At 70.6% G+C, this 55,697-nt stretch carries 53 protein-coding genes and 5 pseudogenes (1 of these 58 running past the window's edge); 37 read left to right on the top strand and 21 right to left on the bottom strand.

Annotated elements, in window-relative coordinates; all coding sequences use genetic code 11:
* The 11 genes from ACIBLC_RS08310 to ACIBLC_RS08260 form a co-directional block, all read left to right on the top strand.
* A protein-coding gene (locus tag ACIBLC_RS08310; RefSeq protein WP_399209955.1) for a beta-galactosidase crosses the window boundary here: on the top strand, positions 1–1,145 show its 3' portion. 877 nt of this gene lie to the left of the window's left edge; 1,145 of the gene's 2,022 nt are visible here — the last part of the coding sequence; its start codon lies off the left edge, out of view; its stop codon occupies positions 1,143–1,145.
* A gap of 150 nt (positions 1,146–1,295) precedes the next feature.
* Complete coding sequence (locus tag ACIBLC_RS08305) at positions 1,296–2,864, top strand: arabinogalactan endo-beta-1,4-galactanase (protein WP_399210432.1); 1,569 nt, start codon at positions 1,296–1,298, stop codon at positions 2,862–2,864.
* Positions 2,865–3,038: 174 nt separating this feature from the next.
* Positions 3,039–3,326 (top strand): ArsR family transcriptional regulator, encoded by a 288-nt coding sequence (locus ACIBLC_RS08300; RefSeq protein WP_399210431.1) that lies wholly within the window; start codon positions 3,039–3,041, stop codon positions 3,324–3,326.
* Positions 3,327–3,519: 193 nt separating this feature from the next.
* Positions 3,520–4,056: a fluoride efflux transporter CrcB gene (gene crcB, locus ACIBLC_RS08295; RefSeq protein WP_399209954.1), complete on the top strand. Its 537-nt coding sequence runs from the start codon at positions 3,520–3,522 to the stop codon at positions 4,054–4,056.
* Positions 4,053–4,427, top strand: coding sequence for a fluoride efflux transporter CrcB (gene crcB, locus ACIBLC_RS08290; RefSeq protein WP_399209953.1), 375 nt, complete (start codon positions 4,053–4,055; stop codon positions 4,425–4,427). Before crcB (ACIBLC_RS08295) ends, crcB (ACIBLC_RS08290) begins: the two co-directional genes overlap by 4 nt.
* Positions 4,428–4,494: 67 nt before the next feature.
* A complete protein-coding gene (locus tag ACIBLC_RS08285; RefSeq protein WP_399209952.1) occupies positions 4,495–5,328 on the top strand; it encodes an undecaprenyl-diphosphate phosphatase in 834 nt (277 codons plus the stop codon).
* 118 nt (positions 5,329–5,446) lie between these two features.
* A complete protein-coding gene (locus tag ACIBLC_RS08280) occupies positions 5,447–6,124 on the top strand; it encodes a FadR/GntR family transcriptional regulator (RefSeq protein ID WP_399210430.1) in 678 nt (225 codons plus the stop codon).
* 109 nt (positions 6,125–6,233) lie between these two features.
* Positions 6,234–7,265, top strand: coding sequence for an asparaginase (locus tag ACIBLC_RS08275; protein WP_399209951.1), 1,032 nt, complete (start codon positions 6,234–6,236; stop codon positions 7,263–7,265).
* A 166-nt stretch (positions 7,266–7,431) separates the two neighbouring features.
* On the top strand, positions 7,432–8,364 hold the full coding sequence (locus ACIBLC_RS08270; protein ID WP_399210429.1) for a glutaminase: 933 nt from the start codon (positions 7,432–7,434) through the stop codon (positions 8,362–8,364).
* A gap of 136 nt (positions 8,365–8,500) precedes the next feature.
* Positions 8,501–9,898, top strand: a complete 1,398-nt coding sequence (mptB, locus tag ACIBLC_RS08265) for a polyprenol phosphomannose-dependent alpha 1,6 mannosyltransferase MptB (RefSeq protein ID WP_399209950.1) — start codon at positions 8,501–8,503, stop codon at positions 9,896–9,898.
* Positions 9,895–11,316, top strand: a complete 1,422-nt coding sequence (locus ACIBLC_RS08260) for a glycosyltransferase 87 family protein (RefSeq protein WP_399209949.1) — start codon at positions 9,895–9,897, stop codon at positions 11,314–11,316. The genes mptB and ACIBLC_RS08260 overlap by 4 nt, the downstream gene beginning before the upstream one ends.
* Before the next feature lie 11 nt (positions 11,317–11,327).
* Here the strand turns inward: ACIBLC_RS08260 and ACIBLC_RS08255 are convergent.
* Together ACIBLC_RS08255 and rho are read right to left on the bottom strand one after the other, a co-directional pair.
* Positions 11,328–12,206, bottom strand: a pseudogene (locus ACIBLC_RS08255) (D-alanyl-D-alanine carboxypeptidase family protein); the annotation flags it as partial.
* 89 nt (positions 12,207–12,295) lie between these two features.
* Positions 12,296–13,438 (bottom strand): transcription termination factor Rho, encoded by a 1,143-nt coding sequence (gene rho / locus ACIBLC_RS08250; RefSeq protein ID WP_399209948.1) that lies wholly within the window; start codon positions 13,436–13,438, stop codon positions 12,296–12,298.
* Between the two features lie 402 nt (positions 13,439–13,840).
* Between rho and ACIBLC_RS08245 the strand changes: the two genes are divergently transcribed.
* From ACIBLC_RS08245 to ACIBLC_RS08235, 3 genes are read left to right on the top strand one after another with little or no spacing between them, the layout of a single operon-like run.
* Positions 13,841–14,578 (top strand): nuclear transport factor 2 family protein, encoded by a 738-nt coding sequence (locus ACIBLC_RS08245; protein ID WP_399209947.1) that lies wholly within the window; start codon positions 13,841–13,843, stop codon positions 14,576–14,578.
* Positions 14,575–14,916 carry a YciI family protein gene (locus tag ACIBLC_RS08240; protein WP_399209946.1) on the top strand — a complete coding sequence of 114 codons (342 nt, stop codon included), beginning with the start codon at positions 14,575–14,577 and terminating at the stop codon, positions 14,914–14,916. Before ACIBLC_RS08245 ends, ACIBLC_RS08240 begins: the two co-directional genes overlap by 4 nt.
* Positions 14,917–14,933: 17 nt before the next feature.
* On the top strand, positions 14,934–16,175 hold the full coding sequence (locus tag ACIBLC_RS08235; protein WP_399209945.1) for an RNA polymerase sigma factor: 1,242 nt from the start codon (positions 14,934–14,936) through the stop codon (positions 16,173–16,175).
* Between the two features lie 76 nt (positions 16,176–16,251).
* Here the strand turns inward: ACIBLC_RS08235 and ACIBLC_RS08230 are convergent, their stop codons facing one another.
* Positions 16,252–17,715, bottom strand: coding sequence for an MFS transporter (locus ACIBLC_RS08230; RefSeq protein WP_399209944.1), 1,464 nt, complete (start codon positions 17,713–17,715; stop codon positions 16,252–16,254).
* A 161-nt stretch (positions 17,716–17,876) separates the two neighbouring features.
* On the opposite strand from ACIBLC_RS08230, the gene ACIBLC_RS08225 reads away from it, so the two are divergent.
* Positions 17,877–18,332, top strand: a complete 456-nt coding sequence (locus tag ACIBLC_RS08225; protein ID WP_399209943.1) for a MarR family winged helix-turn-helix transcriptional regulator — start codon at positions 17,877–17,879, stop codon at positions 18,330–18,332.
* Positions 18,333–18,354: 22 nt separating this feature from the next.
* On the opposite strand, the gene ACIBLC_RS08220 is transcribed toward ACIBLC_RS08225, so the two are convergent.
* Positions 18,355–19,959, bottom strand: a complete 1,605-nt coding sequence (locus ACIBLC_RS08220) for an alpha-amylase family glycosyl hydrolase (protein ID WP_399209942.1) — start codon at positions 19,957–19,959, stop codon at positions 18,355–18,357.
* A 54-nt stretch (positions 19,960–20,013) separates the two neighbouring features.
* On the opposite strand from ACIBLC_RS08220, the gene ACIBLC_RS08215 reads away from it, so the two are divergent.
* The 3 genes from ACIBLC_RS08215 (at position 20,014) to ACIBLC_RS08205 (ending at position 22,740) form a co-directional block, all read left to right on the top strand.
* On the top strand, positions 20,014–20,772 hold the full coding sequence (locus tag ACIBLC_RS08215) for a class I SAM-dependent methyltransferase (RefSeq protein ID WP_399209941.1): 759 nt from the start codon (positions 20,014–20,016) through the stop codon (positions 20,770–20,772).
* A 338-nt stretch (positions 20,773–21,110) separates the two neighbouring features.
* Positions 21,111–21,296, top strand: a complete 186-nt coding sequence (locus tag ACIBLC_RS08210) for a hypothetical protein (protein WP_399209940.1) — start codon at positions 21,111–21,113, stop codon at positions 21,294–21,296.
* Positions 21,286–22,740 carry an MFS transporter gene (locus ACIBLC_RS08205; protein ID WP_399209939.1) on the top strand — a complete coding sequence of 485 codons (1,455 nt, stop codon included), beginning with the start codon at positions 21,286–21,288 and terminating at the stop codon, positions 22,738–22,740. Before ACIBLC_RS08210 ends, ACIBLC_RS08205 begins: the two co-directional genes overlap by 11 nt.
* 132 nt (positions 22,741–22,872) lie before the next feature.
* On the opposite strand, the gene ACIBLC_RS08200 is transcribed toward ACIBLC_RS08205, so the two are convergent.
* The 3 genes from ACIBLC_RS08200 to ACIBLC_RS08190 form a co-directional block, all read right to left on the bottom strand.
* Entirely contained in the window at positions 22,873–23,694 is an 822-nt protein-coding gene (locus tag ACIBLC_RS08200; RefSeq protein ID WP_399209938.1) for an alpha/beta fold hydrolase, read from the bottom strand.
* Between the two features lie 214 nt (positions 23,695–23,908).
* A complete protein-coding gene (locus tag ACIBLC_RS08195; protein ID WP_399209937.1) occupies positions 23,909–24,634 on the bottom strand; it encodes a GntR family transcriptional regulator in 726 nt (241 codons plus the stop codon).
* Between the two features lie 192 nt (positions 24,635–24,826).
* Complete coding sequence (locus ACIBLC_RS08190; protein WP_399209936.1) at positions 24,827–25,993, bottom strand: serine hydrolase domain-containing protein; 1,167 nt, start codon at positions 25,991–25,993, stop codon at positions 24,827–24,829.
* A gap of 223 nt (positions 25,994–26,216) precedes the next feature.
* Here ACIBLC_RS08190 and ACIBLC_RS08185 point away from each other — a divergent pair, with 223 nt between their 5' ends.
* A complete protein-coding gene (locus ACIBLC_RS08185; RefSeq protein ID WP_399209935.1) occupies positions 26,217–27,266 on the top strand; it encodes a phosphatidylinositol-specific phospholipase C domain-containing protein in 1,050 nt (349 codons plus the stop codon).
* Between the two features lie 16 nt (positions 27,267–27,282).
* Here the strand turns inward: ACIBLC_RS08185 and ACIBLC_RS08180 are convergent, their stop codons facing one another.
* Positions 27,283–28,248, bottom strand: coding sequence for an acetylxylan esterase (locus ACIBLC_RS08180; RefSeq protein WP_399209934.1), 966 nt, complete (start codon positions 28,246–28,248; stop codon positions 27,283–27,285).
* 264 nt (positions 28,249–28,512) lie between these two features.
* On the opposite strand from ACIBLC_RS08180, the gene ACIBLC_RS08175 reads away from it, so the two are divergent.
* Positions 28,513–29,406, top strand: coding sequence for a universal stress protein (locus tag ACIBLC_RS08175; protein ID WP_399209933.1), 894 nt, complete (start codon positions 28,513–28,515; stop codon positions 29,404–29,406).
* Positions 29,407–29,495: 89 nt separating this feature from the next.
* On the opposite strand, the gene ACIBLC_RS08170 is transcribed toward ACIBLC_RS08175, so the two are convergent.
* The gene (locus ACIBLC_RS08170) at positions 29,496–30,263 is read right to left on the bottom strand and encodes a ferredoxin reductase (protein WP_399209932.1); all 768 of its coding nucleotides are present in this window, start codon (positions 30,261–30,263) and stop codon (positions 29,496–29,498) included.
* 74 nt (positions 30,264–30,337) lie between these two features.
* A complete protein-coding gene (locus ACIBLC_RS08165; protein WP_399209931.1) occupies positions 30,338–30,943 on the bottom strand; it encodes a sulfite oxidase-like oxidoreductase in 606 nt (201 codons plus the stop codon).
* Between the two features lie 277 nt (positions 30,944–31,220).
* On the opposite strand from ACIBLC_RS08165, the gene ACIBLC_RS08160 reads away from it, so the two are divergent.
* Together ACIBLC_RS08160 and ACIBLC_RS08155 are read left to right on the top strand one after the other, a co-directional pair.
* On the top strand, positions 31,221–32,141 hold the full coding sequence (locus ACIBLC_RS08160; protein ID WP_399209930.1) for an NADP-dependent oxidoreductase: 921 nt from the start codon (positions 31,221–31,223) through the stop codon (positions 32,139–32,141).
* Positions 32,138–32,854: a GNAT family N-acetyltransferase gene (locus ACIBLC_RS08155; RefSeq protein WP_399209929.1), complete on the top strand. Its 717-nt coding sequence runs from the start codon at positions 32,138–32,140 to the stop codon at positions 32,852–32,854. Before ACIBLC_RS08160 ends, ACIBLC_RS08155 begins: the two co-directional genes overlap by 4 nt.
* Here the strand turns inward: ACIBLC_RS08155 and ACIBLC_RS08150 are convergent.
* A complete protein-coding gene (locus ACIBLC_RS08150) occupies positions 32,851–33,369 on the bottom strand; it encodes a MarR family winged helix-turn-helix transcriptional regulator (RefSeq protein WP_399209928.1) in 519 nt (172 codons plus the stop codon). The genes ACIBLC_RS08155 and ACIBLC_RS08150 overlap by 4 nt on opposite strands.
* 380 nt (positions 33,370–33,749) lie before the next feature.
* On the opposite strand from ACIBLC_RS08150, the gene ACIBLC_RS08145 reads away from it, so the two are divergent.
* From ACIBLC_RS08145 to ACIBLC_RS08135, 3 genes are all read left to right on the top strand, one after another.
* The gene (locus ACIBLC_RS08145) at positions 33,750–34,532 is read left to right on the top strand and encodes a putative protein N(5)-glutamine methyltransferase (protein WP_399209927.1); all 783 of its coding nucleotides are present in this window, start codon (positions 33,750–33,752) and stop codon (positions 34,530–34,532) included.
* Positions 34,533–34,815: 283 nt separating this feature from the next.
* Positions 34,816–36,831 (top strand): FAD-dependent oxidoreductase, encoded by a 2,016-nt coding sequence (locus tag ACIBLC_RS08140; protein WP_399209926.1) that lies wholly within the window; start codon positions 34,816–34,818, stop codon positions 36,829–36,831.
* Between the two features lie 31 nt (positions 36,832–36,862).
* Positions 36,863–37,420: a PadR family transcriptional regulator gene (locus ACIBLC_RS08135; RefSeq protein WP_399209925.1), complete on the top strand. Its 558-nt coding sequence runs from the start codon at positions 36,863–36,865 to the stop codon at positions 37,418–37,420.
* 74 nt (positions 37,421–37,494) lie between these two features.
* Here the strand turns inward: ACIBLC_RS08135 and ACIBLC_RS08130 are convergent, their stop codons facing one another.
* From ACIBLC_RS08130 to ACIBLC_RS08115, 4 genes are all read right to left on the bottom strand, one after another.
* The gene (locus ACIBLC_RS08130) at positions 37,495–38,031 is read right to left on the bottom strand and encodes a hypothetical protein (RefSeq protein WP_399209924.1); all 537 of its coding nucleotides are present in this window, start codon (positions 38,029–38,031) and stop codon (positions 37,495–37,497) included.
* Positions 38,032–38,239: 208 nt separating this feature from the next.
* Positions 38,240–38,557: a LysR substrate-binding domain-containing protein gene (locus ACIBLC_RS08125; protein ID WP_399209923.1), complete on the bottom strand. Its 318-nt coding sequence runs from the start codon at positions 38,555–38,557 to the stop codon at positions 38,240–38,242.
* A 121-nt stretch (positions 38,558–38,678) separates the two neighbouring features.
* Complete coding sequence (locus ACIBLC_RS08120; protein ID WP_399209922.1) at positions 38,679–39,194, bottom strand: LysR family transcriptional regulator; 516 nt, start codon at positions 39,192–39,194, stop codon at positions 38,679–38,681.
* 21 nt (positions 39,195–39,215) lie between these two features.
* Positions 39,216–40,193: a fibronectin type III domain-containing protein gene (locus tag ACIBLC_RS08115; RefSeq protein WP_399209921.1), complete on the bottom strand. Its 978-nt coding sequence runs from the start codon at positions 40,191–40,193 to the stop codon at positions 39,216–39,218.
* Between the two features lie 362 nt (positions 40,194–40,555).
* Between ACIBLC_RS08115 and ACIBLC_RS08110 the strand changes: the two genes are divergently transcribed.
* Positions 40,556–41,281, top strand: a complete 726-nt coding sequence (locus ACIBLC_RS08110) for a glycoside hydrolase family 75 protein (protein ID WP_399209920.1) — start codon at positions 40,556–40,558, stop codon at positions 41,279–41,281.
* Positions 41,282–41,356: 75 nt separating this feature from the next.
* Here ACIBLC_RS08110 and ACIBLC_RS08105 read toward each other — a convergent pair whose 3' ends face one another.
* The 4 genes from ACIBLC_RS08105 to ACIBLC_RS08090 all read right to left on the bottom strand — a co-directional run bounded on the left by ACIBLC_RS08105 (position 41,357) and on the right by ACIBLC_RS08090 (position 43,874).
* Positions 41,357–41,791, bottom strand: coding sequence for a PTS fructose transporter subunit IIA (locus ACIBLC_RS08105; RefSeq protein ID WP_399209919.1), 435 nt, complete (start codon positions 41,789–41,791; stop codon positions 41,357–41,359).
* Positions 41,784–42,383, bottom strand: a complete 600-nt coding sequence (gene dhaL, locus ACIBLC_RS08100) for a dihydroxyacetone kinase subunit DhaL (RefSeq protein ID WP_399209918.1) — start codon at positions 42,381–42,383, stop codon at positions 41,784–41,786. The genes ACIBLC_RS08105 and dhaL overlap by 8 nt, the downstream gene beginning before the upstream one ends.
* A gap of 46 nt (positions 42,384–42,429) precedes the next feature.
* Entirely contained in the window at positions 42,430–43,422 is a 993-nt protein-coding gene (gene dhaK / locus ACIBLC_RS08095) for a dihydroxyacetone kinase subunit DhaK (RefSeq protein ID WP_399209917.1), read from the bottom strand.
* Between the two features lie 269 nt (positions 43,423–43,691).
* Complete coding sequence (locus tag ACIBLC_RS08090; protein WP_399209916.1) at positions 43,692–43,874, bottom strand: recombinase family protein; 183 nt, start codon at positions 43,872–43,874, stop codon at positions 43,692–43,694.
* A 49-nt stretch (positions 43,875–43,923) separates the two neighbouring features.
* On the opposite strand from ACIBLC_RS08090, the pseudogene ACIBLC_RS08085 reads away from it, so the two are divergent.
* The 8 genes and pseudogenes from ACIBLC_RS08085 to ACIBLC_RS08050 form a co-directional block, all read left to right on the top strand.
* A pseudogene (locus ACIBLC_RS08085) lies at positions 43,924–44,166 on the top strand (integrase core domain-containing protein); the annotation flags it as partial.
* A gap of 294 nt (positions 44,167–44,460) precedes the next feature.
* Positions 44,461–45,834, top strand: coding sequence for a PP2C family protein-serine/threonine phosphatase (locus ACIBLC_RS08080; protein WP_399209915.1), 1,374 nt, complete (start codon positions 44,461–44,463; stop codon positions 45,832–45,834).
* Complete coding sequence (locus tag ACIBLC_RS08075) at positions 45,831–46,202, top strand: STAS domain-containing protein (protein ID WP_399209914.1); 372 nt, start codon at positions 45,831–45,833, stop codon at positions 46,200–46,202. The genes ACIBLC_RS08080 and ACIBLC_RS08075 overlap by 4 nt, the downstream gene beginning before the upstream one ends.
* 271 nt (positions 46,203–46,473) lie before the next feature.
* A pseudogene (locus ACIBLC_RS08070) lies at positions 46,474–46,907 on the top strand (Ku protein); the annotation flags it as partial.
* Positions 46,908–47,156: 249 nt separating this feature from the next.
* Positions 47,157–48,029 carry a helix-turn-helix domain-containing protein gene (locus tag ACIBLC_RS08065; RefSeq protein ID WP_399209913.1) on the top strand — a complete coding sequence of 291 codons (873 nt, stop codon included), beginning with the start codon at positions 47,157–47,159 and terminating at the stop codon, positions 48,027–48,029.
* 231 nt (positions 48,030–48,260) lie between these two features.
* Positions 48,261–48,803: a hypothetical protein gene (locus ACIBLC_RS08060; protein ID WP_399209912.1), complete on the top strand. Its 543-nt coding sequence runs from the start codon at positions 48,261–48,263 to the stop codon at positions 48,801–48,803.
* 57 nt (positions 48,804–48,860) lie between these two features.
* Positions 48,861–49,877 carry an IS630 family transposase gene (locus ACIBLC_RS08055; protein WP_399210428.1) on the top strand — a complete coding sequence of 339 codons (1,017 nt, stop codon included), beginning with the start codon at positions 48,861–48,863 and terminating at the stop codon, positions 49,875–49,877.
* Between the two features lie 65 nt (positions 49,878–49,942).
* Complete coding sequence (locus ACIBLC_RS08050; protein ID WP_399209911.1) at positions 49,943–50,482, top strand: AAA family ATPase; 540 nt, start codon at positions 49,943–49,945, stop codon at positions 50,480–50,482.
* A 232-nt stretch (positions 50,483–50,714) separates the two neighbouring features.
* Here ACIBLC_RS08050 and ACIBLC_RS08045 read toward each other — a convergent pair whose 3' ends face one another.
* On the bottom strand, positions 50,715–51,275 hold the full coding sequence (locus tag ACIBLC_RS08045; RefSeq protein WP_399210426.1) for a TetR/AcrR family transcriptional regulator C-terminal domain-containing protein: 561 nt from the start codon (positions 51,273–51,275) through the stop codon (positions 50,715–50,717).
* Between the two features lie 79 nt (positions 51,276–51,354).
* Here ACIBLC_RS08045 and ACIBLC_RS08040 point away from each other — a divergent pair, with 79 nt between their 5' ends.
* Both ACIBLC_RS08040 and ACIBLC_RS08035 read left to right on the top strand, forming a co-directional pair.
* Entirely contained in the window at positions 51,355–52,605 is a 1,251-nt protein-coding gene (locus ACIBLC_RS08040) for an FAD-dependent monooxygenase (RefSeq protein ID WP_399209910.1), read from the top strand.
* A 153-nt stretch (positions 52,606–52,758) separates the two neighbouring features.
* Positions 52,759–54,005, top strand: a pseudogene (locus ACIBLC_RS08035) (IS256 family transposase).
* 61 nt (positions 54,006–54,066) lie between these two features.
* Here ACIBLC_RS08035 and ACIBLC_RS08030 read toward each other — a convergent pair.
* Complete coding sequence (locus tag ACIBLC_RS08030) at positions 54,067–54,807, bottom strand: class I SAM-dependent methyltransferase (protein WP_399209909.1); 741 nt, start codon at positions 54,805–54,807, stop codon at positions 54,067–54,069.
* 76 nt (positions 54,808–54,883) lie between these two features.
* Here ACIBLC_RS08030 and ACIBLC_RS08025 point away from each other — a divergent pair.
* Positions 54,884–55,351 (top strand): annotated as a pseudogene (locus ACIBLC_RS08025) (transposase); the annotation flags it as partial.
* Positions 55,352–55,697: the final 346 nt, after the last annotated feature.

Here is a 55,697-nt window from a genome sequence, read left to right as displayed (position 1 = left end):
CGATGGCCGCCGACCTCACCCGCTCGGTCGGCGGCGGCGCCCCCTGGCTGCTCCTCGAACACTCCACGTCCGGCGTCAACTGGCAGCCCCGCAACCCCGCGAAGGCCCCGGGCCAGATGGCCCGCAACTCCCTCGCGCACATCGCGCGCGGCTCCGACGGCGCCATGTTCTTCCAGTGGCGGCAGTCCCGGCGCGGCGCCGAGAAGTTCCACTCGTCGATGCTGCCGCACGCCGGCACTGACTCCCGCGTATGGCGCGAGGTCGTCGAACTCGGCGCGTCCGTCGACTCGTTGACCCCCTTGAGGGGCACCCGCACCGTCGCGGACGTCGCCGTGCTCTGGGACTGGCAGTCCTGGTGGGCGCAGAACCTCCAGTGGCGCCCCAGCGAGGACCATGACCCGCGCGAGCGGGCCGACGCCTTCTACGAAGCGCTCTACGACCGTCACCTCACGGTCGACTTCGCCCACCCGGAAGCCGACTTGTCGGCCTATCCCCTTGTCGTCGTGCCCGCGCTGTACCTGATGACCGAGGCCGCCGGGAACAACCTCAGGGAGTACGTCGAGAACGGCGGCACCCTCCTCGTCTCGTACTTCTCCGGCATCGTCGACGAGCACGACGCCGTGCACGAGGGTCCCTGTCCGGGCGCCCTTCGTGACGTACTCGGCCTGACCGTCGAGGAGTTCTCGCCGCTTCTCCAGGGCGACCGGGTCCGTATCACCGGGCCCGACGGCTCCGAGCTCACCGGCGACGTGTGGACCGAGTTCGTGGTGCCGGGCGCCGCCGAGACCGTGTGGACGTACGCCGACGGGCTCACCGCGGGCCACCCGGCCGTCACCCGCCACCGCCTCGGCGAGGGCTCGGCCTGGTACGTCTCCACCCGCCTCGGTGCCCAGGGCCTGGACGCCCTGATCGGCTGGGCGGCCGAGGACGCGCGCATCGCACCGCGCGCCGACCTGCCCCGCGATGTCGAAGTGGTGCGCCGCACCGGCGAGTCCGGCACCTACGTCTTCGCCGTCAACCACACCGCCTCGGACGCCAAGGTGCCGCTGGAGGCGCACGGCTCCGAACTCCTCACGGGCGAACGGGCCGCGGGCCGGCTCGCGGTACCCGCGGGCGCGGTCCGGGTGGTACGGCTCGACAGCTGAGCCGCACGCTCCACGAGTCCGTCCCGCCCCACAGACCCCGGCCGGATTCCGGGGAGACATCCGGCCGGTCCTGACGGCGCCGTGCGCACGCCCTTCGGGCACGGCGCCGCCAACCACCCCCGTCTCCCCGCCTTCGTCGAAGGGACGACGATGTTCCACGCGAGACGAGCCCTACGGACCCTGCTGATACCGCTCTTCGCAGGTCTGGCTCTCACCACCCTGCCCGCCACCTCGGCGCAGGCCGCTGCCACCGTCACCAACGGCGGCTTCGAGTCGAACGGCGCCGGCACCGCGACACCGACCGGCTGGACGACGTACTCGGCGGCCGGACAGACCGCCGCCTCGTACACCGAGTCCGGTGGCCACGGCGGGAGTTACCGCCTCACCCACTGGTCGGCCTCGGCCTACAAGGTGGAGACCTACCAGTACCTCTCCGGGCTGACCAACGGGAACTACACCCTCACCGCGTGGGTGCGCTCGGGCGGCGGCCAGAACTCGGCCTACCTCGCCCTGAAGAACTGCGGCAGCACGGAACAGCGCACCGACCTGCCGGTCTCCGCCAGCGGCTGGCTCCGGATCGTCACCTCCATCGCCGTGACGAACAACCAGTGCACGATCAGCGTCAACTCCGACGCGAACGCGGGCAACTGGCTCAACGTCGACGACGTGACGTTCGCGTCCGGCTCGACAGGCCTCGCCATCAAGGGTTCCGACGTCTCCTCACTCGCCAAGAGCGAGGCCTTCGGCGGCGTCTACAGGACCAGCTCCGGCACGACCGGAGACGCGCTCGCCATCCTCAAGTCGGCCGGGCAGAACTACGCCCGTCTCAAGGTGTGGGTGAACCCCGCCGACGGCTACAACAACAAGGCGCGCGTGCTGGCCGTCGCCAAGAGGGTCAAGGCGCAGGGCATGAAGCTGCTCGTCGACTTCCACTACTCGGACACCTGGGCCGACCCCGGCGCCCAGACCAAGCCGGCCGCCTGGTCCGGGCACTCGTACAGCCAGCTCAGGACCGACGTCTACAACCACACCTACGACGTCCTCAACGCCCTGAAGGCGCAGGGCACCACGGCCGACATGGTGCAGGTCGGCAACGAGATCAACGGCGGCATGCTCTGGTCCGAGGGCTCGACGAGCAACTGGTCGCAGCTCGCGGGGCTGCTCAACTCCGGCTACGACGCGGTCAAGGCGGTCAGCTCCTCCACCACCGTGGCGCTGCACCTCGCCAAGGGCGGTGACCTCGCGGGCACCCGCTGGTGGTTCGACAGCGCCGTCGCCAACGGCGTGAAGTTCGACGTCATCGGCCTGTCGTACTACGGCTACTGGCACGGTACGCTCGCCGACTTCCAGACAACGCTGGACGACGCGGCGGCCCGCTACGGGAAGCCGGTCTACCTCGCCGAGACCGCCTACCCGTTCCGTCTCGACAGTGAGGATTCGACCGAGAACATCATCGACCTCAGCAGTGAACTGGTCTCCGGCTACGCGGCCTCGACAGCCGGGCAGACGAAGTGGATGAAGGACGTGGCGAGCATCGTGGAGGCCGTCCCGAACGGCCGCGGCCTCGGCATCTTCTACTGGGAGTCCACCTGGACCGCTGTCACCGGCAACGGCTGGGACCCGACGGACTCCGCGTCCGGCAACGGCTGGGAGAACCAGGCCCTGTTCGGCTACGACGACAAGGCCCTGCCCGCCATGGCGTGGTTCAGCCACCGCTGAGCCCTGAGGAACACCTGACGAGTACGTGCGTGACCGAGGGCCCGGCTGCCGTGGCTGCCGGGCCCTCGGGCTCTTCCGCGTGCGTTCGCTCCCGGCCGACGTAGCCGAAGACCGTGCGTGTCGCCCCGGGCTGCGGCACAGTGGCGGGAGACCGCCGTGACGGAGGGGGACGAGATGCTGAAGGTTCCCGTCAGTGGACAACGCCTGGACATCATGGAGTGGCTGCGGGACCCCGTCGCGCACTTCCCGCGGCAGCGGCACGGCGACCTCGTCGAGGACGGCGTCACCCCGGCGACCCTCGCCGCGAAGCTCGGTGTTCGCCGTGCGGTGGCCCGCGCCCACCTGGAACTCCTCACCGGGATGGGGCTGCTGCGCACCAAGAGGGTCAGACGTCGGACCTACTACCGACGCGACGAGTACCGCATCGCCGAGGTCAGCCACTTCTTCGAGAAGGGCTGGTAGGAGCCGCCCGGCCTCAGCCGGGTGTGCGGTGCCGGTACCCGCGGCGTTACGCTGTTCACCTGCCGCGACCGTCTCGCGGCGCGGCGGTGGGGCCCGCCGTACCCCAACCGCGGTGACGATGCCGCCAACGGTCCCTACTTGCGATCGAGAGTGCCCGGACGGCCGGGCCCCGGCGAGTAGGAGACGTACGCACATGACAGTCCCGCGACCGGAGCGAGCCGACCGGGCCGGATTCCCCGTGCGGCCGGAGTCCCCGTGGCAGGGCCAGGGACCGGTCGTCGCTGTCGTCGCGTTGGGCGGCGCGATCGGTGCCACGGCCCGCTACGGGGCCTCGCTCCTGTGGCCCGCCCCGACGGGCGGATTCCCCTGGACCACGTTCTGGGTCAACGTCGTCGGCTGCGCGGTGATCGGCGTGTTCATGGTGGTCAGCACCGAGGTGTGGGCGGCCCGCCGGCTGGTCCGGCCGTTCTTCGGCACCGGGGTCCTCGGCGGGTTCACCACGTTCTCGACGTACGCCGTGGACATTCGGAAACTGGTCGACGAGGGCCGCCCCGGGACCGGGTTCGCCTACCTCGCCGCGACCCTGTTCGCGGCGCTCGCCGCGGTGTGGCTCGCGGCGACGGCGGCACGGCGCGCCCTGGCACACCTCGGTGTCCGCGAGGGCGGCGAGCACGCCGGGCGGCGGCCGGAACCGGGCGAAACGGACGAGGAAGGTAAGAAGGAGTCGTGAACTGGCTGCTGGTGGTCATCGGCGCCGCGGTCGGCGCACCGCTGCGCTATCTGACCGACCGCCTGGTTCGGTTCAGGCACGACTCGGTCTTCCCCTGGGGCACCTTCGCCGTCAACGTCACGGGCTGTCTCGTCCTGGGTCTCCTGACCGGCGCGGCCGGGGCGGGCCATGCCTCCTCCCACCTGCAACTGCTGATCGGCACGGGCCTGTGCGGGGCGCTGACCACGTACTCGACGTTCTCCTACGAGACGCTGCGGATGGCCGAGACCGGTGCCGGGTTCCACGCCGCCGCGTACGTGATCGCGAGCGTCACCGTGGGCCTGGGCGCGGCGTTCGGCGGGGTGTCCCTGGCGCAGACCGTGTGGTCGTAGGCGTCGGGCTCTTTCCCGCACGTAGTAGGACTGGCTCCAGCACTGTCGTCCCGCGGAACTGGATCCCATGAGCGTCATCAACGTCGGTCAGGCCGCCGTCCTCGGAGCCGTCGAGGGACTGACCGAGTTCCTCCCCGTGTCGTCCACCGGCCACCTCAAGATCACCGAGGGGCTGATGGGCATCCCCGTCGACGACAACGCCGTGGTCGGTTTCTCCGCGGTCGTCCAGGTCGGCGCGATCGCCGCCGTGCTCGTGTACTTCTCCGAGGACATCGTGCGGATCCTCTCCGCCTGGGGCCGTGGCCTGCGTGACCGCGAGGAGCGCTACCACCACGACTACAAGTTCGCCTGGTGGGTCATCTACGCCACCGTCCCGATCGTGATCGTGGGTCTGGCGGCGAAGCCGCTCATCGAGGGGCCGCTCGCCTCGCTGTGGGTCGTCGCGGCCTCGCTGATCGTCGGCAGCGCCGTGATGTGGGCGGCGGACCGGATGGGCAGGCACAAACGCGGTGAGGACGACACCTCGTTCAAGGACGCGATGCTGGTCGGCGGCTCCCAGATCCTCGCCCTGCTCTTCCCGGGCTTCTCGCGCTCCGGCGCCACCATGTCCACGGCGCTCATCCTCGACCTCGACCGCGTCGCCGCCACCCGCCTCTCCTTCTTCCTCGGCATCCCCGCGCTGACCGGCGCCGGGCTGTACGAGCTGAAGGACGCCCTGGGTACGGGTGTCGGCGCCGCTCCGCTCGCCGTCGGCACGCTCGTCTCGTTCGTAGTCGCGTACGGCTCCATCGCCTGGCTGCTGAGGTTCGTCGCCAAGCACTCCTTCAACGCCTTCGTGATCTACCGCCTCGTGATCGGTGCGGCGCTGTTCGGGCTGCTCGGGGCGGGTGTTCTCGGCTGAGTCCGCCCCGGGCGACCCTTCCGACGTTTGACAGTCGCCTCCCGCTCCCCGCAGGATCACCCCTGTGAACCTGTCAGACAGCCAGACAGGTGGCTCGGTGCCGCGGCGCGTCAGCGCCATGGAAGCGGTGCTCAACCACCTCCGCGGCGCCATCGAGCGCGGCGACCACGCCATCGGCGACAAGCTGCCCTCGGAGGCCGAGCTGTGCCGCCGTCTGGAGGTCAGCCGCCCCGTGCTCCGCGAGGCGCTGCGGGCCCTCCAGGTCATGGGCCTGACCGTGTCCCGTACCGGCAAGGGCACCTTCGTCCTCGCCAACGCCGTCGATGACCCCACCTTCGGCGACTACGCGGCCGGCGACCTGCTCGAGGTGCGCCGACACGTCGAGATCCCTGTCGCCGGGTACGCGGCGGTGCGCCGCACCCCGGAGAACCTCGACCACCTCGCCCATCTCCTGGAGCGGATGGACAGGGAGACCGACACCACCGCGTGGGTGGCGATGGACACGGTCTTCCACATCACCGTCGCCGAGGCCTCCCAGAACCCGGTCTTCCGCAAGGTCATCGAGGAGATCCGGGACGCCCTGGCCCGCCAGTCGGCCTTCCTGAACGAACTCGGCGGCCGTCGTGAGCAGTCCAACCGCGAACACCGCGAGATCGTCGAGGCGCTGATCGACGGCAGCGAACACGACGCGGTGCGGGCCATGTCCCACCACCTCGACCGCGTCGAGACCACCCTCACCTCCATCGTGCACCCCGAGCGCACGGACACCCCCACGAAAGGCGGACCCGAGGCGTGAGCGAGCAGCCACCGGGACAGGAGACGCGGTCGAGGACCGGCAGTGTCGACACCGGCCCCCACACCCGATCGCGCGGCCGGGCCGCCTGCATATGTGACGGAGTGGACGCGTGAACCGGACCAGTACGTACGGCAGTTCGCTCGCCGCGGCTCCGGTGATCCGCGAGCCGCTGCACGCACCCGTCGCCCATCTCGTACGCGGCGGTGTCATCGAGGGCATCCACTACGGCTCGGTGGCCGTACTCGCCCCCGACGGCACGGTGGAACTCCAGATCGGCGACATCGAGGCCGCCTTCTATCCGCGCTCGGCGGTCAAACCCCTCCAGGCCGCGGCGATGCTGCGGGCCGGGCTGCCGCTCGACGGCGAGCTGCTCTCGCTGGCCGCGGCCAGCCACTCCGGCGAGGAACGGCACCTGGCCGGCACCCGGCGGATCCTGGACCTGGCCGGCGTCCGGGAAGAGCAGCTGCGCAACGTCCCGGACCTGCCGTTCGACCCCGTCGTACGCGAGGCCTGGGTGCGCGAGGGGCGGCTGCCCTCACGGCTCGCGCAGAACTGTTCGGGCAAGCACGCCGCCATGCTCTACACGGCCAAGCTCAACGGCTGGTCGCTCGACGACTACCTCGACCCGGCGCACCCGCTCCAGCAGGCCATCGCGGAGATCGTCGAGGACCTCACCGGGCAGGCGATCGCACGGGTGACCGTCGACGGCTGCGGCGCGCCCCTGTTCTCCGTCTCGCTGCACGGGCTCGCGCGTGCCGCTGCCAGGATCACCACCGCCGCCCCGGGTACCCCGGAGGCACAGGTGGCCGACGCGATGCGGGACCACGCCGAGATGGCGTCCGGCTCGGGGCGCGACGTCGCCGCGCTGATGCGTGCCGTGCCGGGACTGCTCAGCAAGGACGGCTTCGAAGGCGTGCAGTTCGCGGCGCTGCCGGACGGCAGGGCCGTCGCCGTGAAGATCTCCGACGGAGCGGACCGGGCGCGGATCCCGGTGACCGCCGCCGCCCTCGCACGCTGCGGAGTCGACCCGGCCGCGCTCACCGAGTTCGCCGGCCTGCCGCTCCTCGGGGGCGGCGCCGTGGTCGGAAGCGTCCGGCCGGCCCGGGCGCTCGACCCGCTCACGCCCCGGGCCGGCGCCTGACGGACGTACGCGCGAATCACCCGGCCCCGGCCGGGAGTTGGTCCGCGGCGGTACGACCGCCGCGGCGAACACGTCCTGCTCGGAGCCCGTGACGTCCCCGCCGGGGCGGACCGGGGCAGCCGAGGCGATCCGGACCGAAGAGCAGGAGAACCGGCAGGGCGGCATGATGGTGATCATGTCCCCGTCGCTGACCTTCCAGCCGGTCCTGGAACGTATCGCCACCGAGATCGCGCAGACCCCCGGACGCGGGCGGCCCGCCGACTACATCCCGGCGCTCGCCGCCTGCGACCCACGCCGCTTCGGCATGGCCGTCGCGGAGCTCGACGGCACCGTGTACGGCGTGGGGGACTGGCGCCTGCCGTTCTCCACCCAGTCCATCACCAAGGTCTTCACCCTCGCCCTCGATCTGGCCCGCGAAGGCGACGAGTTGTGGGAGCACGTCGGCCGCGAGCCCTCCGGCAACCCCTTCAACTCCCTGGTGCAGCTGGAGTACGAACAGGGCATCCCGCGCAACCCGTTCATCAACGCGGGCGCCCTCGTCGTCACCGACCGGCTCCAGACGCAGACCCAGGACGCGGCCGGGGCCCTGCTCGCCTTCCTGCGCGCGGAGAGCGGCAACCAGGACCTCACCTTCGACAAGGACGTCGCCGCCTCCGAGGCCATGAACGGCGACCGCAACGCGGCTCTCGGCCACTTCATGGCGTCGTACGGCAACATCGACAACCCCGTGCCGGTGCTCCTCGATCAGTACTTCCGGCAGTGCTCGATCGAGGCGTCCTGCGCCGACCTGGCGCTGGCCACCGGGTTTCTCGCCAGGCACGGCATCCGCGCCGACGGCTCCCGGCTGCTTTCCCAGAGCCAGGCCAAACAGGTCAACGCGGTAATGCTCACCTGCGGTACCTACGACGCGGCCGGCGAGTTCGCGTACCGCGTGGGGCTGCCTGGCAAGAGCGGTGTCGGCGGCGGGATCATCGCGGTCGTGCCGGGCCGCTGCACGCTGTGCGTGTGGAGCCCGGGCCTCGACCGGCAAGGCAACTCGGTCGCGGGCGTCGCGGCCCTCGACCGCTTCACGACGCTCACGGGGGTCTCCGTTTTCTGAACCGTCACCTGGACGGGGGCCTCCGTGCCCGCGAGCGGGCCCCGACGCGGGCATCTCACACGGAGGTCACGCGCAAGCCGCCGTACGGAGGGAAGTACGTCGCTTTACGGCCACCCGGCGTTGACACGCTTTCCGAGTGTTGGCCACGGCTTTTCCCGTCGATCTCCGCCGCTGTCAGGTTCTCGGTCTGGCCGGCTCCGCCTTTCTCGCGCTGGGCGGTGAGACGGCCGGAGCCCTGCCCGCGCGGGAGTTCCTGGCCCCCGAGTCCGCCCAGGCCGTACTCGGCCTGGTCGGCGTGTACTTCGGCGTCGTCCTGCTGATAGCGGCGTGGGCGCTGCTCGGCACCGTCGTGCGTGGCCCCGAACCGCCGACTCCGCGGTCCCTGCTGCTGGTTCTGGTGGTCTGGGCGGCGCCGCTGCTGCTCGCGCCGCCCCTCTTCAGCCGCGACGTGTACAGCTATCTCGCGCAGGGCGCGATGGTGGACGCGCACATCGACGTGTACGCGTACGGGCCCGCCCAGCTCGGCGGTCCGCTCGCCGACGAGGTGGCGCCGGTGTGGCAGCAGACCGCGACTCCGTACGGTCCGGTCTTCCTCGCCGTCGCCTCCGCGCTGTCCGGACTCACCCGCGGGGAGATCCCGGCCGGACTGATCGGCATGCGTCTGGTCGCCCTGCTCGGCGTCGCTCTGATGGCGGCGGCGCTGCCCCGCCTGGCCCGGCACAGCGGCGCCGACCCGGCCGCCGCGCTGTGGCTGGGCGCCCTCAACCCCCTTGTCCTGCTGCACCTGGTGGCCGGTGCGCACAACGACGCCATCATGCTCGGACTGCTCGGCGTCGGCCTGGTGGCCGCGCGCGGCCGGTGGCCCGTCGTCGGCGTCGTCCTCATCACGCTCGCGGCGCTGGTCAAGGCACCCGCCGCGCTCGGCCTGCTGGCGGTGATCGCGCTGCGCGGACAGCGGGGGCTGGTGCGGTCCGCTCTGACCACCACGGTCGCCGCTCTCGGCACCACGGCCGCGGTGACCGCCGTCACGGGGACCGGCTACGGCTGGATCGCGGCCCTGAAGACCCCGGTCTCCCCGCACAACTGGTCGCTCACCAGCCTCCTCGGCCGTGCCACCGGCACCGTGCTCGAAAAACTCGACAGCGGCCTCGCACCTCTGGCGCTGCCCGCCTGGCACACGGCAGGACTCGTGCTGACCGTGCTCATCGTCCTGTTCATATGGCTGCGCCTGCGGCCGGGACCCATCTACGCACTGGGTCTGAGCCTCGCCACCGTGGCGGTGTTCGGCCCGGCGATCAGGCCCTGGTACGCGCTGTGGGGACTGTTCCTCATCGCCGCCGCGGCCCCCAGCGGTTCGGTGCGTCACCGGGTCGCCGCCGTGAGCGGAGTGCTCGCCCTCGCCGTACTGCCGAGCGGGTACGCGCCGGACGCCGAACAGGTGGTCCTGGCGGTCTCCGGCGGAGTGCTCGCCCTCGTCGTTCTCTGGCAGGCACATCAAGCGGCGCAGGCGCCGGTACTGGAGCGCACCGCATGAGACGCCCTCGCACGTTTCCCGCACTTCCCGACATCTCGGCCGGACTTCCCCGCACCGACCGCGGACGCCTGTTCCTGGTGCTGGGACTCGCCGCCGCCGTAACCGTGTTCACCGCCACCGTGCCGCTCCTGCGCGACTGGTTCGACCTGCGCGTCTACTACGGGACGATCGACGCCTGGACCCATCACGACGGCCGGATCTACGACTACCTCGTGCCCGGGACGACCTACGGCTTCACCTATCCGCCGTTCGCGGCCCTCAGCATGCTGCCCATGTCACTGGTCGGACTGCACACGGCGATCGCCATCGGGCTGCTGCTCAACTGCGCCGCGCTCGCCGCCGTGGTGTGGATCCTGGTCGGCCCCGCGCTGCGCCGGTACGGCTGGTTCGGCTTCGCCCTGGCCGCCTGCCTGCTGGCCCTTTTCGAACCGGTCCGCGACACCTTCAGCTTCGGCCAGGTGAACCTGCTGCTCCTGGCCCTCGTCCTGAGCGACGCGTGGCTGCTGGCCACCGGCCGGGGCCGCCGGGCGGGCATCGGCATCGGCCTCGCCGCCGCCGTCAAACTCACCCCGGCGATCTTCATCGGCATGCTGCTGCTGGCCCGCCGCTGGCGAGCCGCCGGGGTCGCGACCGCCGTCGCCGCCGCGGCCACCGCGCTGGCGGCCTGGGTGGCGCCGGACGCCTCGCGCTTCTACTGGACCGACGCCCTGTGGGACACGGACCGCATCGGTCGGCTCGGCTATGTCTCCAACCAGTCCCTGCAGGGTGTCCTGGCCCGGTTCGTGGCACCGGACGAACCGAGCAAGGCCCTCTGGGCGGCGGCCGCCCTGGTGGTGCTGTGCGTCTGGGCCCGGCGGACCTCGCGCGCCGCGGCGGACGCGGACTGGACGGCCGCATTCGCCCTCACCGGCCTCACCGCCTGCCTCGTCAGCCCGATCACCTGGGTCCACCATCTCGTCTGGCTGCTGCCGTCCTTCGCCGTACTGCTGCGCCGGCGCCATCTGCGGGTCGCGGCCGTTCTGTACGCGATCCTGTGCAGCAGTGTGGTGTGGCTGTGGTTCCACGACGCGTCCGGCCTCGACGGATTCATCGGCAGCAACGCGTACACGTGGATCACGCTGGGGCTGCTCCTGTGGCTGCCGGTCGGTCAGCCGGGAGTCGGCCGGCCGCTCCTGATCCGCAGGGCCAGGGCCACACCTCCCGCGCCCAGACAGGCCGCTCCGGCGATCGCGGCGGCCGCGACCCAGCCGGGTCCACCCGTCGCGGGCAGCGCGGCCGGCAGGGCGCTGGGTCCCGCGGCCGGCACGGGACGCGTGTCGAGGAGCGAGCCGACGGGCTCGACCCGCCCGGAGGCCTTGAACCCCCAGTCGAGCAGCGAGCGCGCCTCCTCGTACACCGCGAAACGCCCGCCCGCCTGAGGGTTCATCACCGTGACGACCAGGGTGCGCCCGCCCCGGCGCGCGGCGGCCACCAAGGTGCTGCCCGCGTTGCTGGTGGAGCCGTTCTTGACGCCGATCAGGCCCTGGTACGGCTCCACCCCGTCGGCGCCGGTCAGCAGCCGGTTGGTGTTCTCGATCTCGAACGACCAGCCGCCCCCGCCGGGGAACTTGGCCTCGACGGTGGCGCAGTACCGCGCGAAGTCGGCGTTGCGCAGCCCGGCCCGCCCGAACACCGCCAGGTCGTACGCGGAGGAGACCTGGCCAGGAGTGTCGTATCCGTCGGGCGAGAGGACATGCGTGTCGAGGGCGCCCAGGGCCCGGGCCTTGGCCTGCATCTGTGTGGCCGTGGTGCGCCAGCCGCCGTTCATCGCGGCCAGCACGTGGACCGCGTCGTTGCCGGAGTTCAGGAAGACACCGCGCCACAGGTCGGCCACCCGGTAGCTGTGCCCCTCGGCGACGCCCACCAGGCTGCTGCCCTCGCCGATGCCCCGCAGCTCCTTCTCGGTGACGGTGTGTCCGATGCGGCCGGGCAGCACCGGAATCAGCGTGAGGGCGAAGAGTGTCTTCAGGGTGCTGGCGGGCGGCAGCTTGCGGTGCGCGTCGTGCGCGGCGAGCACCTTCCCGGTGCCGGCGTCGGCCACCAGCCACGACAGCGCGGAAACGTCGCCGGGGACCTCGGGTGCTCCCGGTCGCGGCCGTACCTGCGTGCCGGTCCGGTACAGCGGCGGCGGCTGCGAGGCCGAGGCTTTCGGCGTTCCCGGGTCCGTGCCGGTTCGGGCGGCGGCCGCGCTCGGCCCGAAGGCCAGGGCCCCGGCCGCACAGACGGCGGAACAGCGGACGGCGGCGCGGGAAGAGAATCCGATGGTCATTTCGCAAAAGTAGGAACGGAGACGCCCTGCGCCAGGCTGCCGGGCCCGAACAGCGGGATCGAGCACCCGGATGCCACATGCGCGAGGAGTCAGGAGGGCAGCGTCGGGTGGACCTGGCGGAGGAAGGCCGCGTTGTCCGGGGTGGCGCGCATCCGCTCCAGGAGCGTCTCCAGGTTGCCCTGGCCGTCGCGAGTCTGCAGGGCCCGGCGCAGTCCTCGTACGGTGGTCAACTCGGCGGCGGGCTGGAGGAGTTCCTCGCGCCGGGTACCGGATCCGGTGATGTCCACGGCCGGGAACACCCGCCTGGAGGCCAGGGTGCGGTCGAGGCGGAGCTCCATGTTGCCGGTGCTCTTGAGCTCCTCGAAGAAGTAGTCGTCGGCACGGGAGCCGGTCTCCACCAGGGCGGTGGCGAGGATGGTCAGCGAGCCGCCCTCCTCGGCGAGGCGTGCGGCGCCGAAGAACCGCTTCGGGCCCTGGAGCGCGGCGGAGTCGACGCCGCCGCTGAGGGTGCGGCCGCCGGAGGAGGCCACGTTGTTGTGCGCCCGGCACAGCCGGGTGAGGGAGTCCAGGAGGATGACGACGTCCTGGCCCATCTCGACGAGCCGCTTGGCGCGTTCGATGACGAGTTCGGCGAGGGCGATGTGCTGCTTGGGCGCCTGGTCGAAGGTCGAGGCGAAGACCTCGCCCCGGACGGAGCGCCGCATGTCGGTCACTTCCTCCGGCCGCTCGTCGAGCAGCAGCACCATCAGGTGGCATTCGGGATGGTTGCCCGCGACGGCCGCGGCGATCTGCTGGAGCAGCACCGTCTTGCCGGTCTTGGGCGGCGCGACCAGCAGTCCGCGCTGGCCCTTGCCGACCGGTGCGAGCAGGTCCATGAGGCGACCGGCCACTCCGCTCGCCGGGTGTTCCAGCCGGAGCCGGTCACGCGGGTGCAGGGGGGTGAGGTCACGGAAGTGCGGGCGGCGGCGCAGCTCTTCGGGCGTACGCCCGTTGATCCGCTCCACCTCGGCGAGGGCGCGGGGTCCGCCGCGTACGCCTTCGACGGTGTCGCCCTCGCGCAGGCCGTGCCGGCGGATCAGCGCCGCGGACACCTGGGTGTCGGCCGGCGTGGGCAGGCAGCTCGCGGCGGAGCGCAGGTACCCCTGCCCGTTGTGGGCGATGTCGAGGACACCGCCCACCCGTGTCGGGGGCTGCTGCTGTCGTACTGGAGGGTGTTCGAGTGTGGTGGTCATGATGGGAGGTCCTTTCGAGGACGGGTTCATGAGGTCATGAGGAAGGGAGGGGTATGCCGGGGAGGCGGCGTGCTCACGCCTCCGTGCGGCGGGGAGGCATCACCTCGCGTACGGCGGACGGCGGGAACTGCCCGTGGCCGTGCTCAAGAGGTGGTGCTGAGAAGCTGGCGCCGGTCGCGGAGCGACGGACGGGTCAGCGAGAAGAAGTGGAACAAACACCGGCGCCCGAGACGGGGCGTACACAAGTGCTGACCGCAATGTAGCACTGGATCGCCGTCCCTCGCTGTGATGTGCGTCTCAGCTCAGGCCCGCAAAAAGATGGAGACCGGGTGTGTCGATTCCGTGCGGCCCCGTTCGTCGGTGGGGTGTACGAAGGTCATGAGGACCTGGTCTGGAGGAACCATGAAGTACATGCTGCTGGTGTGCGGGGACGACACCGTCGACGCCTCGGGAATGGCGCCCGTCGAACCGTGGGTCGAGGAACTGGGCGTCGAGCGCGGTGTCCGGCTGCACGGGCACCGGTTGCGGCTCCCCGCCGACGCGGTCACCGTACGGGTGCGCGGCGGTGAAGTGCTGCGCACCGACGGGCCGTTCGCCGAGACGAAGGAGTACATCGCCGGGTACGACATCCTCGAGTGCGACAGCCTGGAGGAGGCCGTCCAGGCGGCCGCCAGGCATCCGGTGGCCACCGTCGGCGCCATGGAAGTACGCGCGTTCTGGGACGACGAGGACGCCGAGACCGAGATCCGCCGGCTCGACGCGGAGCTCACTGCGGCCGGCCGGGAGCGGGACTTCGACCGTGCGATGGCCTGCTACGCGCCCGACGTCGAGGTGTTCCATCCGGTGAGCGGTCTGGAGCAGAGCGGAGTCGACGCCCTGCGCAAGGCCGAGGAGCTGTGGTTCTCGACCCTGAGCGGGCCGGTGGAGCGCGAGGTGCTCGACTTCCGTGTCCGGGTCGACGAGAGCGTCGCGTTCAGTCACGCGCTCGTGCGGATGCGGGCCACGCTCGTCACCGGCGAGCCCCTGGACACCACGGCGCGGGTGACCACTGGTTACCGGGCCGCCGGAGACCGGTGGCAGATCGTCCACCAGCACACGTCCGTGCCGTTCGACGCCGGAATCACGGAGGGCCGGTCATGAGGTACGTCCTGTTCATCTGCACACCCGTCGGCGGCCCCGAGCTCAGCCCCGAGGAGATCGCCGCCCACCCCTCCTTCGCCTCGTACATCGACGAGGTGCGCGGCCGCGACGTGGTGAAGGGCGGCGCGCGGCTGCGGCCGTCCTCCGACGCCACCACCGTCCGTGTGAAGGGTGACGAAGTCCTGCTCAGCGACGGCCCGTTCGTGGAGTCCAAGGAGTACGTCGCGGGCATCGACATCATCGAGGTCGCCGACCTCGACGAGGCCGTCTCGCTCGCCTCGCGGCACCCCGCCGCGCTCGGCGGCGGCTCGGTCGAGGTACGGCCGGTCTGGGAGTGAACCGGGAGTGAGCCGGAGTGAGTGACGTCGAGGAAGCGGTCGCCACCGCCTTCCGCGAGGAATGGGGCCAGGTCGTCGCCACCCTGATCCGGGTGACCGGCGACTGGGACCTCGCCGAGGAGTGCGCGCAGGACGCCTTCGCGCAGGCCCTGGACCGGTGGCGGCGCGACGGCGTGCCGCGCCGCCCCGGCGCCTGGCTGACCACCACCGCGCGCAACCGCGCGACGGACGTGCTGCGCAGGCACGCGACGGGCGCGGCGAAGCTGCGGGAGGCGGCTGTGCCAGCACGGGCCACGGAGCCGGACGACCCGTGGGACGAGAGCGGAGTGGAGGACGACCGGCTACGGCTGATCTTCACCTGCTGCCACCCCGCCCTGGCCATCGAGGCCCGGGTGGCGCTGACGCTGCGCACCCTCGCGGGGCTGACCACACCCGAGATCGCCCGCGCCTTCCTCGTCCCCGAGGCGACGATGGCGCAGCGCCTGGTCCGCGCCAAGCGGAAGATCCGCAACGCGGGCATTCCCTACCGGGTACCACCGGCGCATCTCCTGCCCGAACGCACGACGGGCGTCCTCGGGGTGGTCTACCTGCTCTTCAACGAGGGGTACGCCGCCTCGGCGGGAGCCGATCTGCTGCGCACGAACCTGTGCGCGGAGGCGGTCAGGCTCGCCCGTGTGCTGGCCCGCCTGATGCCCGACGAGCCCGAAGTCCTCGGTCTGCTCGCGCTGTTGCTGCTGCACGACGCCCGGCGCGGCACCCGGGTCGACGCGGCGGGCGAGCTGGTGACGCTGGAGGACCAGGACCGTACGGCCTGGGACAAGGACGCGGTCGGTGAGGGCACCGACCTGCTGGAGAGGGCCCTGCGCCGCGGGCGTCCCGGCCCGTACCAGATCCAGGCGGCCATCGCGGCCTGTCACACCACGGCCGCCGAGGCGGGGGACACGGACTGGGCCGACATCGCCGCGCTGTACGGAGAACTGGCCCGCTTCGTGCCCTCCGCCGTGGTGCGGCTGAACCGCGCGGTGGCCGTGGGCATGGCCGAAAGTCCGGAAATAGGCCTGGCGCTGGTGGCGGAACTGGAGAGCGAGGGCGAGCTTGACGGCTACCACCTGCTGCCGGCCACCCGCGCGGACCTGCTGCGCCGTCTGGGACGTACGGCGGAGGCGGCGCGCGCGTACGGCCGGGCGCTGGAGCTGGTGGAGAACGGCGCGGAGAGGCGGTTCCTGGAGAGGCGGCTGGAGGAGTGCCGTTCTGCGTAGGAGCCGGTGAGCGGGGAAACGACGGGCCGCCTCCGTCCTGTGGGGCGAAGGCGGCCGAATGGCGGAGAGAGGCAGGTCAGACCTTGGCCTGGGACACCTCGGGAGTGGGGTCCGGAGCGTCGGCGGGCTCCGGCTGTGCGAGGGCGCCCCGGACGGGGATGAAGAAGGCGAGGATCGACGCTCCGAGGCCCACACAGCAGCCGATCAGCATGGCGACGCGGAAACCGTTCTCGGATGGCAGCGCGAAACCGCCGAAGTCCGTGGTCATCTGCGCCAGGACCACGCCGATGACGGCGGCCGAGACCGAGCTGCCGATCGAGCGCATCAGCGTGTTGAAGCTGTTGGCCGAGGCGGTCTCCGACTGGGGGACCGCGCCCATGATGAGGGCCGGCATGGCTCCGTAGGCGAATCCGACACCTGTGTTGCAGACGATGGTCACCACGAGCAGGCCCCAGGTGGACCCGGTGCTCATGAGCGGCAGCGAGATGCCGTAGCCGACGGCGATGACGAGGCTTCCGACGGACAGGGTGATCTTGGGGCCCTTGGCGGCGGAGAGCTTGGCGCCGATGGGGGACATCACCATCATCATGAGGCCCGCCGGGGCCATCCACAGGCCCATGGCCAGCATCGACTGGCCGAGGCCGTAGCCGGTGGCCCTGGGGATCTGCAGCAGCTGGGGGACGACCAGCGACTGTGCGTACATCGCGAAACCGACCAGGACCGAGGCCGCGTTGGTCATCAGGACCTGCGGGCGGGCGGTCACGCGCAGGTCGACGAGCGGCTCGTCGTTGCGCAGCTCCCACCGGCCCCAGGCCAGCAGCAGGACGACCGCCGCGGCCAGCAGCCCGAGGGTGGTGGCGCTGCCCCAGCCCCAGTCGGCGCCCTTGGAGACGCCGAGGAGCAGACAGATCAGCGCGGCCCCGAGACCGATCGCGCCGAGTACGTCGAAGCCGCCCGAGGCGGAGTTCTCGCGGCCCGCGGGGACGAAGAACCAGATCACCGTGCCGACCGCGAGAGCCAGGGCGGCGACGACCCAGAACAGCACCCGCCAGCTGGCGTTCTCGGCGATCGCCGCGGAGAACGGCAGGCCGAGCGCGCCGCCCACACCCATGGACGCGCTCATGATCGCGATGGACGAGCCCAGCTTCTCCGCCGGCACCACATCGCGCAGGAGGCTGATGCCCAGGGGCACCACACCCATGCCCAGGCCCTGGAGACCGCGTCCGGCGATCATCGGGACCACCGAGGAGGACAGGGCGCAGACCACCGAGCCCAGGACCAGCGGGACCAGCGAGACGAGCAGCATGCGGCGCTTGCCGTACATGTCTCCGAGACGCCCGGCGACGGGCGTCGCCACCGCGGCCGCCAGCAGGGTGGCGGTGATCACCCAGGAGGCGTTCGACGCGCTGGTGTCGAACATCGTCGGCAGTTCCCCGATGAGCGGGACCACCAGGGTCTGCGTGAGCGCCGCCACGATGCCCGCGAAGGCGAGGATGCCGACAACACCGCCGGAGCGGGCTGCGGGCTTGGGACTGTCCACGGGGTTACTCCTCTTGGTCTTCCGGGCCACGGCTGCTTGCACCCTGCATACGGTGTGCATGATGCATGGCGAGTGCATCATACACATCGCGCGTGGTATACCTGTCCGGGGAGGTGGCCTTCCCGGTGGGAAGGCGAGCCGGGAGCCGGAGGAAGCGTCGCGTGGACAAGCCCCTAGACCTGATCGAGTTCGAGACCATGCTGCTCGGGCGCTATCTGACCCTGCTCACCCCGCGTGCGCGGGGTCTGGAGGGGCGCCTCGACCGGAGCGCCTATCTGCTCCTCAGCCGTATCCAGGTCGAGGGGCCGATGTCCATCGGGCAGCTCAGCGAGGCGTTCGGCCTGGACACCTCCACCCTCAACCGGCAGACCGCGGCCATGCTGCGGGCCGGCGTCGTCGAGCGGATGCCCGACCCCGACGGGGGCATGGCCCGCAAGTTCGCCATCACCGACGAGGGCGCGCGCCGGCTGGCCGCCGACCGCGCCCAGAACGTCAGCGGCCTGGACAAGGTCATGGTCGACTGGTCACCCGAGGAGGTGGCCGAGTTCGCCGCCTACCTCAGCCGCCTGAACAGCGACGTCGAGCGCCTCGACGGCCGTCCCTGGCCGCGCGACTGAACCCCCTGCCGGTGACGGTCCGCTAGCCCACGCCGGCGGAGTCGCCGAGGTCGAAGATCCCGAACCCGAACCCCTGCGCGGTGATCGCCGTCCCGTCGACGCGGACGCCGGAAGCCTCCAGCGCAGTGGCGTTCCGGGGGCCGTCCAGCTCGTGACCCGCCTCGTTCTGCTGCGGGTTGACGACCACCAGATACCGCCCTCCCCGTACGTACACGAACGGATACCCGGCGTGCAGCACCTCCACCGAGCCTTCCGAACCGAACTCGGGCGTGTTCGTGCGGAGTGCGATGAGGCGTCGTACGAGATGGAGGAGGGAGGTGTCGTCGGCGAGCTGGGCGGCGACGGTCGGGCGGTCCGGGGACGGGTCGACGGGGAGGTAGAGCTGGTCGGCGGGGGCGCTGGAGAAGCCCGCGTTCGGACCCTCGTCCCACTGCATCGGGGTGCGGGAACCCGCTCGGTTGTAGCGGGGGCCCAGCACGCTGCCCTCCTTTTCGGGGAGGCCCGGGACATAGCGCATGCCGATCTCGTCGCCGTAGTAGATCGCCGGAAGCGTCGGCCAGGTGAGCTGGAAGGCGAAGGCGACGGGGAGCTGATGGGCGCTGCGGGGGCCGCAGTTGAGGCGGGAGAAGTCGTGGTTGGCGGTGGGGAGGGAGACGAAACCACGGCCGGCCACGGCCGCCGATGCCTCGCGCCAGGCATCGACGAACGGGAGTGGCGAACCCTTGCCGCTCGCGTCGAAGAAGCAGTCGAGCGGGTCCCAGGCCTCGTTGACCGTGCCCTCGGCGTTGCTCCACAGCGAACGCAGGGCGCGGCCGTCGGTGGGTCCGCCGAACTGGAGGAAGAAGTCCGTGTGGAAGCCGGCCGGAACCGATACTTCCGGCTCGCCCCACTCCGAGAGCAGTACCGCGTCCGGATGCGCTTCGTCCAGCCAGTGGCGCATTTCCGTCCAGATCCGCGCGGTCTCGGTCCTGTCCGGGTCGTCCTTGACGAGTGACGCGGCCATGTCGACGCGGAACCCGGACAGGCCGAGGCCGAGCCAGTGGTCCATGATCGAGCGGAGCGCCGCGCGGTTGGCGCGCGGTCCGTCGGCGTCGACCGGCTGACGCCACGGCTCGGCCGGATTCTCTTGCGCGTAACCGAAGTTGAGGGCGGGCTGGAAGGCGAAGAAGTTCGGGAGGTACCCGCCGGGGCGGGTGCCGGGGGAGGCGACGAAGCCGTCCTGATGGGCCTCGGACGTCCAGATGTACCGGTCGTCGGCAGGGTCGTTCGCGGATGCCGTGAACCACGGGTGCTCGTCGGAGGTGTGACCGGCCACGAGGTCGAGCAGTACGCGGATACCGCGGCGTCCCGCCTCGTCGACCAGCTTGGCGAGAGCGTCGTTCGAGCCGTAACGGGGCGCGACGTTCAGGTAGTCGGAGACGTCGTATCCGGCGTCCCGGAACGGTGAGACGAAACACGGGTTGAGCCAGACGGTGTTGACGCCCAGCCACGAGAGGTGGTCGAGGCGCTCGGTGATTCCGTCGAAGTCACCGATGCCGTCGCCGTTCGAGTCGGCGAACGACTGCGGGTAGATCTGGTAGAAGACGGCGTCGGCCAGCCAGGCGGGTGCGGGGCGGAACGAAGTCATGAAGTGGACCATAAGCCAGCGCACGGGGCGGCCGCTGCCCCTAAGCTGATCGCGATGTTCACCCCGCAAGGTCCCACCTTCCGCGAACTGGCCGTTCAGGCCCTTTCGTCCATCGAGCACGGCTACGACCTGCTCGCGCCGAAGTTCGACCACACGCCGTTCCGGACCCCGGACTCGATCCTCGACGCCGTGGCGGCGGCGCTGGACCGGATCGGACCCTTCGGCCACGGGCTCGACCTGTGCTGCGGAACCGGCGCGGGGATGCGGGTGCTGCGCGAGCTGTGCCGGGAGCGCGTCACCGGGGTGGACATCAGCGCGGGAATGCTGGCTGTGGGCCGCGAGCAGTTGGATACCGCCGGTCCGCGTGCCGAGCGTGCGCCCCGCGTCGCCTGGGTGCGCGGTGACGCGCGTGCACTGCCCTTCGCGCCCGCGTTCGACCTGGTGGTGAGCTTCGGCGCGTTCGGCCACTTCCTGCCGCGTGAGCTGCCGGGGCTGTTCGCCCAGGTCCACTCCGTGCTGAGGCCGGGCGGGCGCTTCGCGTTCCCGATCCCGGCTCCGCCCCGGCCGAGCTCGCCCTTCTACTGGGCTCTGCTGGGCTTCGACGCGGCGATGCGGGTGCGCAACGCCGTGTGGCGGCCCACGTTCGTCATGTACTACCGCGCCTTCCGGCTCGACGAGGTCCGCCGGGAACTGGCCCGGGCCGGGTTCGAGGTCGAGCTGCTCGCCCTGCCCGAGTTCGGCAGACGCGCGGACGGGAGCCCGCGGTGCCGCATGGTCGTGGCCACACGGGCGGACGGCCCGGCGCCCGCGTAGGCACTCCCTCAGGTCCATCTGCCATGGCGGACGCCCGTCCCGATGTGAGTTTGTTTTTCAAACTTACTGGGCTATGGTGGGCCTGCCTCGGACAGGCGGGCCCGCGAGATTCAGGACGCGCGGGGCAAGAACCCCGGTGACGCCCAGGCGCTCCCGCGGCCCGCGCCGACTGCGGGGCCTCGTCAAGCCCCAGCGTCGGGCAAGGCGCGCCCGGGAAGCCCGCAACACCCACAGAAGCCCCGTCTGAGCGGCCAATGCCTCAGGGTGCCGCGCCCCTGTCCACGAGAGCGCGCGACCCCGGCGATGGCCAAGCCGCCCCACCCCGTACTGGAGACCCCATGAACATCACCGGAGTCCTCGAACCGGGCACCGGCGCCCGGCGCGGCCTCGGACGCGCCATCTCGCCCGCCCTGCTGTCACGCGGCGCGCGCAGCGAGGCCGGCAGCCGCCAGGAAGTCCCCGCCGCCGGCGTCACCCGCCAATTCGGGGCAGTGCCGACGGGCGGGCTGAACCATGGCAACTGACCTCCGCGAGAGGACCGATCCGCCCGTCACCGGCCGCGGCCACCCGCTGCCGGTCCTGGTCGCCGCCTGCCTGGGCCTGTTCACCGTCTTCCTCCAGACCACCCAGACGATCGGCACCCTCGGCGCGGTACAGGACGACCTGCACATCGCCTCGGCCGACCTGGTGTGGGTGGCCAGCATGTACACGCTGGTGGTCGCCTCCTGCGTGCTCGGCGCGGGCGCGCTCGCCGACCGGTGGGGGAGACGGCGGGTCTTCCTCGCCGGGGCCGCCGCGATGTCGGTGGGCGGGGTGATCCTGGTCTTCGCGGGAAGCCTGGCCGTCGTTCTTCTCGGGCAGGCGGTCGTGGGCCTCGGCGGCGCGCTGATCACGCCCAGTTCCCTCGCGCTCATCACACACGCCGTGCCCGACCCCCGGCGCCGCGCCGGAGCGATCGCCGCCTGGGCCGCCACCTCCGGGCTCGGCCTCGCCATCGGCCCCGTCACCGCCGGCCTCGCGCTGCGCTGGTGGAGCTGGCACACCGCGTTCTGGCTCAACCTGGTCGTCGCCGTGTTCGCGGCGGCCGTCGCACTCCGGTACGTGGAGGAGTCCCGGAACCCGGCACAACGCTTCGACTGGGTCGGCCAGTCGACGTCCATGGGCGGTCTCGCCCTGATGGTCTACTGGCTGATCGACGGCGGCCACCACGGCTACGCCTCCGGCCGGGCCCTCATGGCCGCCGCCGGCGCGGTCGTGCTGCTCGCCGCCTTCGTGACGGTCGAACTCCGCCGCACAGCCCCGATGATCGACCTGCGGCTGCTGCGCGACCCCTCCTACGCCGGCTCGCTGCTGCTCGCCGCGACCGTCCTGTTCGCCTTCGTCGGCCTCGCCGTCCTGGAGGTTCTGTGGCTGCAACGGGTGCGCGGGCTGAGCGCGCTCCAGGTGGGCACCCAACTGCTGGCGGAATTCGTCACGTTCATCGCCGCCTCGGTGCTGGCGGGACTGCTGCTGCGCCGTCTCGGACCGCGCACGCTGATCAGCGCGGGGCTGCTGGTCGCGGCCGTCGGAGCCACGCTCTTCGCGCGGGTCGACGCCGGCACGACGTTCGGCGGATACGCCCCCGCCCTCGCCCTCTTCGGCCTCGGCTGCGGTCTCGCCAACGCGCCGTCCACCGCGCTCGCCGTCAGCCATGTCCCTCGCGGACGCGAGGGTGAGGCGGGCGGCACGGTGAACGCCGCCCGGCAGATCGGCGCCGTCCTGGGCACCAGCATCCTCGGCACGCTGATGACCTCCCGCTTCGACGACCGCGTCACCCAGGTCAGCGACCCGCGGGTGGCCTTCGACTACGCGGTCGGTCACGCGGCGTGGGTCGTGGTGGCGGTGCTGCTGGTCGGTACGGCACTGTCGCTGGGGCTCTCCGGATGGTCCCGGCGCACCGCCACGGCACGGCCGGCCGGTCGGCACTGACAACGACTGGTCTGCCCCCGGGAATCGGCCGGTGGCAGACCAGTCGGACACAACGCCGGATGAGGACCGTCGGGCCGCCGTGGCGCTCGGACGGCGACTGTCGAATCGCCCGTCGAACCCCGCGTCGTTCGGTCAGCCGCGGATGAAGTCGAGAAGGTAGCCGTTGAAGGCCTGCTCATAGGCGCCCACAATGCCGTGCGAGCCGCCCGGATACACCTTCAGTGTCGCGTCCTTGACGAGCTGGGCCGTCTTGAGGGCCGCCGCGGCGATGGGCACGATCTGGTCGTCGTCGGCGTGCACGACGAGAGTCGGCACGTCGATCCGGGCAAGGTCCTCGGTGAAGTCGGTCTCCGAGAACTGCTCGACGCAGTCGTACGCCGCCTTCAGGCCGGCCTGCATGCCCTGGAGCCAGAACTCGTCCCGCTTGCCCTGCGAGACCGTCGAGCCGTCACGGTTGGCGCCGAAGAACGGCGAGCTCAGATCCTTGAAGAACTGCGAACGGTCCGCCGCGACCCCGGCGCGGATCTCGTCGAACGCGTCGATGGGTGTGCCCTCCGGGTTGGCGTCCGTCTTCAGCATCAGCGGCGGGACGGCTCCCACCAGCACCGCCTTGGCGACCCGCGCGGTGCCGTGCCGGCCGATGTAACGGGCCACCTCACCGCCGCCGGTCGAATGCCCCACCAGGACCGCGTCGTTGAGGTCGAGCGACTCGATGAGTTCGGCCAGGTCGTCGGCGTACTGGTCCATGTTGTTGCCCTGCCACGGCTGCCCGGAGCGGCCGTGCCCGCGACGGTCGTGGGCCACGGCGCGGAAGCCGTTGTCGGCGATCAGCTTCAACTGCCCGTCCCACGCGTCCGCGTCGAGCGGCCAGCCATGGCTGAAGACGACGGGCTGACCGGTGCCCCAGTCCTTGTAGTAGAGGTCGGTGCCGTCAGAGGTGGTGAACCTGCTCATGAGGCTTCCCTTCAAGAGTTCGCCGACGTGACGCACCGACGTCGGGCCGGGCCGTACGAGGCGTCGGTGATGGCCCACGGCACGGCGGACCGGGACAACAGGGCATTCCTCTGATCGGCCCGGCGGCCAAATTCTCGCCTCGCACATTTATGCGCCTATGTCATAGTCTCCATGAATCCCGGAGTGTGCAACGCGTCCCGCCGCCCCGCGGAACTCACCCGGCGGCCGGCAGGGTGAACTCGTAGACGAGTGTGTCCTGTTGGGCGTCCACGACGAGATCGGTGATCTCCAGCGGCCGGTCGTACTGGTCGTGGACGCGCCGGGTGACCCGTACCGACTGGGGGAGCCGGGTGATGGAGTCCCGGTGGTGCAGGGCGAGCCCCGCCTTGCGCATCCAGTCGTAGGCGCGGCGCAGTTGCGCCGACGCGGTGCCGTCGGCCCGGTCGCGGTAGCGGGCCAGCTCCTCGACCTCGGACATCGCGACGGCCGAGAAGGACGTGACGGCCGTACGCTGCCCACTCCCGTCCGCCGCGGCCGACTCGTAGCGGTGCACCAGCGTCGGCCGCCGTGGGGCGAGCCCCAGGGCGTGCGCGTGTTCCGGTGGGGGAGTCTCCCAGATCACGGTGGTCCGGTGGACGGTGCCCGGTCCGGCGGCTTGCGCCCCCAGGGGGAAATCCAGTGACGGCACGTGCTCGGCCGTGCTGCCGGGCAGGGTCGCGTGGCTGCCGCGCCGGTCGGTGGAGACCAGGCCGCAGCGCCGCAGCATCTGCAGCGCCTGCCGTACGGTCTCGCGGCTCACGCCGAACCGGTTGGCCAACTCCCTCTCTCCCGGCAGGCGTTCACCGGGCGGAATGGTCCCGTCGCGCAGATCGCCGAGCAACTGTGTGGCGATCAGCGAGTAGCGGGGCTCGTGGTCGGACGGGTGGGCGGTGCGGGCCATGTGCGCGCCCCTCCTGCGTGGTGAAGAGACAAACGTGTGGTGACAACACCGATGCGGTGACGAAACGTAGCCGTATGAGCTCGTTGCGCGACCAGATCTAAGCATTGGTCTAAACCACCAGGGAAGGGCGGTCGGACAGTTCGGCCGGTTTCAGCTCGCGGACCCGCGGGATCGCGCACCGCGCGAGGGCCTTCAGAGTGTGCTGTAGAGGGCGTCCACGAGGGCCATCTTCCTTGGGTCGTCGGCGATGTGCGGGCCCATGCGGTTCATGACGTATCCCAGCGAGACGCCCGCCTCCGGGTCGGCGAGACCGCAGGAGCCGCCGAAGCCGTCATGTCCGAAAGCCCTCGGGTTGGGCCCGTAGGAACCGTTGGGTCCGCTCAGCCACAGACCGAGCCCGATCTCCGTCTCGTGCTCGAACCCGGCACCCAGCACCAGGTCACGGCAGCTTCCCTGGCCTTCGCGCACCCGCTCGGCGGCCGCGGGGGAGAGCACCCGCCGGGAGCCGTACGCGCCCCGCCCGGCGAAGATCCCGTACAGCGCGACGATCGCCCGTGCCGTGCCGTGACCGTTCGCGGCCGGGATCTCGGCGGCCCGCCACCGCGGCGTATTGGCCTCGCCCGCGCCGACGGACGGATTGGTGAGAGCCGCCAGCGCCGCGGGCGCCAACTGCGCGAAGAGCGCCGCCTGTTCGCTGGTCGACGCGACAGGCGGATGCACCAGCTCCGCCGCCCGCTTCGAGTCCTTCTCCGGCAGTCCGATGGTGAAGTCGATCCCGAGGGGCCCGGTCACCTCCCGCTCCAGGAACGCCCCCGGCAGCAACCCCGAGACCCGCCGCACCACTTCACCCACGAGGTGGCCGAAGGTGATCGCGTGATAGCCGGACCGCGTTCCCGGCTCCCACCAGGGCTCCTGCGCCGCCAGGCGTCCGACGGTCAGATCCCAGTCCAGGAGCTGAGCCAGAGAGTGCGGCTCACGCAGCCCGGACAGCCCGGCGCGGTGCGACAGCAGGTGCCGTACGAGCACGGTCTCCTTGCCGGCCGCCGCGAACTCCGGCCAGTACGCGGCCACCGGGGCGTCCAGGTCGAGCAGTTGGCGATCGGCCAGGATGTGCGCGCACAGGGAGGTCGGACCCTTCGACGTCGACCAGACGTTGACGAGGGTCTCCCGCTCCCAGGGCCGGGTGCGTGCCGCGTCCGCCCAGCCGCCCCACAGGTCCACCACGGTCTCACCGTCGATCGTGACGGTCACCGCGGCGCCCAGTTCGCCGCGGTCGCCGAAGTTCTCCTCGAACGCGGTGCGTACCGCCGAGAAGCGTGTGTCGCAGTGGCCCTGAACGTCTGGTGCCTGCTGGGACATGGGACCTCCGTCGTCCGTCAGGAGGCCCGGAGTCTGGTCCGGGCGAATGAGCGTGCGGAAAGCGCGTGTGGAAAGCACCTGCGGGATGAACGTACGGCAGGGAACGTACCGACTGGTCGGACCGGGCGGAAGCGGTCGGACCGCATTCGTCATCGCGCGATCTCCCGCAGGCCACCCAACACCCGTACTGTGCAGGTCAGTTGACCGGTGAGACGCAGGAGGCATGGGGACAATGCGGAGACACGTGAAGGTGATGGCCCGTACCGGACTCACGGTGGCGACGGCGAGCGTACTGGCTCTCGCCACGAGCCCTCAGGCGACGGCCGCCGACCTGTCGTACTCGTCCAGCACCTCCGTGGGCGTCCACAACGCCTACGAGAAGGCGAAGTACCCCTACTTCGCCGACGCCCTCGACTCCGGCGCCGGGATGCTCGAACTCGACGTGTGGACCAATGTGTTCGGCTCGTCCTGGCGGGTCTCGCACAGCAACCCGCTCGGCAACGACAACAACTGCGTGAACGCGGCGAACGCCTCCGAGCTGCGCACCAAGGCCACCAACCGCGACCTCGGCGGCTGCCTCGCCGACATCAGGGCCTGGCACGACGCGAACCCCGGCCACCGGCCGATCCAGCTCAAGATAGAGATGAAGGACGGCTTCCTGGGCACCAGCAACCGTGGTCCCGCCCAGCTGGACGCCCTGCTCACCTCGAAGCTCGGCGACGCGCTGCTCCGCCCCGCCGACGTCGTCGGCACCCACACCGACCTCGACACGGCGGTCCGCGCCGACGGCTGGCCCGCGCGCTCGGCCCTCGCGGGCAAGTTCGTCGTCGAGCTGATCCCCGGCACCGTCGAGGAGAGCAACCCCTTCGACACGCTGTGGACGGACCGCGAGTACGCCACCTACCTGCGCGACCTGGCCGCCGCCGGACGCCTGCGCGAGGCGGCCGCCTTCCCCGCCGTGCACAAGGCGGCCACCGGCGACCCCCGCACGCGCTACGCCGACGCCACGATCCGCCCGTGGCTCGTCGTGTTCGACGGCGACGCCGCCACCTACGCGAACGGCACGATCGACACCGCCTGGTACGACGACCGCCACTACCTCGTGGTCATGACCGACGCGCAGAACGTGGCCCCGGCCATCGACGGCACCAACCCCACCCAGCAGCAGGCCCTGGACCGCCTCGCGCTCCTGGCCGGGCAGCACGCCAGCGTCGTCTCCGCGGACTGGTACCCGCTGCCCGCCGTCCTGTCCACGGTCGTGCCGCGCGGTTAGGCGGCCCGGGGCGATCTCAGAGGTGGGACGGCAGCCAGCTCAGTTTGGCCGCCTCCTGGTAGGTGCCGCCGCCCTCGTGGTCGTTGAAGTCGTACACCTCGATCGCCTTGTCCTTGGACGCCCACGCGTTGAACGCCGCGAACACCGTGGACGGGGGGCAGGTCTGGTCCTCCAGGGCGGTCGAGAAGAGGGCAGGCGCCCGGCCGCGCGCGGCGAAGTGCACGCCGTCGAAGTAGGAGAGCGTGCGGAGCACTTCGTCAGTGCGGCCGCGGTACGTCTTGAGGAAGCTGCCGATCTCCCGGTACGGGTGACGGTCCGTCAGTGTGGTCGCGCGGGGGAAGTCGCACAGGAACGGCACGTCCGGCGCGACCGCGGCCAGGTCGGGGACCAGACCGCCCACCGCGATCGTGATGCCGCCGCCCTGGCTCCCGCCGATGGCCGCCGTGCGCGCCGCGTCGACCAGGTCGTGCGAGCGGGCCGCCTCCACCGCGCGCACCGCGTCCGTGAACACCCGGCGGTAGTAGTAGTTCTCGGGGGCGTCGAGCCCTCGGGTCATGTATCCGGGGTACGAGGGCGCGCTGCCCACCGGATCCGGTGTCTCGCCGCCGCCCCAGGCACTGCCCTGCCCCCGCGTGTCCATCACGAAGTGCGCGAAGCCCGCCGAGGCCCACAACAGGTGGGTGTGCGGAAGGCCGCGTCCGCCGCCGTACCCGACGAACTCGACGACCACCGGCAGGGGTGAGTCGGTCCCGGCCGGCAGTGTCAGCCAGCCCTTGACCGGGTGTCCGCCGAACCCGGCGAACGTCACGTCGTACACCGTGACCGTCTTCAGGTGCGTCTCGACAGGCTCGAAGCGGGCGCCGAGGTCGTGTTCGCGGGTCTCCTGGAGCGTCTTGGCCCAGAAGGTGTCGAAGCCCTCGGGCTCCACGGACGCGCTGCGGTAGACGCGGAGTTCGTCGAGAGGGAGGTCGAACAGGGCCATGAAGGACCACCTTTGGCATCGGGGCGCGGATGATCACACCGTACGTGGGCCGCCGACAGAGCCGCCAGGCTCTGCGGCCTGCGGGGGCCACTGGTTCGTCTCCCGCCGGCCCACCTCCCGCAGGCTCGCCCCCCGCCGCGCGACCGGATCCGCCCGCGAACGACTGATCGGCGCCCGCCGTGGAACCCGTCCGCCACCGGCAAGGCCCGGCCGCGGACGGACGTTCACGCCACCCGTCCCGACGACACCCGAAAGGTACGTGTCATGAATCCCGGCACTCGCACCATCACCGTAGGTATCGACGGTTCGCGGGCGAGTCTCGACGCCGCGGACTGGGCCGCCCGTGAGGCCCGGCGCCGGCGCCTCCCGTTGCGTCTGCTGCACGCGGCGCCCGGGCCGGCCGGGCCCGCACGCGTCCCGGAGGCCGACACCGGGACCGACCACACCCGCACGGCACTCGACCGGGCGGCGATCCAACTGTCCTACGCTCACCCGGCGTTGGAGATCATCGCGCGTGACACCGACACGCCGGCCGTCCCGGCGCTGCTCGCGGCCGCGGCGGAGGCCGAGACCCTGGTCCTCGGCTCACGCGGTTCGACAGGGTTCGCGGGCTTCGTGGTCGGCTCGGTCGCCCTGGCCGTCACGGCCCGCGCCGAAAGCCCGGTCGTCGTCGTGCGGGCGGGCGAGCTCCCCGAGGACGAACGGATGCCCACGGTCGACGGCGCGGCGGCGAGCACAGCTCCCTATCTGCCGGTGGTCCTCGGTCTCGACCTGAGCCACCCGGCCGACGACCTCATCGGGTACGCCTTCGACCGCGCCGCCGTCCGCTCCGCGGCCCTGCACGTCGTACACACCTGGACCGTGCCCCCGCGGCGCGGCCACGTGCCCGTCGTGCCGATGGACGGTGCGACCGTCGAGCGCGGAAGGGGCACCTGGCAGGTGCTGACCAGCACCTTGCAGCCGTGGCGCCACAAGTTCCCGAGGACGACCGTCTCCGAGCAGGTGATCTACGGCCACCCCGGGCACCATCTGCTGATGGCCTCCACCCGGGCCGGCCTCCTGGTCACCGGGCGCCGGGCGGGCGAGGGCCTGGACCGTTCCGCGCACGCGCTCATCCACCACGCCATGTGCCCGGTGGCGGTCGTACCGTACAGCTGACGGCCGGTCACGGCGCGAACGGGCCGGCCCTGGGAGCCGGCCCGTTCGCGCCGTGTCGGCACCGGGAACAGCCGCACTCCGCGAGCGCCTCAGCCGAATCGCTCGATACGGATCCGGTCCACCGGCTGACCCGCCGCCACCAGCAGTCGCGACGCGTGCTCCGCGAACCCGTTGGAGCCGCACACATAGGCCTCCCAGCCGCCGGGCGGCCGCACCGACAGGAGCGGCGCAAGTCGCGCCGCCGTCATCCGCCCGACCGGCACACCGTCGGGCGCGCTCCGGGTGAAGACGGTCGTGGTCTCCTCGCCGTACTCCCGCGCGTAGATGAGCTCTTCGGGGCCGCGCGCCGAGACCAGCAGCCGCAGTGGCACGTCCAGACCGCGCGCCCGGTGGTGCCGGAGCATCGACATCAGCGGTACGACGCCGGAGCCGGCCCCGATGAGCAGCGCGGGCCGGTCGCCCGGCCAGGCGAAGAAGCCGCTGAGCGGCCCCCGCACCTCCACCTCGTCCCCGACCCTGGCCACTCCGTGGAACCAGCCGGAGACCTCGCCGCCCTCCACATGGTCCAGCGTCAGTTCGACGTGCCCCTCGTCGTCTGGCGGAGAAGCGATGGAGTAATGGCGCTGCGCGGCGTACCCGTCCTGGGCGGTGAGCCGGAGCATCAGATGCTGTCCGGGCAGATGCCCCTCCCAACGCGGCACCGCGAAGCGGAACGTGGCGGCGTTCGGCGTCTCCCGGCGGATCTCGGTGAGCGTCGCCGTCTGCCAGGTGGCCGCGGCCCGGTTGCTCACGGCGATCCGCCCGGGCACGGCGAAGTCGGTCCGCGGCACAAAGGCCTCGGTCGTCGTCTCAGTCATCGCTCATCACCCATCGGCCGTCGCCCATCGGCCATTGCTCATCGCCCATCGGCCGTCGTTCATCAGTCGTCTTCTCAGTCACCGGAATAGCGCTGCTCTTCCCAGGGGTTGCCGCGTGCGTGGTAGCCGTTCTGCTCCCAGAAGCCCGGCTCGTCGTGGTCCAGGAGTCGCAGGCCCGCCACCCACTTGGCGCTCTTCCAGAAGTACAGATGGGGCACGATCAGCCGCGCGGGGCCCCCGTGTTCGGCGGACAGCGGCTTCCCGCCGTACTCCCACACGATCCAGGCACGGCCGCCGGTCAGGTCGGCGAGCGGGAGGTTCGTGGTGTATCCGGTATGCGAGTAGGCGACCGCGTGCGTGGCGGTCGCCCGCGGCCCCACCTCGTCGAGGAACGTGTCCAGGGACACGCCACCGAAGCGCACGCCGAACTTCGACCAGCTCGTCACACAGTGGATGTCACCCTCGTACGCCGACGCGGGCAGCGTGTGCGCCTCGTCCCAGTCCCAGGTGCGCGGCGCGGCCACCAGACCGTCGATCCGGAAGGTCCAGTCGGCGGGCGCCAGGTCGGGGGTGACCTCGGCCGACAGCACGGGCCAGTCGTCGCCCGCGTCGTACTGGCCGGGCGGCAGTCCGGCGTTGTGGGTGCGCGGGCGCCCGGTGAAACCTCGGGTGACGTTCATTAGGGGTGGTGCCCTCCAGACCGCCGGGAACGGGAGCCCGTGGAGCCCGCCGGTCGAGCGTGATCAGTGCTTACGTATTCAACCGTACGTGCCCGTCGGCCATGCCCGTGCCCCCGCGGGCCCTCGATCATTGCGGACATATGAACTCTCCGAAGGCCCGGGAATAGCCGCGCCGAGATCGTCCTTCCCGCTAGAGCCGACACCGGTGGCCTCTACAGATACCGCAGGTGGAAGTGGCCCCGGTACCCGGTGACAGCGAACGAGAGTGAGGGAGCACATGCCCAAGGCGTACGTCTTCACGCGGTACGGCGGCCCGGAGGCCGAGGCCCTGGTGGAGCTGGACCGGCCGACGCCCGGCCCCGGCCAGGTTCTCGTCGCGGTGCGCGCGGCGGGCGTCAACCCCGTCGACTGGAAGCAGCGGACGGGCTACGGGCGTCCGGGCGGCCCGGGGCGTGACCTGCCCGCGGTGTTCGGCAACGAGGTCGCGGGCGTCGTCGAGGAGCTCGGCGACGACGTGACCGGCTTCGCCGCCGGGGACGAGGTCTTCGGCAATCCGGTGGCCGGCGGATACGCCGAGTACGCGCTGCTTCCCGTGCACGTGACCGCGCGCAAGCCCGCCGGGCTGTCCTACCCGGACGCCGCGGCCCTGCCCGTCGCGGCGGCGACCGCGTACGACGGGATCCACCAGCTCGCTCTGCCCTCCGGCGCGACCGTCCTGATCACGGGTGCGGGAGGCGGTGTGGGCGTCGCGGCCACGCAGATCGCGCGCGCCCTCGGGCTGCGGGTGGTCGGGGTGGCCAGTGACGGCAAGAAGGACTTCGTCGAGTCGCTCGGCGCCGTGCACGTCCCCTCCGGGCCCGAGCTGGCTGAGCGCGTACGCGCGGCGGCGCCGGACGGTGTCGACGCCGTCTTCGACCTGGTCGGGGGCGAGGTACTGGAGGCCGCCGCGACGCTGCTCACCGACCCGCGGAAGCTGATCACCGGCGCCGACCGGGAGACCGTCGCGCGGCTCGGCGGCGCACCCGTCGAACGGGCCCGCACCGCCGCCGTGCTCGACAAGGTGGCCGCGCTCGCCGCCACCGGCACACTGCGGCCGTTCGTGACGCGGACCTTCCCCCTTGACCGGGCGGGCGAGGCGCTGCGCACGGTGGAGGACGGGCACGCGCGCGGCAAGATCGTGATCGAGGTCGGCGCATGAGCGCGCACCCCCTGGACAATCCGGCGCTGGGCGCGTTGACCGGCCCGCACGCCCACTTCGCCGAACGCCGCGGACGCGTCCTGCGCTACCCCCGCGACGTATCGCCGTGGCTGGCCCTCCCGGACGACCCGGACGCCGACGACTGGGCGGACCTCGCCGCTCTGGTCGGGCCGGGCGGCGACGCCCCGCTGGCCGGTTACACCGGGCCGACCCCGGAGGGCTGGGAGGTGACCCTCAGCATCGAGGGCGTACAGCTGGTCGACGACGGGATCGCCGCCGCGCCGGATCCCGAGGCGGTCCGGCTCGGCTCCGCCGACGTACCCGAGATGCTGGACCTGGTCGAGCGGACCCGGCCCGGCCCCTTCCTGCCGCGCACCGTGGAGCTCGGCACCTACCTCGGGATACGCCGGAACGGCGCCCTGATCGCCATGGCGGGGGAGCGGCTCCACCCGCCGGGCTGGACCGAGATCAGTGCGGTCTGCACCGACCCGGACTTCCGCGGCGAGGGCCTGGCCACCCGGCTGATCCTGGCTGTCGCGCACGGCATCCGCGAACGCGGCGAGACCCCGTTCCTGCACACCGCCGCGACCAACACCAACGCCATCCGCCTCTACGAGTCCCTGGGCTTCCGGCTCCGCCGCAACACCCTCTTCTCCGCGGCACGCGTGCCCGAGCACGCCGAGGCGTTCGCGGACCGGAGCTGGTCCTCCTAGCCGGAGGGCCGGGGTCGGAGCGAGGGGCGCGCGGGCGGGCCGGCGACCGGCTCGTCCGCGCCGGCCGCGTTGTAGCGCAGCAGGTACGAGGCGAAACGCACGAGATCCTCCTCCGGCCAGCCCGTGAGCCGCTCACGGAAGACCACGCGGCGGCTCGCGGTCACCTGGGCGAGGATCGCCGTGCCCGCCTCCGTCAGATGCAGCACCTGCACCCGGTGGTCCTCCGGGTCGAGCCGCCGCTCGATGAGCCCGGACCTCTCCAGCGCGGCCACCTGTCGGCTCACCGTGGACTTGTCCAGCGCGTAGTGCGCGGCGAGGTCGGTGCCGCGGCAGCCGCCACGCTCCTCCAGATGACCGAGCAGCGTGTACGAGACCAGGGACAGCTCGGGATGCACCCGGCCCGCGGCGGCCCTCGCGCGCCGGGCGAAGGACGTCATCTCGCGCTGGATGATCTCGACGGCCGCGTCGGCGCCGCCGCTGACAACGGGCTCTTCGGGCTCTTCGACGGCCTTCATGGGAACCTCCCTCACACTGTTAGTTGTACGGTACAACCTGAAGTGAGCCCGCTGTTGATGTGCGTCGCTGTCGGCGGCGGCGATGCCGGCGGTGCCGAACGCAGGCGCGCTCGTGGCCCCGTACCTCCGGAGCCGGAGCCGGGGCCGGGGCCGGTCTCGGAGGCCGAGGAGGCGTTGGAGGAGGCGGTCGCCGTCGGACCGTTCCTGATAATGTCGGCCGCGTCGGCTGTGGATCGCCCCAGCCAAGAAGTCGCCCAGGAGGTGAGACCCATTACCGCTAGGTCAGGTCGGGTGCTCTCACCTCAAGGCAACACGGCTCACCGCCCGTAGGCGGCAGCCGCGAGAGTGCCCTTCGGCTCACCGAAAGGCCCTCGGCTTCCATGCCTCTTCTGCCCCCGCTCTTCGACTCCGTCGTCACCGTGCTCCGCTCCGCCGGCTGTGTCTTCGCCGAGGACGAGGCGGAGTTGATCCTCTCCACCGCCCGCACCCCGGACGAGATCGCCACCATGGTGGACCGGCGCGTCGAGGGGCTGCCCCTTGAACACGTCCTCGGCTGGGCCGGGTTCCACGGTCTGCGCATCGCCGTCGAACCCGGCGTCTTCGTGCCCCGCCGCCGCACCGAGTTCCTCGTCGACCAGGCGGTCGCCCGGGCGCGGGACGCCTCGCTCGTCGTGGACCTGTGCTGCGGCTCCGGCGCGGTGGGCGCCGCCCTGGCCGCCTCCCTCGGCGGGCCCGAACTGCACGCCGCCGACATCGATCCGGCCGCCGTGCGCTGCGCCCGCCGCAACATCGCGCCCTTCGCCGGCCGGGTCCACGAGGGAGACCTCTTCGCGGCCCTGCCCGACACCCTGCGCGGCCGCGTCGACATCCTTGCCGCCAACGTGCCGTACGTCCCCAGCGGCGAGGTCGGCCTGCTGCCCGCGGAGGCCCGCGACCACGAACCCCTCGTCGCCCTCGACGGAGGCTCCGACGGACTCGACATCCTGCGCCGCGTGGCCGCCGAGGCCCCCCGATGGCTCGCCCCCGGCGGCTGCCTCCTCGTCGAGACGAGCGAACGCCAGGCGCCCAGGGCGCTCGAGGCCGTCACCCGCGGCGGCCTGACCGGCCGGCTGGCCGTCTCCGACGAGCTGTACGCCAACGTCGTGATCGGCATCAGGGACTAGGGCGTCTCGTTTGGATCAGCCCGGGTCCGCGACGCCTGGCACGGCACCTCGCCGCGTTGTCGCATCACCCGAGTACGTCCAGTACGCGGATGACGCTCCGCCTTGCGATGCACCGCACCAGACGCCGCGGCCTGATCCGGGCCGATCCGAACGACACCCCCTGGTCCCCGCCCTGCGCGCCGTCGCCCCGGGGGAGTGAGCCACGCCATTGTGCAACTAGTTGCATAATCGGCGGCCCGTCGTCTACAACAGTCACACGACACCGCGCACGGAGGGCCGTCCGATGAGCCGATACCCGCACCTGCTGACCCCGCTCGACCTGGGCTTCACCACGCTGCCCAACCGCGTGCTCATGGGCTCCATGCATGTGGGCCTGGAGGAGGCCGAGCGGGGCTTCGAGCGGATGGCGGAGTTCTACGCCGCCCGGGCCCGCGGCGGGGTCGGCCTCATCGTCACCGGCGGCTTCGCGCCCAACGAGGAGGGACGCCCGTACGAGGGCGGCGCCACGCTGACCACCGAGGTGGAGGCCGACCGGCACAAGGAGATCACCGCCGCGGTGCATCGCGAGGGCGGCAGGATCGCGCTGCAGATCCTGCACTTCGGGCGGTACGCCTACCACCAGGACCTGGTCGCGCCGAGCGCCCTCCAGGCCCCGATCAGCCCGCACGTGCCCCGTGAACTGAGCGACGCCGAGATCGAGCGGACCATCGACGACTACGCGCGCGCCGCCCGCCTGGCGCAGCGGGCCGGCTACGACGGCGTCGAGATCATGGGCTCCGAGGGCTATCTGGTCAACGAGTTCATCGCCGCGCAGACCAACCGACGCGAGGACCGCTGGGGCGGCTCCTACGAGAACCGCACGCGCTTCCCCCTGGAGATCCTCCGACGGGTGCGGGAGGCGGTCGGCGAGGACTTCATCGTCATCTACCGGCTGTCGATGCTGGACCTGGTGCCTGGCGGTTCCTCCCTGGAGGAGGTCATCACGCTCGCCCGGGCCGTCGAGGCCGCCGGAGCGACGATCATCAACACCGGTATCGGCTGGCACGAGGCCCGTATCCCCACCATCGCGACCTCCGTGCCGCGGGGCGCCTACGCCTGGGTGACCAAGAAGGTCATGGGCGCCGTCTCGATCCCCCTCGTCACCACCAACCGCATCAACACCCCGGAACTCGCTGAGCGGTTGCTCGCCGACGGTCACGCGGACATGGTGTCGTTGGCCCGCCCGATGCTCGCCGACCCCGACTTCGTCGCCAAAGCGCGGGCGGGACGGCCGGAGGCCATCAACACCTGCATCGGCTGCAACCAGGCATGTCTGGACCACACCTTCAGCGGGCGGATCACCTCCTGCCTGGTCAACCCCCGCGCCTGCCACGAGACCGAGCTCGTCCTCTCACCGACCAAGCTGCGCAAGCGAGTTGCCGTCGTCGGCGCCGGTCCCGCCGGCCTCGCCTGCGCGGTGTCCGCCGCCGAGCGCGGACACGACGTCACTCTCTTCGACGCCGCGCACGAGGTCGGCGGCCAGCTCAACGTGGCCCGCCAGGTCCCCGGCAAGCAGGAGTTCGACGAGACGATCCGCTACTTCCGCACCCAGCTCGAACTGCACGGCGTGGACGTCCGGTTGAACACCCGGGTCAGCCCCGAAACCGTCTCCGGATACGACGAGGTCGTGGTCGCGACCGGCGTCAGCCCGCGCACCCCGGAGATCCCCGGCGCCGACCACCCCAGCGTGGTCGGCTACCTCGACGTGCTCCGCGACAAGGTCCACGTCGGCGACCGGGTCGCGATCCTCGGCGCGGGCGGCATCGGCTTCGACGTCGCCGAGTACCTGACCGACGGCGGCGACAAGGCGAGCGAGGACCCGGCGACGTACTTCCGGAACTGGGGCGTCGACATGGACTACCGCCTGCCCGGCGGCCTCGCCGCTCCCGAGCGCCCCGTCCCGCCCCGCACCGTCCACCTCCTTCAGCGCAAGGCCTCCAAGGTCGGCGCCGGACTCGGCAGGACGACCGGCTGGATCCACCGCGCGGAGCTCAAGCACCGTGGCGTCACCATGGTCCCGGGCGTGCGGTACGACCGGATCGACGACGCCGGTCTGCATGTCACCGTCGAAGGGCAGGACCAGGTCCTGGAAGTCGACACGATCGTGCTCTGCACCGGGCAGGACCCGCGCCGCGACCTCTACGACGCGCTGATCGACGCGGGCGCGAACGCGCACCTCATCGGCGGCGCCGACGTGGCCGCCGAACTGGACGCCAAGCGCGCCATCAAGCAGGGCACGGAGCTGGCGGCGGCGCTGTAGAGGTCTCAGGACCCGTCCCTAGGATGACCTCATGTCACTGCCGCACGCGATCCTCACCGCTCTGCTGGAGAAGCCGTCCTCGGGCCTTGAGCTGACCCGGCGGTTCGACAAGTCGATCGGATACTTCTGGTCGGCGACCCATCAGCAGATCTATCGCGAGCTGGGAAAACTGGAGGCCGAGGGCCAGATCCGCGCCCTGCCGTCCGAGCAGCCGGCCCGGGGGCAGAAGAAGAGCTACGAGGTGCTGCCCGCGGGCCGCGACGAACTCGCCCGCTGGACCGCCGCGTCCCAGACCCCGAAGCCCCTGCGCGACACGATGCTGCTGCGGCTGCGCGCCTCGGCGGTCGTCGGCACCGCGGGCATCGAGGCGGATCTGCGCCGCCATCTCGACCTGCACCAGGGGCAGTTGGCCGAGTACGAGGAGATCGAGAAGCGCGACTTCCCGCCCGGCACGGACACCGCGCAGGACCGTCTGCGGCACCTCGTCCTGCGCGCCGGAATCGACCTGGAGACGTTCTGGACGCGGTGGCTGGCACACGCGCTGGAGGAGTTCGAGCAGCTACCGGAGCAACTGCCCGCGCGCGAGTAGGCCGTTGAACGCGCGGCGCGGCCGTCCTCCCGACCCAGGTCGGACGGACGGCCGCCGCGATGACGAACCCCGGATCAGAGCCGGTGCGGCTTCGCCCGGCGGCGCAGGAACCAGGCGCCCGCGACGATGCCCGTGGCCGCCAGCGCGGCGCCGCCCGCCAGGGTGAGAGTGCCGTAGTCCTTGGCCGCTCCGCCGAGACCGCCCATGACCCCGAGCGACGGTGTCGCGGAGACCCGGGGCGTCGCGGAGGAGGCCGACACGATGATGGACTGGGTGCCCGCCGTCGTCCCGTCCTGGCAGACCACGATGACCGTGTAGGTTCCGGCGCTCACCGTCGACCAGGACGCCGCCTGGCTGGTGCTCGTACCGGTCAGGGCGACCTGTCGGCCCTGGGCGAAACTCCCCTGTCCACTGGAGAGCAGCGAGGCGTTGCCGAAGCTGCTGCCGTTGCTCGGACAGGCACTGGTCGTGACCGAGACCGTGGAACCGCTGGTGCTCACGGAGATCCCCGAACCCACGGCGACGGCCGACCCGGCGGCCTGAGTGAGCGGAAGCGCAGCGGCGGCGGCCACGGTGAGGCCGGAGCGGATGAGTAGCTGAGTAGTACGCATAGGACTGCCCTCCAGCGGCACGGTTGGCGGAACGTCCCGTGCGCCGCCGAGGATCGGAAAGGCCCGTGCTGCCTTCAGGGGAGAGCCAACGTGCCTTTGGCCCGGCCCGCACGCGGACGGGGACCGGGCAGGTGACGGATTCCGTCGTCCGGCCGACGGCAGGCGGCCGTCACACCTCGTTCGGGGAGGAATCCGGGGGGCCCGGCCCTCACCAGGTGCGCCCCGCTCGCAGCAGCCGCTCCCGGACGAGCACCACGTGCGGGTTGTCCGACGCCCCGGGCCGCTGGATGAGATATCCGGTGTTGATCGGCGGGTCCTCGGGTGACAACAGCGGCACCAGGGCGCCGGAGGCCAGCTCGCCGAGGCACAGATAGCGGGGGAGCACGGTGATCCCGGCGCCCGCGACGACCGCCGCGAGGACGCCGCGCAGATCGGGCACCGTGATCGCGGCCTGCCCGGTGAGCCGTACGCCGAACACATGCCGCCAGTAGCGGCGGGCGATGGGGAGATCGTCGGAGTACGCCACCAGCGGAGCCCCGTGCGGCGCGGCCGCGCCCCGTCGGCGGCCACCCGGTCGGGTCCCAGACGCTCGGCCCACACCGGGGAGGCGACGAGGACGAACTCCTCGTCCATCAGCGGCACGGACGTCAGGGCGCGGCCGCGCTGGGGGTACCTCCCACGCCCTTGAGGCAGTGGGGGACGGTAGTGGCGATCGCCAGGTCGTAGCGCCCGCCGCGCAGCCCCTCCAGCGGGTCGTCGGTCGGACCGGCGCTCACCCGCAGCCGTACGCCCTGTGTGGTCAGTGGCGCCGGCGCGGGCAGTACCCGGGTGCCCAGCAGTTCGGCGGGGCCCGCGACGTGGACCGGTTCCGGGGGCTGCTCGGCGCCGCCGCGGTTCGCGGCCACCGCGAGCGCGTCCAGCGGCACCGCGACCCGCGCGGCCAGTTCGTCCGCCACCGTGGTGGGCAGCACCCCGCGCGGCCCGCGCTCGAACAGCCCTCGCCCCAACTGCCCCTCCAGCGAACGCATCTGCGTCGTCACCGTCGGCCGGGACAGGCCGAGCAGCCGCCCGGCCGCCGTGAACGACCCCGAACGGTGCACCACGAGGAACGTACGCAGCAGCGAGAGGTCCAGCGGTGCGGCATCGGGTTCCCTGTGGGGCATACGAGTCACCATGTGCCGGGCCTATCCCTCGCCACCGGTCGTCACGGTCCGCTCCGCCGAGTACCCGCCCCAGGTGCCGTCCGGCAGCTTCGCCCGGATCCGCACCCGGTGCGTGACGCCGGCTTCCCGTCCCACGTAGAAGCTGTACGTCGCCTCCTCGCTGGGCGCGGTGCCACCCCAGACGAGCGAGGTCGCGTCCTCCCCGTCGAGATGGATCCGGTACTCCGTGATCACCCCGTCCGCGTCCGGCGGAACCCAGGCCAGGTCGAGGTAGTACGCCCCGTCCGCGAGGTGCGTGGTGGCGCGGAAGCCGGTCGGCGCGGTGCCCTTTCCGTCGTCCGAACCGGGCGCCGTGGTGAGCCGGACGGTGGCGCCGGCGGGCGAGACGTTGTCCGCCGCGTCGCGTGCTTTCACGGTGAAGGCGTAGCTGGTGCCGGCCCGCAGCCCGGTCACCACGGTCGCGGTCTGCCCGCCGCCCACGCTGTGGATCTTCGAGTCGCCCTGGTAGATGTCGTACGAGGCCACGCCACGGTTGTCCGTGGACTTCTCCCAGGACAGCTGGACGGATCCGCTCCCGATCACCTTCCCGCTGGGACTGCCGGGGCGGGTCGGAACCTCGTCGTCGGCCGTGACCGCTGCGGGAGTGGTGGCGCGGACCTGTTTGCTGGGCGGCCCGGGATTCCCCTCGGTGTTCAGGGCGCGGACCGTGAATACGTAGGTCGTCGACGGAGCGAGCCTGGTGATGTCCACCATGTGCTCCTCGCCGGGCACTTCCCTGAGCTTCGTCATGCCGTGATACACGACGTACTGGGACACCTCCGGATCGCCGGAGGCCCGGTTCCACATGATGTGCACGCTGGTCGCGCTGCCCGCCGCGGCCGTGACGCCCATCGGTGCCGAGGGCAGTTGTCCGCCCTGGTTGTCGCTCTGCCCGCCCCAGCCGCAGGACGTCAGGGCGAGCAGCGAGCCGCAGATCAGCGCGTGGGGGACGCGTCGCACGGTCCTGCCTTCCCTAGACGGGATTGGTCTGTACCTATAAGACACCGTTGGTGCGATGGCATCAAGAGGGCGGAGGGCGTTCGCCGCACCTCCGTGCGGTACGTATGCTGATGGCGACGCGGCATGAACTCGGCCCTTTCACAGGGGAGTTCATGCCAACGGCGCGGACCGCTGTCGTCGCTGTCCCCGCGCCGGCGAAGGCGGTCGAGTGGCTGGAGCCGACTGCGGCTCGGGCCCTCGGCCGCACACCGCCTCTCAGAACGGCCGTGCACCGTCCGGACCCCTCCCAGTGGACGGACCGTCAGGTACGCACCATGTTTGGGCGAGTGATCGTCAATGTCCCCAGGAGAGGGTCCCTCATCGTGCGTGTCCAGTCGCTGACGCTGGCCGTGGCCGGCGCCGCCCTGCTCGCCCCTGCCCCTGCTCCTTCCCCCGCTCCTGTTTCCGCGGGGCTAACCGCCGCGGCTCGCCCGAGCACCTCCGCCCCCGCGGTGGTGCGTGAGGGGGATGTCCAGGCCGCCGACCTGCTCGCGAAGGTACGCGGCTGTACGCAGGTCTCGAACGGGCGTTACCGCAGCGACGACGGCGCCCGCGCCGACATCCCCGTCTGCGGAAAGCGGGGTGCCGTGTTCTGGAAGGCCGACATGGACATCGACTGCGACGGGCGTCCCGGCCGGCGCTGCAACAGCCGCAGCGACCCGCTCTTCTCCGACGCCACCGCCTACCAGCAGTCCGACGGACGCGAGCTCGACGCCGAGACCCTGCCGTACATCGTCGTCCCCGGCGTCAGCGACATCTGGAACCACCGGGACCACGACATCCGTGCCGGATCGGTGGCCGCGGTCATCTACGAGGACCGCGTCCAGTACGCGGTCGTCGGCGACATCGGACCGCGCCACATCATCGGCGAGGCCTCCTATGCCACCGCCAAGGCCCTCGGCATCCGCCCCGACCCGATCGGCGGCGGGACGGACGCGGGGGTCACCTACCTGGTGTTCAAGGACTCCCGGGTCTCACCCATCGAGAGCCACCGGGCGGCGGCGACGCTGGGGGAGAGCCTGGCGCGCAAGTTCGTCAAGGAGAACTGAGCACCTGCTCCGCGCGGGGCGGTCCCGCGGGCCGCCGTGGGGCAACCTGCGGGACCGGCGCATTCGTGGCCGACGTCATTGCTTCCGGTACGAGTACGCCTCCGCAGCGGCCGCCTCCACCGCGGCGAGGTCCGCGCCCGCCGAGGCCGTGACCACCGCGGCCACCGCGCCCTCGACGAAGGGCGCGTCCACCAGCCGGGTGTTCTCCGGGAGCTCGTCACCCTCCGCGAGCAGGGCCTTCACGGTGAGGACCGCGCTGCCGAGATCCGTGAGGACGGCGACACCGGCGCCGCGGTCCACGGAGGCCGCCGCGGCGGCGATCAGCTCGGAGCTCGTACCCAGCCCGCCGTCCGCCGCGCCGCCGGCCGGGGCGACGGGAGCCGTCGTGCCGCCGCCCGCCAGACCCGTCGCCAGCTCGGCGACCGAGGCGGCGACGGCCGCGCTGTGGGACACGAGGACGATCCCGACGAGTTGCGGGCCGGCGTCGGCGGAGCCCGTCGAGTCACTCACCGGCTGCCTCCTCCAGCGCGCCGATGAGCAGCGCGGCGGAGGTGGCACCGGGATCCTGGTGCCCGATGCTGCGCTCGCCCAGATAGCTCGCGCGGCCCTTGCGGGCCTGCAACGGGGTCGTCGCGGCGGCGCCTGCCTCGGCGGCGGCCTTCGCGGCGGCGAAGGAGTCGGAGAGCGCGTCGACGGCGGGCACCAGCGCGTCGATCATCGTCTTGTCGCCGGGCGCGGCTCCGCCCAGGGTCATCACGGCGTCCACGCCCGTGCGCAGCGCGTCGGCGAACTGCTCCTCGGTGACCTCGGCGGCATCCCCGAGCGCCTTGCCCGTACGGCGCAGCAGGGTGCCGTACAGCGGTCCGGACGCCCCGCCGACCGTCGAGATCAGCTGTCGTCCGGTGACCGTGAGGACAGCGCCCGGCGTGTCCGGGGCCTCCTTCTCCAGCGTGGCCACCACGGCGGTGAACCCGCGCTTCAGATTGCTGCCGTGGTCGGCGTCACCGATCGGCGAGTCCAGATCGGTGAGCCGTTCCGCCTCGCGGTCCACGGACGCGGCGGTGGCCGTCATCCAACGGCGGAAGAAATCGGCGTCGAGCACGGAATCTCCTTGCGTGGTACGAACGTTGAGCGGGCCGGCGTCGGCGTCAGACGCCCCAGCGCAGGCCCGGTGTCTTCACCGGCGCGTTCCACAGCCGCAGCAGTTCCTCGTCGACCTGGCACAGGGTCACCGAGGCGCCGGCCATGTCGAGCGAGGTGACGTAGTTGCCGACGAGGGTGTGCGCCACGACGACGCCGCGTTCGGTCAGCACCCGCTGCACCTCCGCGTTGAAGCCGTACAGCTCCAGGAGCGGGGTCGCGCCCATGCCGTTGACCATGACCAGCACCGGATTGCGCGGATCGAGGTCCTCCAGGACGGCGTCCACCGAGAAGTCGGCGATCTCCCGCGAGGTCATCATCGCGCGTCGCTCCCGGCCCGGCTCGCCGTGGATGCCGACGCCGAGCTCCAGCTCCCCGGGCGGCAGGTCGAAGGTGGGGCTGCCCTTGGCCGGGGTGGTGCACGCGCTGAGGGCGACGCCGAAGCTGCGCGAGTTCTCGTTGACCTGGCGGGCCAGTGCCTCGACCCGCTCCAGCGGTGCGCCCTCCTCGGCGGCGGCGCCCGCGATCTTCTCCACGTACAGCGTCGCGCCCGTGCCGCGCCGCCCCGCCGTGTAGAGGCTGTCGGTGACGGCGACGTCGTCGTTGACGAGGACCTTGGCGATCCGGATGCCCTCCTCCTCGGCGAGCTCGGCCGCCATGTCGAAGTTGAGCACGTCACCGGTGTAGTTCTTCACGATGAACAGCACGCCCGCGCCGCTGTCCACGGCGGCCGCGGCTCGCAGCATCTGGTCCGGCACAGGGGAGGTGAAGATCTCGCCGGGACAGGCCGCCGACAGCATCCCGGGTCCGACGAATCCGCCGTGCAGCGGCTCGTGCCCCGATCCGCCACCGGAGACGAGGCCCACCCTGCCGGCCACCGGAGCGTCCCGCCGTACGATCACCCGGTTGTCCACGTCGACCGTCAGCTCCGGATGGGCCGCCGCCATACCCCGCAGGGCATCCGCGACCACGGTCTCCGCCACGTTGATGAGCATCCTCATGGGTACCTCCTGGTGAGATTAGCAGCTGAGCCTTTGACCAGTATATTTCCTGGTCAGCGTGCGTGCGGATGGTTTTCGATCTTGGCGGTCCGTAGCGGTTGGAAGCGGGGTCTGGCGGGGTTGATGCTGACCTAATGCTGACTTTTGTGACAGGGCGTCAGGTGCTGATATCTGCACGTGGCCGAGCCGAGCGGTCCACTCTTTGCAGTATCGGTGATCAGGGTGTGGTGGTCACCTGTAGCGACACTCTTGGGTTTGTGGGAGATGGATCAGATCGAGACGGTCGACGCCCCCCGGCCCTGCATGTACGAGCCGCGGCTGTGGTCGCCAGCAATTCCGGTCTCCCGCTTGCGCAGCTCGGCGACCATGTTCACCAGGTCCTGGAGGCTGCGGCCGTACCGGTCCAGGGAGGGGACGACGAGGGTGCACCGGCTTGGAGGAAGGCGTGGCACGCCTTCAGCTCCGGGCGCAGGTCGTTCTTCCCGGACTTCTTCTCGGCGCGCCGCCGGGATCACCCACAAACACACGGGCCCCTATCGCCCGTAGACGAACGGCAAGGTCGAGCGCCTGAATCGCACCTTGCTCGACGAGTGGGCGTACGTGCGCCCGTACTCCAGCAGCGCCGAACGCACCGAAGCTCTGGCGGATTTCCTGCACACCTACAACTATCACCGGTGCCACACCGCACGCGATGGTCAGCCACCCATCAGTCGCGTCGACAACCCTGCGGGTCAATACACCTAGTTGGGGAATTTCCGAGGTGGTCACGCTGGCCGACGGCATGGGCTTGTCGATCTCGGTCTTCTCGACGCCGCCCGAAAGGTAGCTGCCGATCGCGATGACCGCGACGGCTGCTGTGCCCGAACTGTGTGGTCAGGAGCCATCCTTCAGCTTTGGTTTCTTGACGCCGGGAAGCTGGTCTAGGCTGCCGCCGTCGTCGGCCATGGGGTCCGGCGGGACAAGGAGAGGCAGAGGATGCCGCAAGCGGGACATGCGACCGGCCCGGCGGGCACGCCAGGCCGACGGACGCTCAGTGCGGTGCAGGAAACGGCCCGGATGGACGCGGTACGCCGCTACGACATCCTCGACACCCCGCCGGACGGTGCGTTCAACCGCGTCGCGGCGATGGCGGCCCGGCTGTTCCAGGTGCCGGTGGCGAGCGTGACGATCGTGGACGAGGACCGGATCTGGTTCAAGGCCGCTCACGGCCTGGACGGCGTGAGCGAGATCGGCCGGGAGCCGGGCCTGTGCGGCTCGGCCATTCTCTCCGACGAGACCCTGGTCATCCCGGACACCCTCACCGACCCGGTCGCCTGCGACAATGCTCTGGTCACCGGGCCGATGGCGGTCCGCTTCTACGCGGCTGCCCCGATCGTCACCGGCGACGGGCATCGGCTGGGCACCGTCAACATCCTCGACACCAGACCGCGCCTGATCACCGAGGACGACACCGCCACCCTCGCGGATTTGGCCTCGATCGTGCTGGACGAGCTGGAGATGCGCCTGGCGGCCTTGAACGCGCTGCGCACCGAGCAGGATCGGCGCGTCGAGCAGGAGGAGGCCCGCGAGCGGGCGGAGCGCGACATGGCCGCCATCCAGGCGTTCGCCTCCACCCTCCAGCGCACCCTGCTGCCGCCGGCGCTGCCGGTGGTACCGGGGCTGGAACTGGCCTGCCACTACGCCACCGCTTCCCCGCAGGACGTGGGCGGCGACTTCTACGACGTCTTCTCCCTCGACGGCAAGAGGTGGGCGTTCTTCCTCGGTGATGTGTGTGGCAAGGGACCCGAAGCGGCCGCCGTCACCTCCCTGACCCGCTACACCCTGCGCGCCGCCGCGCAGATCGACCCGGACCCCGAAAAGGTTCTCACTTCGCTGAACAGGGCACTGCTGCTCGACCCGGCCGTCGGCACCCGGTTCTGTACCGCGGTCTTCGGGATCCTCGAACCGCACGAGAAACAAGGGTTCACCGTCACGGTGGCCACCGGCGGGCACCCCCCGGCGTACCACCTGCGCGGGCAGGGAGCGGTGGAGACGGTGCAGCCCAGGGGCGGCATGCTCATCGGCGCCCTCGCCGAGGCGCGCTTCGCCTCCCACACCTTCCACCTCGCCCCGGGAGACGGGCTGCTCCTCTACACCGACGGACTGACCGAGGCCCGCACCGCCAACGGGAAGATGATCGGCGAAGAGGGCCTGACCGGTCTCCTCGCCGCCCGCACCGCGCCGGTGAGCGCGACGGCAGTCGTCGAGGACACCGTCGCGCTCCTCGACGCCACACCCCACGGGGCCGGAGACGACGTCGCCCTGCTGGCCCTGTCCGTCCCCCTCGCCGACGCCGCGGGCCGCCTCACCGCCATCGCCACCGCCCACACCATCGCCCCCGCCGGCGGCGAGATGCCGGAGAGCCGCCCGTGACCGACTTCCGCCTCACCGCACAACACACCGACGGCGACCTCGCCCTGGCCCAGGTCGCCGGAGACCTCGACGTCGCCACAGCCCCCCACCTGCGCGCCCAGGCACTGGCCCTGATCGAACAAGGCCACCGCCACCTGATCCTCGATCTCGCGGCCGTCACCTTCTGCGACTCCTCCGGCTTCAACGCCCTCGTCGGCATCTACCGCTGCGCCAAGACCGCCGACGGCACCCTGGTCCTTGCCGCCGTCCCCGACCGCCTTGAGCGGCTGCTGGACCTCACCGGCCTCAGCACCCTGCTGCCCGCCCACCCCACAGCCGCCCACGCCCTCGTCGCCCACACCCGCACACAGGACACGGCCACCGCGTAACCCCCCGCGGTGGCCGCCGGGCATACGCGGGCACCGCAGCGTCAAGAGTTGGCCTCATGTCCGGCATGACGTGCCGGTGCTCGCGGAAGTTCTCCCGCAGAAGCGACTTCACCCGACCGGGTAGGACCCCGGGCCCGGCGTCCACGGAGGACGTCGGAGGTGCTCGTTGCGGCCGGCCCGCGCGGTGTCGTCCTGGGTGAGGTGCTGGACTGGGGTGTTGCTCGCACGCTGGTGGTGGTGTGTAGGTTCTCGGGGCCTGTCGCTGTTTGCTGTGCCCCGAACTGTGTGGTCAGGCGCCATCTCGTTGCGTTTGGTGACGGTGCCGATCAACGTCCAGTCGTCCGCCGAGGCCCACAGCGTCCGCTTCCACCAGGACCACCTCGACGACATGTCGCGGGTCCGCGTGCGCAAGAGGCCTTCGTGCCAGCCGACAGCATCGACCCGCTCCAGATCGGCGAGGGCTACCACCTCCAGGCCAGTGGCCAGGTGGCAGCGAAGCCCTACACCCTGCTGCGGAAAGCGCTCGAGCGCAGCTCCAAGGTTGCGGTGGCGAAGTACGCCTGGTCCGGCCGGGAGCGGCTGGGTCTGCTCCGGTTCCGGGGCGAGGCGATCGTTTTGCACGCGATGCGCTGGCCGGATGAGATCCGCGACCCTGCCGAACTCTCACCGGGCGACATCGAGCTGGACGCGGAGGCGGTCAGTGACCGGATCCGCGGAAAGTTCGGGCCCGGCGCGATCGTCCCGGCCGCCACGCTCCTGCGCGTTTCGTAGGAAGTGCCTGTTTTCGATCCCTCCCGGTTGAACGCTGACGGTTCCTACCGTGAGGCAAATGACAGAGTCACGGGCCGTTTCGGCTGCCCGACGAACACGACGGCATGGCACATGATCAACCTCTGGTGTTCCAAGGCAAACTGCGGGTCAGTAGCAGGACTTGGAGTCGGAGGCACACCGCTCGTGGCGGCGAACATCAACCCCACCGTCAGGAGACGCCGTCTGGGAGCCGAGCTCCGCCGGCTCCGCCAGGCCAGTGGGCTGAAGAGCAGAGAAGTGGCCGAGCGGCTCATGGTCTCTCAGCCCAAGATCAGTCACCTGGAGAACGGCAACCGCACCATCAGCCCCCGCGACGTACGCGATCTGTGCGCGATCTACGGAGTGACGGACCCGCAGGTCATCGACTCACTGATGCAGATGGCCAAGGAATCCGGACAGCAGGGCTGGTGGCACGCCTACGGCAGCATCCCCCAAAGTGCCTATATCGCCCTGGAGACGGACGCCGTCCGCCTCCATCTCTACGCATCCATGGCGATCCCCGGGCTGCTGCAGACTCCCGCCTACGCTCACGCGGTCATCGGGGAAACGATCCCTCTGCCGACCGCCGAAGAGGCCGGCACACGTCTGAAGGTGCGGCTGCGCCGTCAGCACCGGATCTACGACCCGGCCCGCCCGCTACGCCTGTGGGTCGTCCTGGACGAATCGTCACTGCGCCGCGTCGTCGGCGGCCCGGACGTCATGCGGGAACAACTGGAGCACCTGAACGCACTGGGTGCCGAGCCGCACATCACGGTGCAGGTCATCCCCTACACGGCGGGCGCCCATCCGGGCCTGTCAGGACAGTTCTCCATCCTGCACTTCGCCGACAGCTCCGTTCCGGCGGTGGTGTATCTGGAGCAGTTCACCAGCGACCTCTACCTGGACAAGCCATCCGACGTGCAGCATTACAGCGTGCTGCATGGTCACCTTCAGGCCCAGGCTCTCGACCCTGACGGCAGCCGCGATTTCATTACCGGCGTCACCAAGATGTACATCGACGCGGCGAGCCGTCCCTGAGTGCCAGGATCGCGAGAGGTGAGTCTGCTGGGGACTTGGCGGTAGCTTCGCCGTCAGCGAGCGTCGGCACGGTCCGCAGCGCCCGAGGCATGCGCCGATCAGCGCGGCCGCGGTCCGCATGTCCGGCGCGGATTCAGAAGCTGTGCTTGAGCCGAACGCGACAACTCCGGGGCTCACTGCTCGGGGCGCCGGTACCGGAACCGCACAGCCCGGCGCAGCGTTGACCCCAGCATGAATGACACGGTCGCGATCGCTCTGGTCACCGGTGGGTTCACCTTGCTGGCATCCGCCACCTCCAGCTGGTTCGCCATGCGAGCAACTGGCCGACAAGCGGCTCAGCAGCTGCGCATAGCTCAGGAGGACAGGGCAGACAGTCGCGCAGCCGGTCAGAGGGAGGTCCGGCGCGAGCTGTATCGGCGGGTTTTGCAGCAGGCGCTGGACGCGGCAAGGTGCGTTTTCGCCCTGCGGCCGTCGGCAGACCTTGCGCACGAAGAGTTCGAATCTGCGGCGCGGCGGGCCCGGGAAGCGATCGGGGAACTGTCCGCGGTCGAGGCGCTGATCACGCTGGAGGGCCCGGAGGAGATGACAGACGCGGCCGAGAAGGTCATCAGCACGCTGCGCTACGAGCACAGTGCCGCGCGTGCTTTGCACTTGGACAAGGGACCCCGGCAGTGGCATAGCTATGAGGAGGCGTTTGCCCAGCGCATCCAGTCCCTGCGGGACCTGGCAGCTAGGGCCCGGGCAGCTTTGGGAGCGGACATCAGCACCTCCTAGCGGTTGGTGGGGCTGGTGCGCCGGGGCAGCACCAGCTCGGTGCGCTACCGACGGGCGATGCTGCTGCTGGCCTCGGCCGGCGGGAACTGTGTGCCGGTGATCGCCCAGCTGGTGCAGGCCGACGAGAACACCGTGCGCAATGTGATCCACCGCTTCAACGAGATTGGCCTGGCCTTCCTGGACCCTCGGTGGGCGGGAGGCCGTCCCCGCCAACTCAGCGACGAGGAAGAGGATTTCTTCAGCGTGACGGCCACGACACGACCGGTCGAACTCGGCCGGCCGTTCACCCGCTGGTCGCTGCGCAAGCTGGTCGCCTACCTGCGGAAAGTGCACGGCCGGGTGATCCGTATCGGCCGCGAGACGTTACGGTCACTGCTCGCCCGCCGCGGCGTCAATTTCCAGCACACCAAGACGTGGAAGGAGTCCCCGGACCTCGACCGGGAGGCGAAGCTGGACCGGATCGAGGAGGTCCTTCCCCGCCTCTGCGACCCGGTGTTCGCCTTCGACGAGTTCGGCCCGCTCGGGATCCGGCCCACCGCGGGCTCGGGCTGGGCGAAACGGAAGCATCCCGACCGGGTGCCGGCTACCTATCACCGCACTCACGGGGTGCGTTACTTCCACGGCTGCTACTCCGTCGGCGACGACCGTCTGTGGGGCGTCAACCACCGCAAGAAAGGTGCCGCAAACACGCTGGCCGCGCTGAAGTCGATCCGCGCCGCCCGGCCTGACGGCGCACCGATCTACGTGGTCATGGACAACTTGTCCGCCCACAAAGGCGTCGACATCCACCGCTGGGCGAAGAAACGCAAGGTTGAGCTGTGCTTCCCCCCGACCTACGCCTCGTGGGCGAACCCGATCGAAGCCCACTTCGGACCGCTGAGGCAGTTCACCATCGCCAACTCGAACTATCCCAACCACACCGTGCAGACCCGGGCCCTGCACGCCTACCTCCGCTGGCGCGACGCCAACGCCCGTCACCGCGACGTCCTGGCCGCCGAACGCAAGGAACGCGCCCGCATCCGCAGCGAGAAGGGCATCCGCTGGGGCGGACGCCCTCTCAAAGCCGCAACCTGACCGCAACCCGGCGAACCTGCGCGGTCACAGCGCTATCCCGGGGTGGTCATGTCTACGCTGGCGGCGTGACATTGGTGTGGGTGACGGGCAATTCAGGGACTGGTAAGTCCACAGTCTGCGGGGTGTTGCGAGCGCGTGGCTACGTTGCGCTCGACGCCGACGAAGACGGCTTCAGTCGCTGGATCGACCGGGCCAAGGGCGAGGTCGTGGTGGATCCTCCGTATCCGGTTCCTGGGGGCTGGCTCGACCGATACGGGTGGGCGATCGTCCGTGAGCTCGTTGAGGCCCTCGTCGAGGAGTCTCGTTTCCGAATCGCGTTCCTGTGTGGGTCGGCGGAGAACGAGGCAGACGTCCGCGATCTTTTCGACCTCATCGTGTGCCTGGTGATCGACGAGGACACCCTCCGCCACCGGCTCGCGACCCGCATTACGAACACCTTCGGGCAACATCCCGAAGAGCTCGCAGCGGTCCTGAAGTGGAACCCTCGGATGCGAGCGATCTACGAAGGCCGTGGCGCGACGGTCATCGATGCATCCAAGCCGGTGACCGAGGTAGTGGGCAGTGTGATCGACGCAGTTCAGGGGCTGACAGGGGCCACCCGATAAGTAGACGTAGTACTTCACCGCATCGCTCATCGTCAGCCCAACCGCCACGACCCCCGACCCGGCGAACCTATGTGGCCAGAGCACTAGCTGTATTGATCACGAACGTTGTTGACACTCCCGCCTGGGGCTCTGGATTCACTGCGGGGCTCGGGGCGTCGGGGGGCTGTGGCGACCTGTGTGTAGCGCTGATCCACGCGTAAGGCTGCGGCTGGCTTGCGGGCGGGTGCGGCTTCTATGCCGTGATGCGCAGGGCCAAGCCGTCCACGATGAGGGACAGTCCAGCCTCGAACGCCGCTTCGTGATCAATTTTGGGCGTGTCGGCCGTTAGGTCCGGGCTGTGGCCGGGGCCGGTGTCCGCCTGTTCTTCCAGGACGCTGCCGACTGTGAAGCGGCTGGCGGTCAGCATCCCCATCTGTGCGTCCCGCTCGGGTACGCCGGAGGCGAGGAGGAAGTCCATCTTGCGGCGGATCCGGTCAAGGTCGCTGGTGGGAGTGGTGCCGGCGTGGAGACGTGCGCCATCGCGGCGCATCAGCAGGGTGCGCCTGAAGCCGCGGGTGTTCTCCACGAACCAGTCGCGCCAGTCGTCCGCAGGCATCGGAAGTGGTGCGGTCGCATGAGGCGCCATCGCCACCTGCGCCATGGCGGCGAGGAGGTCCTTCTTGGTGCGGAAGTACCAGTACAGCGATGGCTGCTCGACGCCCAGCCGCTTGGCGAGCTGCCGCGTGCTGACGGCGTCCAGGCCAACCTCGTCGAGCAGGTTGAGCGCCTCGGCCACCACGGTCTCACGGTTCATCTTCGTCACGTTGACAATCTATCGCTGATAGATGACTCTGGAAAGGAATCATTCACCGATAGATTTTGGAATGGTGGACATGACACAGGGTTCGGGAACGCGCCCCTTGCGGGTCCTCATCGCCGGCGGCGGAGTCGCCGGGCAGGCGCTGGCCTTCTGGTTGACACGGGGCGGCCACCGCGTGACCGTCGTCGAGCGCTTCCCCGCGCTACGGGCCGCCGGCGCCCAGGTAGATCTCCGAGGCCAAGGCATCGAAGCCGTCCGGCGCATGGGACTCCTCGAAATCGTCCGGGACAAGCTCGTGGACGAGGAGGGCGTCGCCTTCGTCAACGACCGTGGCAAGGTCAAAGCGACGATCATGGCCAACACCTCCGGGCAGGGCCGTCAGACGCTGACGTCCGAGTACGAGATCATGCGCGGAGACCTGGTGCGCATCCTCAACGATGCGACCAAGCACGACACCAACTATGTCTTCGGCAAGAGCGTCGACGGTTTCGAGCAGGACGACCACAACGTTGTCGCACGCTTCTCCGATGGGACGTCCGGAGAGTTCGACCTCCTGGTCGGCGCGGATGGGCAAGGTTCACGCATCCGTCGGGCGATTCTCCCGAAGGGCTTCGATCCGTACTGGCGGCTCGGCATCCACATGGCGTACTGGTTCGTCCCGCGCATCGAGTCCGACAGCAATATCCGCGACACCTACATGGTCCCGGGAGGCCGTCAGATCATGCGCCGCAGCCACAACCCGGCCGAGACCCAGGTCTACTTCGTGATACGAGAAGAATCCGAGGAAGCCTCGGCGGTCCACCGGCAACCCGTCGAGCGTCAGCAGGAGTTCTGGGCGAGTAGGTTCCGCGATGCCGGATGGCAGACCGAGCGCTTCATCGAGGGCATGAAGACCAGTCCCTTCTTCTACTCCCAGGAGATCGCCCAGGTCCGCACCGACACCTGGTCCAAGGGCCGCGTCGTCCTGGCCGGGGACGCCGCGCACTGCGCCTCCCCTTACAGCGGCATGGGAATCTCCGGCGGCCTGGTCGGTGCCTACGTTCTGGCCAACGAGATCAACCAGCACCCGGACAATCTGCCGACCGCACTGGCGAACTACGACACCGTGCTGCGGCCCTTCATCAACGAGATCCAGGCCGAGGTGAATCCGCGTCTCCTGCGCCTGGGCATGCCGATGACCCAACGCGCTATCGACGCCTTCCAGACGGCCACCGCACTGGCCTGCTTCCTGCACATCCCCGACCTCGTCGCGCGCTGTTCGAAGGAGGACCGCGGCGGCAACTGGCAGCTCCCCCAGAGCCCGAAACGGCTGAGTGCTGCGTAGGAACCTCTCCTGGGCCCGATCCCTTGGGGGAGAAATGCTCATGACCTGTGGATCGATGTCGGGGAGACACGCGAAGGGCGTACCTTCCCGAATGATCCTGTGATGGTCACCGAGTAGGCCCGCGTTCGCAGCGTGGGTCGGGAAGGCACGCCCGTGCTCAGCGTAGTGAATCCCGACGGCTCCACCGAGTCCGGCTCCCTGATGGACGAGATCGTCCGCGAGGGCGCCCGGCGGATGCTGGCCGCCGCGCTGGAAGCCGAAGTTAATAGTCATATAGCCGAGTTGGCCGATCAGCGAGATCGCGACGGTCGCCGTCTGGTCGTGCGCAGTGGCTACCACCAGCCGCGGAAGGTCACGACAGTCGCCGGGGCAGTCGAGGTCAGGGCCCGCGAGTGAACGACAAGCGTGTCGACGACGCCACCGGGGAGCGCAAGCGGTTCGCCTCGGTGATCCTGCCGCCGTGGTGCCGGAAGTCCCCGAAGATCAGCGAGGTGCTGTCGCTGCTCTACCTGCATGGCTTGTCGTCGGGGGACTTCGTGCCCGCGCTGGAGCAGTTCCTCGGCTCGTCAGCTGGCCTGTCGCCCTCGACGGTGACCCGGCTGACCGCGCAGTGGCAGGCCGACCATACCGCGTTCCAGGACCGTGACTTGTCCGGCACGGACTACGCGTACGTGTGGGCGGACGGCGTGCACCTGCGGATACGCCTGGAAGAAGCGAAGGCCGCAGTACTGGTACTGATGGGTGTACGTGCCGACGGCACGAAGGAACTGATCGCGATGGCAGACGGCTACCGCGAATCGTCCGAGGCGTGGGCGGGCCTGCTGCGGGACTGCGCCCGCCGGGGCATGCGCGCTCCGGTCCTGGCCGTCGGCGACGGCGCGCTCGGCTTTTGGAACGCGCTGAACGAGGTGTTCCCCGACACCCGCCACCAGCGGTGCTGGGTGCGTAAAACTGCAAATGTGCTCGACGCCCTTCCGAAGTCCGCCCCGCCCGCGGCCAAGCGTGCGATCCAGGAGATCTACAACGCCGAGGACAAGGAGCACGCGGCCAGGGCCGTCCGTGACTTCGAGCGGGCTTACGGGGCGAAGTACCCCAAGGTCGTCAAGAGGATCACAGATGACGAGGACGAGCTGCTGGCGTTCTTCGACTTCCCCGCCGAGCACTGGATCCACCTGCGGACCACCAACCCGATCGAGTCGACCTTCGCCACCGTGTGACTGCGGACCAAGGTCACCAAAGGCGCCGGCTCCCGGGCCGCCGCACTGGCCTTCAAGCTCATCGAGTCCGCCCAGGCCCGGTGGCGGGCTGTGAACGCGCCCCATCTTGTTGCTCTTGTCCGCGCCGGGGCCCGCTTCGAACGCGGCCAACTCGTCGAACGACCCGAGACCCTCGCGGCATGAACATGTCCCACTGCAGAAGTACAGATCTGCCTGAGCGTTGAGTCGGGTCGCCCGCCTGTGCCTAAAGGTCCGCTACGAGAAGCCGGTAGCCGACGTCTAGTGTTTCGCAGTCGAGCAGGTCGGCATAGCGTTCGTGCCACAGGCCGGAGGACAGGTCGCTGGACAGTCGGGCCAGACCCGGGCGGAGGACCTCCTCGCCGGTCTGGGCGAGCATCGAGATGCCGGCTCGCACGTTCGGATCGAGGTATGCCTCAGGTCGGCGCCAGAAGGCGGCGCCGAATCCGTCGGTGCAGTCGTGCGGAATCGGGACCGTCTCGACGCGGGCTTCTCCCAGCAGCGCGATCAGCCGATCGATGAGGACGGTCTGGGTGTCGGTGAACGCGGCTACCTCGGGCAGGTACTCGTTCAGCAGCCAAAACCTGCGGAAGATGGCCTGGTCCCAAGTGAAGATGACGACGCGTTGCCGGGCGATCCGAAGGAGTTCCCCGATGCCGGCTTCCACGTTCGTCCAGTGGTGCACAGTCAGGATGGCCATCGTCGCGTCGGCCGAGTCGTCGGCGATGGGGATCAACTCTGCGGATGCCTGCAGGGCTCGCGCGGATCCGGCCGGACGTTGGGTGATCATCACCGCACTGGGTTCAACTGCCAGCACGGTTTGCGGTGGTTCGTAGGAGCCGGCGCCAGCACCGACGTTGATGACAGTGCTGGCATCGCCCAGCGCCTCGTGGATCTTGACAGCGATCCGGTGGTCGGGGCGTCGCGTGTGATTGTAGGTCGCACCGATGCGGTCATACGTCGTCACGACCGACAGTATGCCTCGTCACTCACCACCCACCGTTGCTGATGAGCCATCCACAAGTACTGACAATTTCTCCCGTGAGGATCCGGAGTTCGGCTACCGATTCCTGGCCGACGAGGCCCGCAACGCGGGATCCGGCATGGCCGACCGGACCGCGTGGCGGATATGCCGGGACAACAACTGGTGGAGCGTGTTCGGCAAGAAGCGCGGCAGTGTCAAGAAGGCCGGCCCGCCGGTCCACGACGACCTCGTCCGCCGTGACTTCACCGCGACCGGCCCGAACCGGCTGTGGCTCACAGACATCACCGAACACGCCACCGGCGAAGGGAAGTTGCATCTCTGTGCGATCAAGGACGTCTTCAGCAGGAGGATCGTCGGCTACTCGATCGACACGCGGATGAAGTCCCGCCTGGCCGTCACAGCTCTCAACAACGCTGTTGCCCGGCGTGGACACGTCGACGGATGCGTTCTGCACAGCGATCGCGGATCGCAGTTCCGGTCAGGGAAGTTCGTCCGGGCCCTCGACCGGCCCCGGACCGTCGGCTCGACCCGAGGCGCTGTTGAGTGGATTGCCGCTGCCGGTCCAAGGTTGTTCACAAACGGTGCCGGAGTCATGCCGGGATGAGGCTCGGCCACCAGGGTGGGACGTTGCCCGGGCAAAATGGAGCGGGGTAGGAGTGCGGCATCCCGAGCCATGTGACAAGGAACCAGGTGGACCACAAGGTGAAGATGAGCCCTGCCATCAGGGCTGTCCTGCGATGACGTCTTCCGAGGGTGTTGTGCAGGATCACCCACGGGACCGCAGCGGCGATCCATATGAGAGGCGCAAGAAACAGCAAAGTCATGCCGTTGGCTCCTGCGCTGCTGCCGATGTCACAAGCAGCCCATGCCCT

This window comes from Streptomyces sp. NPDC050535 (genome assembly GCF_044457665.1).
Lineage (GTDB): Bacteria > Actinomycetota > Actinomycetes > Streptomycetales > Streptomycetaceae > Streptomyces.
This window is presented reverse-complemented; position numbering and strand designations above follow the sequence as displayed.

Bases quoted from the DNA above. Each gene is read 5' to 3' on its own strand.
- ACIBLC_RS08195 (WP_399209937.1), bottom strand. From the start codon at position 24,634: ATGGCCCGCACCGCCCACCCGTCCGACCACGAGCCCCGCTACTCGCTG.
- ACIBLC_RS08180 (WP_399209934.1), bottom strand. From the start codon at position 28,248: ATGGCCCTGTTCGACCTCCCTCTCGACGAACTCCGCGTCTACCGCAGC.
- ACIBLC_RS08185 (WP_399209935.1), top strand. From the start codon at position 26,217: ATGGGGACAATGCGGAGACACGTGAAGGTGATGGCCCGTACCGGACTC.
- ACIBLC_RS08280 (WP_399210430.1), top strand. From the start codon at position 5,447: ATGGAAGCGGTGCTCAACCACCTCCGCGGCGCCATCGAGCGCGGCGAC.
- ACIBLC_RS08270 (WP_399210429.1), top strand. From the start codon at position 7,432: ATGGTGATCATGTCCCCGTCGCTGACCTTCCAGCCGGTCCTGGAACGT.
- ACIBLC_RS08120 (WP_399209922.1), bottom strand. From the start codon at position 39,194: ATGCCCCACAGGGAACCCGATGCCGCACCGCTGGACCTCTCGCTGCTG.
- ACIBLC_RS08305 (WP_399210432.1), top strand. From the start codon at position 1,296: ATGTTCCACGCGAGACGAGCCCTACGGACCCTGCTGATACCGCTCTTC.
- dhaK (WP_399209917.1), bottom strand. From the start codon at position 43,422: ATGAGGATGCTCATCAACGTGGCGGAGACCGTGGTCGCGGATGCCCTG.
- ACIBLC_RS08040 (WP_399209910.1), top strand. From the start codon at position 51,355: ATGACACAGGGTTCGGGAACGCGCCCCTTGCGGGTCCTCATCGCCGGC.
- ACIBLC_RS08160 (WP_399209930.1), top strand. From the start codon at position 31,221: ATGCCCAAGGCGTACGTCTTCACGCGGTACGGCGGCCCGGAGGCCGAG.
- ACIBLC_RS08155 (WP_399209929.1), top strand. From the start codon at position 32,138: ATGAGCGCGCACCCCCTGGACAATCCGGCGCTGGGCGCGTTGACCGGC.
- ACIBLC_RS08175 (WP_399209933.1), top strand. From the start codon at position 28,513: ATGAATCCCGGCACTCGCACCATCACCGTAGGTATCGACGGTTCGCGG.
- ACIBLC_RS08150 (WP_399209928.1), bottom strand. From the start codon at position 33,369: ATGAAGGCCGTCGAAGAGCCCGAAGAGCCCGTTGTCAGCGGCGGCGCC.
- ACIBLC_RS08045 (WP_399210426.1), bottom strand. From the start codon at position 51,275: ATGAACCGTGAGACCGTGGTGGCCGAGGCGCTCAACCTGCTCGACGAG.
- ACIBLC_RS08300 (WP_399210431.1), top strand. From the start codon at position 3,039: ATGCTGAAGGTTCCCGTCAGTGGACAACGCCTGGACATCATGGAGTGG.
- ACIBLC_RS08170 (WP_399209932.1), bottom strand. From the start codon at position 30,263: ATGACTGAGACGACGACCGAGGCCTTTGTGCCGCGGACCGACTTCGCC.
- ACIBLC_RS08215 (WP_399209941.1), top strand. From the start codon at position 20,014: ATGTTCACCCCGCAAGGTCCCACCTTCCGCGAACTGGCCGTTCAGGCC.
- rho (WP_399209948.1), bottom strand. From the start codon at position 13,438: ATGACCACCACACTCGAACACCCTCCAGTACGACAGCAGCAGCCCCCG.
- ACIBLC_RS08145 (WP_399209927.1), top strand. From the start codon at position 33,750: ATGCCTCTTCTGCCCCCGCTCTTCGACTCCGTCGTCACCGTGCTCCGC.
- ACIBLC_RS08135 (WP_399209925.1), top strand. From the start codon at position 36,863: ATGTCACTGCCGCACGCGATCCTCACCGCTCTGCTGGAGAAGCCGTCC.
- ACIBLC_RS08165 (WP_399209931.1), bottom strand. From the start codon at position 30,943: ATGAACGTCACCCGAGGTTTCACCGGGCGCCCGCGCACCCACAACGCC.
- ACIBLC_RS08140 (WP_399209926.1), top strand. From the start codon at position 34,816: ATGAGCCGATACCCGCACCTGCTGACCCCGCTCGACCTGGGCTTCACC.
- ACIBLC_RS08245 (WP_399209947.1), top strand. From the start codon at position 13,841: ATGAAGTACATGCTGCTGGTGTGCGGGGACGACACCGTCGACGCCTCG.
- ACIBLC_RS08055 (WP_399210428.1), top strand. From the start codon at position 48,861: ATGCTGCTGCTGGCCTCGGCCGGCGGGAACTGTGTGCCGGTGATCGCC.
- ACIBLC_RS08260 (WP_399209949.1), top strand. From the start codon at position 9,895: ATGAGACGCCCTCGCACGTTTCCCGCACTTCCCGACATCTCGGCCGGA.
- ACIBLC_RS08220 (WP_399209942.1), bottom strand. From the start codon at position 19,959: ATGACTTCGTTCCGCCCCGCACCCGCCTGGCTGGCCGACGCCGTCTTC.
- ACIBLC_RS08130 (WP_399209924.1), bottom strand. From the start codon at position 38,031: ATGCGTACTACTCAGCTACTCATCCGCTCCGGCCTCACCGTGGCCGCC.
- crcB (WP_399209954.1), top strand. From the start codon at position 3,520: ATGACAGTCCCGCGACCGGAGCGAGCCGACCGGGCCGGATTCCCCGTG.
- ACIBLC_RS08240 (WP_399209946.1), top strand. From the start codon at position 14,575: ATGAGGTACGTCCTGTTCATCTGCACACCCGTCGGCGGCCCCGAGCTC.
- ACIBLC_RS08210 (WP_399209940.1), top strand. From the start codon at position 21,111: ATGAACATCACCGGAGTCCTCGAACCGGGCACCGGCGCCCGGCGCGGC.
- ACIBLC_RS08190 (WP_399209936.1), bottom strand. From the start codon at position 25,993: ATGTCCCAGCAGGCACCAGACGTTCAGGGCCACTGCGACACACGCTTC.
- ACIBLC_RS08285 (WP_399209952.1), top strand. From the start codon at position 4,495: ATGAGCGTCATCAACGTCGGTCAGGCCGCCGTCCTCGGAGCCGTCGAG.
- ACIBLC_RS08060 (WP_399209912.1), top strand. From the start codon at position 48,261: ATGAATGACACGGTCGCGATCGCTCTGGTCACCGGTGGGTTCACCTTG.
- ACIBLC_RS08205 (WP_399209939.1), top strand. From the start codon at position 21,286: ATGGCAACTGACCTCCGCGAGAGGACCGATCCGCCCGTCACCGGCCGC.
- ACIBLC_RS08200 (WP_399209938.1), bottom strand. From the start codon at position 23,694: ATGAGCAGGTTCACCACCTCTGACGGCACCGACCTCTACTACAAGGAC.